Here is a 56709-nt window from a genome sequence, read left to right as displayed (position 1 = left end):
CTCCGGCGTCCCCCACCACAGCGGCCGCACATAGGGCGCGCCGGTCATCCGCGCGAGCCGCGACAGGGTGACGAAGTACGGCCGCATCCGCTCGCGCTCGGCCAGCGCCACGCGCGCGTGCGCGAGGACGTCCGGGCCGAACTCCCACGGCTCGCGCCGCCCCGCGTCGATCGCCGCGTGGGTACGGAAGAGCGGCAGCCAGGCCCCCAGCTGGTACCAGCGCAGGAACAGCTCAGGCGACGGGCTCCCGTCGAAACCGCCCACGTCCGGCCCCGAGTACGGCACCCCGCACAGCCCCAGGCCGAGCACGAGCGCCAGCGAGGCGCGCAGCCCCGGCCACCCGGTCGACACGTCGCCGGACCAGGTCCCGCCGTACCGCTGCATGCCCGCCCAGCCCGACCGCGAGAAGAGGAAGGGCCGCTCCTCGGGCCGCAGCCGGCGCAGCCCCTCGTATCCCGCGCGGGCCATCGTCAGGCCGTAGACGTTGTGCGCCTCGCGGTGGTCGCCGCCGCGGCCCTCCAGGCGGTGCCGGGCCGAGCGCGGCAGCGTCCGGTCGCCGAACGCGGCGAAGGACACCGGCTCGTTCATGTCGTGCCACACCCCGGAGAAGCCCTGCTTCAGGCGCTCCTCGTACAGCGCGCCCCACCACTCCCGCACCGCCGGATCGGTGAAGTCCGGATAGACGCACTCCCCGGGCCACACCACCCCGTGGACCTCCTCGCCCCGGTCGTCCCGGACGAACGCCCCGGCGGCCCGCCCCGCCTCGTACACCGGCTCGCCCGGCTCCGCCTTCACCGCGGGGTCGACGATCGACACCAGCCGCACGCCCCGCTCGCGCAGCTCGTCGGCGAGCCCCGGCAGGTCGGGGAAGCGCTCCCGGTCCACCGTGAACACCCGGTGTCCGTCGTAGTGGTCGATGTCGAGGTGCAGCACGGACAGCGGAAGGCCGTGGTCCCGGTAGCCGTCGACCACCCGCCGCACCTCGCGCTCGCTGCCGAAGCCCCAGCGGGCGTGCTGCGGGCCGAGCGCCCAGGACGGCGGCAGCGCGGGCGCGCCGGTGAGCGCCGCCCAGCCGTGCAGCACGCGCGCGGGGGTGCCGACCACCACCCAGCAGCGCAGCGGGCCGCCGTCCATCCGCACCTCGCTGGTGCCGGGCCGGTCATGGCCGGAACCGGCGCCCTCCTCGCCCTCGGCGAGCACCACACGCCCGTCCCAGGAGTTGTCGTAGAACGTCAGATGGGTGCCCGCGTCCGCCACCACCAGCTGCACCGGCATGGTGATGTACAGCGGGTCCTCCGCCGGGCCGAAGGGCGCCTTGGGGTCGGTGTTCCACAGCCGGTACGAGCCGTCCCGCAGCCGCGGCCCCGCCGCCCGCCCGCCCAGCCCGAAGAACCGCGCGTCGGCCGGCACCTCACTGCGCTGCACCCAGCGCGCGGCACCCGCCTCCGCCGTCCCGTCGCGCACCGGCTCCCACCAGCGCGGCGGCAGGTCACGGCGCAGCACCACCCCACCCGGTGTGCGCACCTCCACCGCCCCGTGCCGGGACACCGCGACCGTCACCCGCTCCGACACCACCCGCCAGCCGCCGTCCGTGTCCGGCTCCAGAACGGCCCGCGGGTCCGGCTCCGGCGGCTCCCCGGCCAGACCGTACGAGGGCAGCGGACCGGCCCCGTCCCAGCCCCAGAACACCGTGCCGCCCGCCGACACCGAGATCCGCAGCTCCGAGCGGGCGAACCGGACGGTCCCGCCGCCCGGCGCCGGCTCCACCCCGTCCACCGGCCCCGGCACCCGCGCCCGCTCCGCCCCCCGGCGCGGCAGCGCCCGCGCGTCCGTCCGCCGCTGCCGCCACGCCGCACGCACCCCCCGCAACCCCTGCACCGAACCCATCACCCGCACCGAGCGCACCAGCCCACGACCGTCCATGCAGCTCAGCCTGCCATCCGCGCCGGGCCGTGCGAGCCCCGTTCAACTGCCGTTCACCCGTGGTGGGAGCACATATTCAGCTACCGGACCATGGGCAGGGGACCCTGGTGCGAAAGAGGATCACATGGCATCGTCCCTGTCAGCCGCGTCACGCGCACACCCCGCACGTGCGCGCGACACACGCAGACCCGCGTACAGCCAGGGAGCCGACCCACATGACATCGCAGACCGAGCCGCTGTGGCAGCCCGACGAGGACCGCGTCGCCGCGGCCGCCGTCACCCGCTTCCAGGCCTGGGCGGCCGAGCGCCACGGAGCGCCCGCCGAGGGCGGCTACCCGGCCCTGCACCGCTGGTCCGTCGAGGACCTGGAGGGCTTCTGGGCGGCCGTCGCCGAGTGGTTCGACCTCCGCTTCGCCACCCCGTACGAGCACGTCCTCGGTGATCGCTCGATGCCCGGCGCCGCCTGGTTCCCGGGCGCCACCCTCAACTACGCCGAGCACGCGCTGCGCGCCGCCGACGAGCGTCCCGACGACACCGCGCTGCTGCACGTCGACGAGACCCACGAGCCGCGCCCGATCACCTGGGCCGAGCTGCGCCGCCAGGTCGGCTCGCTCGCCGCCGAGCTGCGCCGCCTCGGCGTCGAGCCCGGCGACCGGATCAGCGGCTACCTGCCCAACATCCCCGAGGCCGTCGTCGCCCTCCTCGCCACCGCCGCCGTCGGCGCCGTGTGGACCTCCTGCGCCCCCGACTTCGGCGCCCGCAGCGTCCTCGACCGCTTCCAGCAGGTCGAGCCCGTCGTCCTCTTCACCGTCGACGGCTACCGCTACGGCGGCAAGGAGCACGACCGCCGCGACACCGTCGCCGAGCTGCGCGCCGAACTGCCCACGCTGCGCGCCGTCGTGCACATCCCGCTGCTCGGCACCGCGGCCCCCGAGGGCGCCCTGGAGTGGTCCGCGCTCACCGCCGCCGACACCGCGCCGGTCTTCGCGCACGTGCCCTTCGACCACCCGCTGTGGGTCCTGTACTCCTCCGGCACCACCGGCCTGCCCAAGGCGATCGTCCAGTCCCAGGGCGGCATCCTGATCGAGCACGTCAAGCAGCTGGGCCTGCACTGCGACCTCGGCCCCGAGGACGTGTTCTTCTGGTACACCTCCACCGGCTGGATGATGTGGAACTTCCTCGTCTCCGGCCTGCTCACCGGCACCACCGTGGTGCTGTACGACGGCAGCCCGGGCTACCCGGACACCGGCGCCCAGTGGCGGGTCGCCGAGCGCACCGGCGCCACCCTGTACGGCACCTCCGCCGCGTACGTCATGGCCTGCGCCAAGGCCGGTGTGCACCCCGGCCGGGACTTCGACCTGTCGAAGGTGAAGTGCGTGGCCACCACCGGCTCCCCGCTGCCGCCCGACGGCTTCCGCTGGCTGCACGACGAGGTCCGTGAGGACCTGTGGATCGCGTCCGTCAGCGGCGGCACCGACGTCTGCTCCTGCTTCGCCGGCGCCGTCCCCACCCTCCCGGTGCACATCGGCGAGCTCCAGGCCGCCTGCCTCGGCACCGACCTGCAGTCCTGGGACCCCTCGGGCAAGCCGCTGATCGGCGAGGTCGGCGAGCTCGTCGTCACCAATCCGATGCCGTCCATGCCGATCCGCTTCTGGAACGACCCCGACGGCAGCCGCTACCGCGACAGCTACTTCGAGATGTTCCCCGGCGTCTGGCGGCACGGCGACTGGATCACGATCACCGACCACGGCTCGGTGATCATCCACGGCCGCTCCGACTCCACCCTGAACCGCCAGGGCGTCCGTATGGGTAGCGCCGATATCTACGAGGCGGTGGAACGGCTCCCGGAGATCCGCGAGTCCCTCGTCATCGGCCTGGAGGAGCCGGACGGCGGCTACTGGATGCCGCTGTTCGTGCACCTCGCCGACGGCGCCACCCTGGACGAGGAGCTGATCGGGCGCATCAAGAGCACGATCCGCGCCGAACTCTCCCCGCGCCACGTGCCCGACGTCATCATCGAGGTCCCCGGCGTCCCGCACACCCTGACCGGCAAGCGCATCGAGGTCCCGGTCAAGCGCCTCCTCCAGGGCACCCCGATGGCCAAGGCGGTCAACCCGGGCTCGGTCGACAACCTCGACCTGCTGCGCTTCTACGAGGAGCTGGCCCGCACCCGCAAGTAGCCCCCGGACCCATGAGGGGAGGGCCCCGCGCACCATGCCGGTGCACGGGGCCCTCCCGCGTTTTCCGCCCACCGTTCGCCGACCGTCCGCTAACCGCCGTACGTCGCCTGCGCGTCGCCGAGCACGCCGGCGAAGTCCGCCGCGAGCCGCTCCGCGTCCGCCGGGTCGAGCGCGGCAGTCGTGATCCGTACGCCGGTGGGCGCCGCGATCCGGAACCGGGCACCGGCCGCCACCCACCAGCCCTGCGTCCGCAGCCCGTTCACCACCGCCGACTCGTCGCGCACCGGCACCCACAGGTTCATCCCGGTGCCCTCGGCGCTCCGGATGCCGTACGTGCGGAGCGCGCCGGCCAGCGCCCCGCGCCGTTCCGCGTACGCCACCTCGCCGGCCGCCACCAGCCGGACCGTCGCCTGATCGGTGAGCAGCCCGGCGACCGTCTCCTGCAGGACATGGCTGACCCAGCCGGAGGTCATCAGCATCCGCCCGTCGTGCCGGGCGATGGTCACCGGATCGCCCGCGACTCCGGCCCAGCGCAGGTCGACGCCGAGGCGCTTGGAGACCGTGCGGACCTGAGCCCAGCGGTCGAGCCCGGCGGCGGCCAGGGTGGGCGCGGCCGGGCCCGAGAGCTCGGCCGTGTAGTCGTCCTCGACGACCAGGACCTCGGGGAACTCCCGCAGCAGCTCGACCAGCGCATCGCGCCGGGCGGGGGAGAGGGACGCCCCGGTCGGGTTCTGGGCGCGCGGGGTGCACACCACCGCCCGCACCCCGGCCCTGAGCGCCGTGCGCAACGCGTCCGGGGTGATCCCCTCGCGGTCCACGGCCACCGGCACCATGCGCAGCCCCAGGGCCGGGACCAGATCGAGGAGATGGTGGAAGCCGGGGTCCTCGACCGCGACCGCGTCGCCGGGGCGGAGTTCCACCGAGAGCAGCCGGGCGATGCAGTCGAGCGCCCCGTGCGCGAAGCTCACCCGCTCCGCCGGGACGCCGTCCCGCGCGTACCAGGCGCGGGTCAGCTCCTCCAGGCCGGCGAGCCGGGGCGCGGCCCGGTGCGAGCCGAACACCGGGCGCACCTCGGCCGGCGGATGCAGCACCGGCAGGAACGCGGGGTCCGGGTGCCCGCCGGCCAGGTCCACCAGGCCTTCGGGCACGCGCGGCGGCCGGCGCGAGGCCACCGAGGGGGCTTCCGCGACGACCGTGCCGCCGCGCCCGCGCGTCACCACAAGGCCGCGCCGCCGGAGTTCCTTGTACGCGGTCGCCACCGTGCCCGGGCTGACGCCGAGCTCGTCCGCGAGCCGGCGTACGGGCGGCAGCGCGTCGCCCGGCGCGAGCTCGCCCTCGGAGACCCCGCGCTCGACGGACGCGGCAATCCCCTTGGCCGTCGTCCCACTGATCGAATATTGTGTTGCCACGTACTGAACTATGTATCAATACATAACTCGCGTCAAGGGGGAACCGAGTGAGCCGCCCGACTCCATGGCACCGCACCGTGCTCGACCGCATACCCGGCGGCCGCGACGGCCGCCGCATGCTGATCGTCAGCATCATCGACAAGACCGGCACCGGCCTCTGGGCCGGCTGCACCGCGCTCTACTTCACCTACGTCTCCGGACTCGGCCTCGGCCAGGTCGGCCTCCTCATGACCGTCTCCGGCGGCGTCGGCATCGCCGGCGCACCCCTCGCCGGCCGGCTCGCCGACCGCTTCCCCCTCGTCCGCGTCATCGCCGCCGCCCAGCTGATGCGCGCCGTCGCCCTCCTCGCCCTCCTCACCACCGACGACTTCCTCCTGCTCACCCTCTACTCCGCCCTCGGCGCCCTCCCCGACCGGGCCGGCAGCGTCCTCATCAAGCTCTACGCCGCCCGCCTCGCCGGACCCGAACGCGTCCGCTACCAGGCCATCCAGCGCACCACCGTCAACATCGGCTGGTCCATCGGCGGCCTCGGCGCCGCCGCAGCCCTCGCCACCGGCAGCGTCCACGCCTACCCGCTGCTCCTCGTCGGCAACGTCCTCTCCTACGCCGTCATCGCCGCCCTCACCCTGCGCTGCGCCGAACCCCCGGCCCCCGCCCACGTCGCCGCCGTCTCCGCCGCCCAGGACGGCAAGACCGCCGGCGCCCCCGCACCCCGCCGCGCCAACCCCTGGCGCGACCGCACCTTCCTCGGCTACACCGCCACCGACGCCGCCCTCTTCCTCGACGACACGATCCTCCAGGTCGCCGTCCCCCTCTGGATCGTCCACGCCACCGCCGCCCCCGTCGGCCTCGCCCCGCTGCTCCTCGTCCTCAACACCGTCCTCGTCGTCCTCTTCCAGGTCCCCCTCGCCCGCTTCGGCGCCAACACCCCGGCCGCCCGCCGGCTGATCGTCCCGCTCTGCGGCCTCTTCGTCGTCGGCACCCTCGCCCTCGCCGCCTCCGCCGCCGGCGGCCGGGCCCTCGCGATCGGCGCCCTCGCCGTCGCCGTCATCGCCCTCACCTTCGCCGAGATCATCCACGCCACCGCCTCCTGGGAACTCTCCGTCGCCCTCGCTCCCGCCGACGCCCAGGGCGCCTACCTCGGCGTCCACGGACTCGCCCAGTCCACCCAGCGCTTCGCCGGTCCCCTCCTCGTCACCGCCGTCATGACCGCGGGGCCCCTGGCCTGGCCCGTCCTCGGTCTGGCCCTCGTCGGCGCCGGAGCCGCCCAGCACCGCCTGATCCGCGACCGCGTCACCAAGCCCGCCCAGGCGTCACTGTCAGTGCCCACGGTTACGGTGAGTGAGTAGTCAGTCGCAACGGCGACAGCACCGCACCCAGGGGGACCCATGACCGACCGCCGCACCACCGACCGCACGAACAACCGCACCACCGACAGCACCACCAGCCGCACCACCAGCGCGGCCCTCCGCCGCGCCCTGCGCCGCGAAACCGCCGGCACCGTCGCCCTCCTCGCCGACCAGGAGGACTTCACCGCCATGCGGCAGTACCCGAGCTTCGCCTTCGACGACCACCGCCGCTACCTCGCCCACGCCGAAGCCCTGCTCAAAACCCTCCACGCCCGCGGCGGCCACACCTCCGTCGCCCTCTTCGACCCCGAGGACTACGCCGAACACTGCGCCGCCACCGGCCGCGACCCCGACCACCCCGCCAGCCGCGCCGCCTACACCGCCGAACGCGCCGCCACCGGCCCCCGCGTCACCTACACCGGCCAACCCCTCACGACCCTCGTACCCACCCTCGTCGACACCGCCGTCCGCCACGCCACCTGGGAGTACGCCACGATGCTCCTCACCGACGCCGGACCCTGCGCCGACTGCGGCCAGGACATCGGACGGGCCTCCTTCGACCGCGCCTCCCACCTCCTGCTCCGTCTCCTCGACGGTGCCGGACCCGGCACCCACCACCTCGTGTGCAGCGTCCCCGCCGAGGACGACCAGCTCATCGCCGCCCTCCACACCACCCGTGACGCCACCGGACCCGCCCGCCTCGACACCGCCGAAGGCGCCGAGTTCTTGAGCGTCCTCGCCGCCGGCATCGCCCTCGGCAGCCCGGGCGGCCTCGTCCTGCGCACCACCACCCCCGGCGCCCCCGACCGACTCCACGGCTGGCGCCTCCAGGACGGCCGCCTCAACCCGCTCACCGAGGCCGAGGTCTTCGACGCCTACTGCACCGACGCCCGCACCGGCGACCCCATCGCCCCCGAACCCCACGTCGACTACCGCGCCGGCTTCCCCCTCGGACCCACCGACGACCCCCACCCCCACCCCCACTGACGCCGAAGGGGCCTCCCCGCCACGAACGGCGGGAAGACCCCTTCGACTTGACTGCTGTCCGGTTACTCCCCGGACAGCACGGCCTGCGCGGCGATCCGCGCGTCGTGCGCCGTGTCCGCGGCACGCGCCGCGGACGCCGCACGCTCGCACTGCGCCAGCGTGTACTTCGCCAGCGTCGCCCGCACATACGGGATCGACGCCGCACCCATCGACAGGGAGGTAACCCCCAGACCCGTCAGCACACACGCGAGCAGCGGGTCCGCCGCGGCCTCACCGCAGACACCACAGCTCTTGCCCTCGGCCTTGGCCGACTCGGCCGACAGCGCCACCAGGTCGAGCAGCGCCGGCTGCCACGGATCCTGCAGCCGCGACACCGCACCCACCTGACGGTCGGCGGCGAACGTGTACTGCGCCAGGTCGTTCGTGCCCAGCGACAGGAACTCGACCTCCTGCAGGATCGAACGCGCCCGGAGCGCGGCGGACGGAATCTCCACCATCGCACCGAACTTGGCCCGCAGCCCCGCCTCACGGCACGCGTCGGCGAACGCCTTCGCATCCGTGCGGTCGGCCACCATCGGCGCCATGACCTCCAGATACACCGGCAGACCCTCGGCGGCCTTCGCCAGCGCCGTCAGCTGCGTCCGCAGCACCTCCGGGTGGTCGAGCAGCGTCCGCAGACCCCGCACGCCGAGCGCCGGGTTCGGCTCGTCGGCCGGCGTCAGGAAGTCCAGCGGCTTGTCCGCACCCGCGTCGAGCACCCGCACGACCACCCGGCCCTCGGGGAAGGCCTCGAGCACCTTGCGGTACGCCTCGACCTGCTTCTCCTCCGACGGCGCCTTGGCACTGTCGTCCAGGAACAGGAACTCGGTACGGAACAGACCCACGCCCTCGGCACCGGCCTCGACCGCCGCCGGCACGTCCGCCGGACCACCGACGTTCGCGAGCAGCGGCACCTTGTGCCCGTCCGAGGTCGCCCCCGGACCACTGGAAGCCGACAGCGCCGCCTTCCGCTCCTCGGCGGCCTTGGTCAGCGCCGCCTTCTTCTCCTCGCTCGGGTCCACGAAGATCTCGCCCGTGGAACCGTCCACCGCGATGACCGTGCCCTCGGCCAGCTCACCCGCACCGGGCAGCGCGACCACGGCCGGCACGCCGAGCGCACGCGCCAGGATCGCGCTGTGGCTGGTCGGCCCGCCCTCCTCGGTCACGAAGCCGAGCACCAGGGCCGGGTCGAGGAGCGCCGTGTCCGCCGGCGCCAGGTCCCGGGCGATCAGCACATACGGCTCGTCGCTGTCCGGCACACCCGGCATCGGCACACCCAGCAGCCGCGCCACGATCCGGTTCCGCACGTCGTCCAGGTCGGCCACCCGGCCGGCCATGTACTCACCGGCACCCGCGAGCAGCTCCCGGTAGTGCGAGAACGCGTCGAAGATGGCCCGCTCGGCCGTGCTGCCCACCGCGACCCGGCGGTCCACATCGGCCATCAGCTCCGGGTCCTGCGCGATCATCGCCTGCGCCTCGAGGACCGCCTGGGCCTCGCCACCGGCCAGATTGCCGCGCGCATTAAGGTCCGCGGCCACGGCCTCGACGGCCTGACGGGCGCGCCCCTGTTCGCGCTCCGCCTCGTCGGCGCCGATCTGCTTGGCCGGCGGCTCCAGGACCGCCGTGCCCATGTGCCGGACCTCGCCGATCGCCACCCCGTGGCTGACGCCGACGCCTCGCAGCGTTGTCTCCATCTCACCCGTCTCCGATAGAGCGGCGGCCGGGCCGCCGCTTCGTCCAATGTCCCGTGCGGGCTCGCCATGAAGACGAGCCGGCGCTCACTGCCAGCCGAAGAGCTCGTCGCCGGCCTTCACGTCGCCGTCCTCACGGACGTCGCCGAGGGAGTCGGCCGTGGCCTCGAGCGCCACGATGGGACAGATGGGGGACTTGCCGGCCTCTTCGACCGCGGCCGGGTTCCACCGCACGACCGCCTGTCCGCGGGTCACGGTGTCGCCCTTGTTCACGAGGAGTTCGAAGCCCTCGCCGTTGAGCTGAACGGTGTCGATGCCGAGATGCGTCAGCACCCCGTGACCCTCGCCGTCCACGACGACGAACGCGTGCGGGTGCAGAGAGACGACGACCCCGTCGACGGGCGAGACGGCCTCGCCGGGCTCGCGGACGGGGTCGATGGCGGTACCGGGACCGACCATCGCGCCGGAGAAGACCGGGTCGGGAACAGCGGCGAGACCGATGGCGCGTCCAGCGAGTGGCGACGTCACGGTTGTCATGGGAAGCCTCCCAGGGGCGGAGATATTCGGCGCCGTCACTACCTGTCCTGGACGGCGGACTGTTCAGAAGCGTATGTCATGGGAAGTCCGGGTTCCGCCCGGGACGTACCGGTTGGCGGACCTAGGGACTACCCCGAAACGATTTGCTTCCAGTGGTGGTGGGATGTACTGTCGTACTCCTGCCTGACCCCAACGCGGCTTTGAGTCGTGGGTCGGCAGCACCTATCAAGCCAGATCCTAACCCCAGTGGTCTACACCTCTGCGTGCTCTGCTCGTGGAGGGGTGGTCAGGGGGAGCGAAAAAGCCTGGTAGTGTTTGACCCCGCCGAAGGAACCCCAGGTGAATTCCTGGAAAAGGGACCGGAAAGCACCGAGGAAATCGGATCGGAAAGATCTGATAGAGTCGGAAACGAAGGAAGCGCCCGGAGGAAAGCCCGCGAGGGTGAGTACAAAGGAAGCGTCCGCACCTTGAGAACTCAACAGCGTGCCAAAAATCAACGCCAGATTAGTTGATACCCCGTCCATCTTCGGATGGTCGAGGTTCCTTTGAAAAAGTCCTTCCGCGAGGAAGGCGCACAGCGAGGACGCTGTGAACAGTCGGCCACATTCCGGCATGACTGTTCCGCTCTCGTGTGTGTTGCACCGGATTACCGGTAAACATTCACGGAGAGTTTGATCCTGGCTCAGGACGAACGCTGGCGGCGTGCTTAACACATGCAAGTCGAACGATGAAGCCCTTCGGGGTGGATTAGTGGCGAACGGGTGAGTAACACGTGGGCAATCTGCCCTTCACTCTGGGACAAGCCCTGGAAACGGGGTCTAATACCGGATACGAGTCTCGAGGGCATCTTCGAGACTGGAAAGCTCCGGCGGTGAAGGATGAGCCCGCGGCCTATCAGCTTGTTGGTGAGGTAACGGCTCACCAAGGCGACGACGGGTAGCCGGCCTGAGAGGGCGACCGGCCACACTGGGACTGAGACACGGCCCAGACTCCTACGGGAGGCAGCAGTGGGGAATATTGCACAATGGGCGAAAGCCTGATGCAGCGACGCCGCGTGAGGGATGACGGCCTTCGGGTTGTAAACCTCTTTCAGCAGGGAAGAAGCGAAAGTGACGGTACCTGCAGAAGAAGCGCCGGCTAACTACGTGCCAGCAGCCGCGGTAATACGTAGGGCGCAAGCGTTGTCCGGAATTATTGGGCGTAAAGAGCTCGTAGGCGGCTTGTCACGTCGGGTGTGAAAGCCCGGGGCTTAACCCCGGGTCTGCATCCGATACGGGCAGGCTAGAGTGTGGTAGGGGAGATCGGAATTCCTGGTGTAGCGGTGAAATGCGCAGATATCAGGAGGAACACCGGTGGCGAAGGCGGATCTCTGGGCCATTACTGACGCTGAGGAGCGAAAGCGTGGGGAGCGAACAGGATTAGATACCCTGGTAGTCCACGCCGTAAACGTTGGGAACTAGGTGTTGGCGACATTCCACGTCGTCGGTGCCGCAGCTAACGCATTAAGTTCCCCGCCTGGGGAGTACGGCCGCAAGGCTAAAACTCAAAGGAATTGACGGGGGCCCGCACAAGCAGCGGAGCATGTGGCTTAATTCGACGCAACGCGAAGAACCTTACCAAGGCTTGACATATACCGGAAACATCCAGAGATGGGTGCCCCCTTGTGGTCGGTATACAGGTGGTGCATGGCTGTCGTCAGCTCGTGTCGTGAGATGTTGGGTTAAGTCCCGCAACGAGCGCAACCCTTGTCCTGTGTTGCCAGCATGCCCTTCGGGGTGATGGGGACTCACAGGAGACCGCCGGGGTCAACTCGGAGGAAGGTGGGGACGACGTCAAGTCATCATGCCCCTTATGTCTTGGGCTGCACACGTGCTACAATGGCCGGTACAAAGAGCTGCGATGCCGTGAGGCGGAGCGAATCTCAAAAAGCCGGTCTCAGTTCGGATTGGGGTCTGCAACTCGACCCCATGAAGTCGGAGTTGCTAGTAATCGCAGATCAGCATTGCTGCGGTGAATACGTTCCCGGGCCTTGTACACACCGCCCGTCACGTCACGAAAGTCGGTAACACCCGAAGCCGGTGGCCCAACCCCTTGTGGGAGGGAGCTGTCGAAGGTGGGACTGGCGATTGGGACGAAGTCGTAACAAGGTAGCCGTACCGGAAGGTGCGGCTGGATCACCTCCTTTCTAAGGAGCACAGTACCGATTGCGAGCAAACGTCTCGCACGGTCAGCTCATGGGTGGAACGTTGATTAGTTGGCGTGAGTGGCCTGATGGTCTTCCTAGTACTGCTTCGGCGTGGAACGGAACGGCACGGACGGTGCTCACGCTTGGCACGTTGTTGGGTATCTGAGGGTACGGCCGAAAGGTCTTGCCTTCGCGATGCCGGCCCCAGTGAACTCGCCACGTAGTGGTGGGGTGATGGGTGGCTGGTCGTTGCTTGAGAACTACACAGTGGACGCGAGCATCTGTGGCCAAGTTTTTAAGGGCGCACGGTGGATGCCTTGGCACCAGGAACCGATGAAGGACGTGGGAGGCCACGATAGTCCCCGGGGAGCCGTCAACCAGGCTTTGATCCGGGGGTTTCCGAATGGGGAAACCCGGCAGTCGTCATGGGCTGTCACCCATGCCTGAACACATAGGGCATGTGGAGGGAACGAGGGGAAGTGAAACATCTCAGTACCCTCAGGAAGAGAAAACAACCGTGATTCCGGGAGTAGTGGCGAGCGAAACCGGATGAGGCCAAACCGTATGCGTGTGAGACCCGGCAGGGGTTGCGCATGCGGGGTTGTGGGATCTCTCTTCTGTCGTCTGCCGGCGACAGGACGAGTCAGAAACCGTTGATGTAGTCGAAGGACATGCGAAAGGTCCGGCGTAGAGGGTAAGACCCCCGTAGACGAAACATTAGCGGCTCGTTTGAGAGACACCCAAGTAGCACGGGGCCCGAGAAATCCCGTGTGAATCTGGCGGGACCACCCGCTAAGCCTAAATATTCCCTGGTGACCGATAGCGGATAGTACCGTGAGGGAATGGTGAAAAGTACCGCGGGAGCGGAGTGAAATAGTACCTGAAACCGTGTGCCTACAAGCCGTGGGAGCGTCGGATACAAGCTTGCTTGTATCTCGTGACTGCGTGCCTTTTGAAGAATGAGCCTGCGAGTTTGCGGTGTGTTGCGAGGTTAACCCGTGTGGGGAAGCCGTAGCGAAAGCGAGTCCGAACAGGGCGATTCAGTAGCACGCTCAAGACCCGAAGCGGAGTGATCTAGCCATGGGCAGGTTGAAGCGGAGGTAAGACTTCGTGGAGGACCGAACCCACCAGGGTTGAAAACCTGGGGGATGACCTGTGGTTAGGGGTGAAAGGCCAATCAAACTCCGTGATAGCTGGTTCTCCCCGAAATGCATTTAGGTGCAGCGTCGTGTGTTTCTTGCCGGAGGTAGAGCACTGGATAGGCGATGGGCCCTACCGGGTTACTGACCTTAGCCAAACTCCGAATGCCGGTAAGTGAGAGCACGGCAGTGAGACTGTGGGGGATAAGCTCCATGGTCGAGAGGGAAACAGCCCAGAGCATCGACTAAGGCCCCTAAGCGTACGCTAAGTGGGAAAGGATGTGGAGTCGCAGAGACAACCAGGAGGTTGGCTTAGAAGCAGCCACCCTTGAAAGAGTGCGTAATAGCTCACTGGTCAAGTGATTCCGCGCCGACAATGTAGCGGGGCTCAAGCGTACCGCCGAAGTCGTGTCATTGCAGCATGAGGGCCAACGCCCGCTGTGATGGGTAGGGGAGCGTCGTGTGCCGGGTGAAGCAGCCGCGGAAGCGAGTTGTGGACGGTTCACGAGTGAGAATGCAGGCATGAGTAGCGATACACACGTGAGAAACGTGTGCGCCGATTGACTAAGGGTTCCTGGGTCAAGCTGATCTGCCCAGGGTAAGTCGGGACCTAAGGCGAGGCCGACAGGCGTAGTCGATGGACAACCGGTTGATATTCCGGTACCCGCTTTGAAACGCCCAATATCGAGCCCATTAATGCTAAGCCCGTGAAGCCGTTCCGGACCCTTCGGGGAATGGAAAGTGGTGGAGCCGGCGAACCAAGGTGGTAGTAGGTAAGCGATGGGGTGACGCAGGAAGGTAGTCCAGCCCGGGCGGTGGTTGTCCCGGGGTAAGGGTGTAGGCCGTGTGGTAGGCAAATCCGTCACACGTTAAGGCTGAGACCTGATGCCGAGCCGATTGTGGTGAAGTGGATGATCCTATGCTGTCGAGAAAAGCCTCTAGCGAGTTTCATGGCGGCCCGTACCCTAAACCGACTCAGGTGGTCAGGTAGAGAATACCGAGGCGTTCGGGTGAACTATGGTTAAGGAACTCGGCAAAATGCCCCCGTAACTTCGGGAGAAGGGGGGCCACACCTGGTGATCGGATTTACTCCGTGAGCTGGGGGTGGCCGCAGAGACCAGCGAGAAGCGACTGTTTACTAAAAACACAGGTCCGTGCGAAGCCGTAAGGCGATGTATACGGACTGACGCCTGCCCGGTGCTGGAACGTTAAGGGGACCGGTTAGTGACCTTTCGGGGTTGCGAAGCTGAGAACTTAAGCGCCAGTAAACGGCGGTGGTAACTATAACCATCCTAAGGTAGCGAAATTCCTTGTCGGGTAAGTTCCGACCTGCACGAATGGCGTAACGACTTCTCGACTGTCTCAACCATAGGCCCGGTGAAATTGCACTACGAGTAAAGATGCTCGTTTCGCGCAGAAGGACGGAAAGACCCCGGGACCTTTACTACAGTTTGATATTGGTGTTCGGTTCGGCTTGTGTAGGATAGGTGGGAGACTGTGAAGCGGCCACGCCAGTGGTTGTGGAGTCGTCGTTGAAATACCACTCTGGTCGTGCTGGATGTCTAACCTCGGTCCGTGATCCGGATCAGGGACAGTGTCTGATGGGTAGTTTAACTGGGGCGGTTGCCTCCCAAAGGGTAACGGAGGCGCCCAAAGGTTCCCTCAGCCTGGTTGGCAATCAGGTGTTGAGTGTAAGTGCACAAGGGAGCTTGACTGTGAGACCGACGGGTCGAGCAGGGACGAAAGTCGGGACTAGTGATCCGGCGGTGGCTTGTGGAAGCGCCGTCGCTCAACGGATAAAAGGTACCCCGGGGATAACAGGCTGATCTTCCCCAAGAGTCCATATCGACGGGATGGTTTGGCACCTCGATGTCGGCTCGTCGCATCCTGGGGCTGGAGTCGGTCCCAAGGGTTGGGCTGTTCGCCCATTAAAGCGGTACGCGAGCTGGGTTTAGAACGTCGTGAGACAGTTCGGTCCCTATCCTCTGTGCGCGCAGGAATATTGAGAAGGGCTGTCCCTAGTACGAGAGGACCGGGACGGACGAACCTCTGGTGTGCCAGTTGTTCTGCCAAGGGCATGGCTGGTTGGCTACGTTCGGGAGGGATAACCGCTGAAAGCATCTAAGCGGGAAGCCTGCTTCGAGATGAGTATTCCCACCTCCTTGAGAGGGTAAGGCTCCCAGTAGACGACTGGGTTGATAGGCCGGATGTGGAAGCCCAGTAATGGGTGGAGCTGACCGGTACTAATAGGCCGAGGGCTTGTCCTCAGTTGCTCGCGTCCACTGTGTTAGTTCTGAAGTAACGAACACGCCCCCCTACGGGAGGTGCGGCGGTTCAACTTCATAGTGTTTCGGTGGTCATAGCGTTAGGGAAACGCCCGGTTACATTCCGAACCCGGAAGCTAAGCCTTTCAGCGCCGATGGTACTGCAGGGGGGACCCTGTGGGAGAGTAGGACGCCGCCGAACAATTTTTAGCCTCAACCCCCGGACCGCGTCCGGGGGTTGAGGCATTTTTGCGTTGTGCGCACCCCTGTGCCGCCGGCCCGCGGGGCTGAGGGTAAGGTCAGGGGGCTATCGTCAGCTCGTTCCCACAGGAGGCCCCCGGGTGGAGGTCCAGGAGACCCGCGTTCAGACGGACCGGGTACTCACCATCCCCAACATCCTGAGCATGGCTCGCCTCGCCGGCGTACCCCTGTTCCTGTGGTTGATCCTCCGGCCCGAGTTCGGTGGGCCCAACAGTGACGGCTGGGCGTTGCTCGTCCTGGCGCTCAGCGGTGTCAGTGACTATCTCGACGGGAAGCTGGCCCGGCGCTGGAATCAGATCAGCAGCCTCGGCCGGCTGCTCGATCCGGCCGCCGACCGGCTGTACATCCTTTCCACGCTGGTGGGTCTCACCTGGCGGGAGATCCTGCCGCTCTGGCTCACGATCGCGCTTTTGGCCCGTGAGGCGATGCTGCTGGTCATGGTGGGCATCCTCCGCCGGCACGGCTATCCGCCGCCGCAGGTGAACTTCCTCGGGAAAGCTGCCACTTTCAACTTGATGTACGCGTTCCCGTTGCTGCTCCTCAGTGACGGAGACACCTGGGTGGCGTCACTCGCTGAAGTTTTCGGGTGGGCCTTCGCCGGATGGGGTACAACTCTGTATTGGTGGGCAGGGATCCTCTACGTGGTCCAGGTCCGTCGACTCGTGAAGGCGGATACCGCGGCCGATTGAGCCCGTCCGTCCTGTGCCGAGCAACGACGCCGGCCGGAACGAGGACGCCGAAGGGCCATCGAGTGGACAGGTGAAGTCGGCAGGACCGTCGTCTCTTCAAGGAGGACGCTTCCGACATGAAGGCCGTCGTGATGGCCGGTGGCGAAGGCACACGCCTTCGCCCCATGACCTCGAGCATGCCCAAGCCTCTTCTGCCGGTCGTGAACCGGCCGATCATGGAGCATGTCCTGCGACTGCTCAAGAGGCACGGTCTCAACGAGACCGTCGTCACCGTGCAGTTTCTCGCCTCTCTCGTCCGCAATTACTTCGGGGACGGCGAAGAGCTCGGAATGGAGCTCACGTACGCGAACGAGGAGAAGCCGCTCGGCACCGCGGGGAGTGTGAAGAACGCCGAGGAGGCGCTGAAGGACGACGCCTTTCTCGTCATCTCGGGGGACGCGCTCACCGACTTCGACCTCACCGATCTGATCCGCTTCCACAAGGAGAAGGGCGCTCTCGTCACGGTCTGTCTGACCCGGGTGCCCAATCCGCTGGAATTCGGCATCACGATCGTCGACGAGGAAGGACAGGTCGAACGATTCCTGGAGAAGCCGACCTGGGGCCAGGTCTTCTCGGACACGGTGAACACGGGCATCTACGTCATGGAGCCCGAGGTCTTCGACTACGTCGAGGCGGATGTTCCGGTCGACTGGTCGGGTGATGTCTTCCCGCAGCTCATGAAGGAGGGCAAGCCGATCTACGGCTATGTCGCCGAGGGCTACTGGGAGGACGTGGGCACCCACGAGAGCTATGTGAAGGCCCAGGCGGACGTCCTGGAGGGCAAGGTCCAGGTCGACATCGACGGCTTCGAGATCTCGCCGGGCGTCTGGGTCGCCGAGGGCGCGGAGGTCCATCCCGACGCCGTGCTGCGCGGGCCGCTCTACATCGGCGACTACGCCAAGGTGGAGGCCGACGCCGAGGTCCGCGAGCACACCGTCATCGGCTCCAACGTCGTCGTGAAGACCGGAGCCTTTCTTCACAAGGCCGTCATCCACGACAACGTCTACATCGGGCAGCAGAGCAATCTGCGCGGCTGCGTCGTCGGCAAGAACACCGATGTGATGCGGGCCGCCCGGATCGAGGACGGCGCCGTCATCGGCGACGAGTGCCTGATCGGTGAGGAATCGATCGTCCAGGGGAATGTGCGGGTCTACCCCTTCAAGACGATCGAGGCCGGCGCCTTCGTCAACACCTCCGTGATCTGGGAGTCCCGCGGCCAGGCGCATCTCTTCGGCGCCCGTGGTGTCTCCGGCATCATCAACGTGGAGATCACGCCGGAGCTGGCCGTGCGGCTGGCCGGTGCGTACGCCACCACCCTGAAGAAGGGCGCGACCGTGACCACGGCACGCGACCACTCCCGGGGTGCGCGGGCGCTGAAGCGGGCGGTGATCTCGGCGCTGCAGGCCGCCGCCATCGACGTACGGGACCTGGAGAACGTACCGCTGCCGGTGGCTCGGCAGCAGACGGCGCGGGGGTCGGCCGGCGGGATCATGGTGCGGACCTCGCCCGGGGTGCCGGACTCGGTCGACATCATGTTCTTCGACGAGCGGGGCGCCGATCTCTCGCAGGCGCGGCAGCGCAAGCTGGACCGGGTCTTCGCACGTCAGGAGTACCGGCGGGCGTTCCCGGGAGAGATCGGTGACCTGTCCTTCCCGGCCAGCGTCTTCGACTCGTACACGGGCTCGCTGCTGCGGAACGTGGACACCTCGGGCATCGCCGAGGCGGGTCTGAAGGTGGTCGTGGACGCGTCCAACGGCAGTGCCGGGCTTGTTCTGCCCAGTCTGCTCGGGCGGCTCCAGGTGGATTCGCTGACGATCAATCCGGGTCTCGACGAGTCGCGGCCGACGGAGTCGGTGGAGAGCCGGCGGGCCGGGCTCGTACGGCTCGGGGAGATCGTGGCGTCGGCGCGGGCCGCGTTCGGGGTCCGCTTCGACCCGGTCGGCGAGCGTCTTTCGCTGGTGGACGAGCGGGGCCGGATCATCGAGGACGACCGGGCGCTGCTTGTGATGCTCGATCTGGTGGCCGCCGAGCGCAGGTCGGGCCGGGTGGCGCTGCCGGTGACGACCACGCGGATCGCCGAGCAGGTCGCCGCGTACCACGGCACGCAGGTGGAGTGGACGACGACCTCGCCGGACGATCTGACCCGGGTCGGCCGGGAGGAGTCGACGATCTTCGGTGGTGACGGGCGCGGCGGCTTCATCGTGCCGGAGTTCAGTTCCGTCTTCGACGGGGCGGCGGCGTTCGTGCGGCTGATCGGTCTGGTGGCGCGGACACAGCTCACGCTGAGCCAGATCGACGCGCGGATCCCGCGGGCGCATGTGCTCCGCCGGGACATCGCCACGCCGTGGGCGGTCAAGGGTCTGGTGATGCGCCGGGTGGTGGAGGCGGCCGGTGACCGGTCGGTGGACACCACGGACGGCGTGCGGGTGGTGGAGGCCGACGGACGCTGGGTGATGGTGCTGCCGGACCCGGCGGAGGCCGTCACCCATCTGTGGGCGGAGGGTCCCGACGACACCTCCGCGCAGGCGCTGCTCGACGAGTGGGCGGCCGTCGTCGACAGCGCAGGTCACTAGGGGAACGCCGGGCCGGTGAGGCCTGTGGGCCGGGAGGTACCTGTCGGTACCTCCCGGTTCTCCGGTGGGGCCATTCGGCGGTACGGCGTGCGACGTGCGACGATGTGCGGCATGCCGCAGCAGCCCCCCGTTCGGAGCACAGGATCGCCCCCTCCGCGCCCGGACGCGTCCATGTCGCTGCTGAACAACGTGATCGACCACGCGCTGGACGACGGATACGCGGAGGCGACGGCCCGGCGGGCCGCGGCGGGCGGTGCCCTGCCCCGTACGGTACGGGCGAAGCTCGGGCTCGCGTTCGGTCTGGTGCTCGCGGCTGCCGTGGTGACGCTCGGGGCGGCGGAGGCGCGGGTCTCCGCGCCGGTGGTCGCCAAGGAGCGGCAGGACCTGATCGACCGGATCGAGGCGGAGACGTCGACGGCGGACGATCTTGAGCAGGACGTCGAGCGCATCCGGGCCGCGGTCGGGGAGCGGCAGCGCAAGGCGCTGCAGCAGCACGGCGGTGACCAGGCGGAACTGGTGGCGCTGCTTTCCGGGGCGACCCCGGTGCACGGGCCGGGTGTGAAGCTGGTCGTGGACGACGCCAAGGGCACCGACACCGGTGGCGGCGGTCCGCGCGAGAGCAGTGGGTTCTCGGACACCGGGCGGGTGCGCGACCGCGACATGCAGCGGATCGTGAACGGGCTGTGGGAGTCGGGCGCCGAGGCGGTCGCGATCAACGGGCAGCGTCTGACGGCGCTGTCGGCGATCCGGGCGGCGGGCGACGCCATACTGGTCGACAACAAGCCGCTGGTGCCGCCGTACACCGTCCTCGCGATCGGTGACGGGAAGCGGCTGAGCACCGCGTTCCAGGACAGCGCCGACGGCCAGTACCTGCATGCGCTGCAGGAGAACTTCGGGATCCGTACGAGCATCTCGGCCGAGGGCGACGTACGTCTGCCGGCCGCGCCGAGCCTGATCGTACGTACAGCAGAGCCGAGGGGAGCCGGGGCCGCGAAGGCGACCGGGCGGGCCACGGCCGACACAGGGAAGGGCACATCTTGATCGCCGTACTGGGCCTGATCGTGGGAGTCGTGGTCGGACTGTTGGTCCGGCCCGAGGTTCCGGCGGTGGTCGAGCCCTATCTTCCGATCGCCGTGGTCGCCGCCCTGGACGCGGTCTTCGGCGGCCTGCGGGCCATGCTCGACGGGATCTTCGTCGACAAGGTCTTCGTGGTGTCGTTCCTGTCGAACGTGGTCGTGGCCGCGCTGATCGTCTTCCTCGGCGACAAGCTGGGCGTGGGTGCGCAGTTGTCGACCGGTGTGGTCGTCGTGCTCGGCATCCGGATCTTCTCCAACGCCGCTGCCATCCGGCGGCATGTGTTCCGGGCGTGAGGCCGATGAGCGAGAACGAGAACACGCCGTCCGAGGGCCGGGAGCAGGGCGAGGGCGCGGCCGCCCGCGAGCCGAAGCCTGGTCCGGAGGGGGCACCCAAGCCCGTACCGGAGGCGCAGCAGCCCGGACAGCCCCAGCCTCAGCAGCCCCCGGCACCGCAGCCGCAACCGCAGCCTCAGCCGCGGCCCGTGTACCGGCCGCAGGCCGGGCCCCAGCCGCCGGCCGCCGCGCCGGTGCCTCCCGCGCCCGCGCCCGCTCCCGAGCCGAAGGACGAGCCGTCGGAGACCGGGCGGCAGCGGCTGGCGGCGAGCCTGTGGCCGCCGCGGGTCTCGCGGGCCCAACTCGTCGTCGCCCTGCTGCTGTTCGTGCTCGGTCTCGGCCTCGCCATCCAGGTCCGGTCGACCAGTGACAACAGCGCGCTGCGCGGCGCCCGCCAGGAGGACCTGGTGCGGATCCTCGACGAGCTCGACGACCGCACCCAGCGCCTGGAGGACGAGAAGACCCGGCTGGAGAAGCAGCAGTCGGAGCTGGAGTCCAGCTCGGACCAGGCCGAGGAGGCCCGCAAGCAGACCCAGGAGAAGGAGCGGCAGCTCGGCATCCTGGCCGGCACGGTGGCCGCCGAGGGCCCCGGGATCACGCTGACCATCACGGACCCCACCGGCGCCGTCGAGTCGGACATGCTGCTCGACGCGATCCAGGAGCTGCGGGCCGCGGGCGCGGAGGCGATCCAGGTCAACGACGTGCGGGTGGTGGCGGACAGCTATTTCTCGGGTGGCGGACGCGACATGAAGATCGATGGAACGCAGGTGACCGCTCCGTACGTCTTCAAGGTCATCGGCAAGCCGGAGGATCTGGAGCCCGCGCTCAACATCCCCGGCGGAATCGTTCAGACACTGGAGAAGGAGCAGGCCACGGCCACGGTGGAGCGTTCCGGGAAGATCGTCGTCGACGCCTTGCGACCTGCGAAGCGGCCTGACTACGCTCAGTCGTCCTCGCAGTGAGGCGGGGCTCGATGACGGTCGCGCGGCAAGGGCATGACCTTGCGGGGGGTCGCCGCACCACATGGGTGGTGCGTGGTGGAAACTGTCGAGTGGCCACGGACGTTGTGAAGGTGTCCGGGTCGGCAGGTGTGTTCAGTCAGGGTTCGTCCTGCCCCACGGGCGGGTCTGTTTCGGTCAAGGGGAATCGCCCGTGAAGTTGTTTGCGAAGTTGTTCGGCAAGAGCGGACGCGAGGACGGCGGCAACGCCAGGCATCGCGCGCCGCGTCACGCCCAGGATGAGGAACAGGGCGCCGAGCGCCCGCTCTTCCGTGACGAGGTCGGTGGCCAGGGTGGCGACATTCCGGGCACACAGGGCGCGTCTTCTGTTGACCCTGCGGGTGCCGCGCGCATAGGTTTCGGAGAACCATCAACCTCAAGTACGGGTGGAGGGTTTGTCCCCGACCCGTACGCGACCCAGACCTCCGCGGGGCAGCCGCGGCAGGAGGACGCGTCCATGCCGGTGTGTACGAGGTGCGGTCACCGCAACACTGCGGACAGCCGTTTCTGCTCCCACTGCGGCGCGCCGCTGCGCGGCGGGGTGGTGCCGGAGCGCGCTTCCGAGACGACCTCGACGATCTCCATCTCGGGGCTCGAGGCCTACGACGCGGAGGTCACCGGCCAGATTCCGGCGCTCTCTCAGGAGGCCCTGGCGGCGGTCGAGGCACTGCCGTCGGGTTCGGCGCTGCTGATCGTGCGCCGCGGACCCAACTCGGGCAGCCGCTTCCTGCTGGACGGCGAGCTGACCACGGCCGGCCGTCACCCGCAGAGCGACATCTTCCTGGACGACGTGACCGTGTCGCGCCGTCACGTGGAGTTCCGGCGCCAGCCCGACGGCACCTTCACGGTGTCGGACGTCGGCAGCCTCAACGGCACCTACGTCAACCGCGAGCCGATCGACTCGGTCGTGCTCTCCAACGGTGACGAGGTGCAGATCGGCAAGTACCGGCTCGTGTTCTTCGCGAGCCAGCGGGGCGTGTGACGCTCCGGAGCACCTTCAGGGAAGGTCCATGCTGCGTACACCGACGGGCGGTGCCGGGCTCGGCACCGCCTCCGCGGGGGAGCGGCTGGTCAGCATCGGCACGGTGCTGAGCCAGCTGCGCGACGAGTTTCCCGAAGTGACCATCTCCAAGATCCGGTTCCTGGAGGCCGAGGGGCTCGTCGAGCCCCGCCGCACGGCCTCCGGCTACCGGAAGTTCAGTGCCGAGGACGTGGAGCGGCTCGCCCAGATCCTGCGCATGCAGCGGGACCACTACCTCCCGCTCAAGGTCATCCGCGAGCACCTGGACGCCCTCGCCCGGGGCGAGGAGGTGCGGCTGCCGGCCCCGGCCGGCGGTCGGCGTGACCTGCTCGACGGGACCTTGGACGGCGAGGGCGACCGGCCCACCGCCGCCCGGGTCGGCCGGGCCGAGCTGCTGGCCGCCGCCGAGGTGACCGAGGCCGAGCTGGCCGAGTGGGAGTCGTACGGGCTGATCGTCCAGGTGGCGGGCGGCGGCTACGAGGCCGAGACCGTCACGGTCGCCAAGCTCGTGGCGGACCTGGGGAGATTCGGTCTCGAACCGCGCCATCTGCGGGCCGTGAAGGCCGCTGCTGACCGGGAGGCCGGTCTGGTCGAGCAGGTGGTGGCGCCGCTGCGCCGGCACCGCAATCCGCAGACCAGGGCCCATGCCGAGGCCACCGCGAAGGAGCTCGCGGGACTCGCCGTACGCCTCCACGCGGCACTGGTCCAGACCGCGCTCGGGGTGCGTCTGCAGTGATCCGAGAGGGATCTGCCGGTGATCTTCCGCCGGCCTGCGGACGGCCTTCGGACGGCCCGACTACCCAAACCGGTCGGGCACGTCCTAGGGTTGCTGTGTGAACGAGCTCGACGTTGTGGGTGTCCGGGTGGAAATGCCCTCCAACCAGCCGATCGTTCTCCTGCGCGAAGTGGGGGGCGACCGGTACCTCCCGATCTGGATCGGTCCGGGCGAGGCGACCGCGATCGCCTTCGCCCAGCAGGGCATGGCTCCGGCCAGGCCGCTGACGCACGACCTGTTCAAGGACGTCCTGGAGGCCGTGGGCCAGGAGCTCACCGAGGTCCGCATCACGGACCTGCGCGACGGCGTGTTCTACGCCGAGCTGGTCTTCGCCAGCGGTGTCGAGGTGAGCGCCCGCCCGTCCGACGCGATAGCCCTCGCCCTGCGCACCGGGACGCCGATCTACGGCAGCGACGGGGTGCTCGACGACGCGGGGATCGCGATTCCGGACGAGCAGGAGGACGAGGTGGAGAAGTTCCGCGAGTTCCTCGACCAGATCTCCCCGGAGGACTTCGGGACCGGCAACCAGTAGCCGGCGGGCCGGGAGGCAGACCGGGAGGTGGCCGGGAGGTCGTCCGTTCGGGCGACACCTCGACGGGCCGCCGGGACGGAGAGCCCCCGGAGCATTCGAGTAGCCTTTCCCGAAAGAGGGGCACGGGAAACCACTCTTCGGGTGATTATCACTCGGCGTGCCGAGTGTGGCGATCGTTGACGCACCCCGAGTGACTGCCTACCTTCGTGTGGGCAGGTCAAGGACGGAGGGTCGGCGTGATGAGCAGCGGCGACGGTACGGCAGGGGGCTTCCTGGGGCGTGCTCCCGGGGAGAAGGGCCCGTATCCGCTTCACGGCAGTGTGGGCGACTTCGGTACGGACGCGAGCGCGGGCCCGGCGGCGGAGACCGTCGGCTATCGCGGCCCCACGGCCTGCGCGGCGGCCGGCATCACCTACCGGCAGCTGGACTACTGGGCGCGCACCGGCCTCGTCGAGCCGAGCGTGCGGCCCGCGTACGGCTCGGGCACGCAGCGCCTCTACAGCTTCCGGGACGTCGTCGTCCTCAAGATCGTCAAGCGCTTCCTGGACACCGGGGTCGCGCTCCAGAACATCCGCGCCGCCGTGCAGCACCTGCGGGCCCGCGGCTTCCGCGACCTCGAGCGCATGACGCTGATGAGCGACGGCGCGACCGTCTACGAATGCTCCTCGCCGGACGAGGTGGTCTCGCTGCTCCAGGGCGGGCAGGGCGTCTTCGGCATCGCGGTGGGTGTGGTCTGGCGCGACGTGGAGGCGGCGCTCTCGCAGCTGCACGGCGAGCGGGTCGACACCGGCGAGACCCTGATCGGGCACAACCCGGCGGACGAGCTGGCGCGCCGGCGCCGCGACCGGGCCGTCTGACCGCCCCCGTACCACCGTCCCGGACGACGTCCGGCGACACGGCCCGCACGCGCGTGCGGGCCGATTGTCAGTGGTGTGCGGCAGCATCGGAACCGTGAGAGCCGCGCCCACGATCCTGCATCTCGACATGGATGCCTTCTTCGCCGCCGCCGAGCAGGCGTCGAAGCCCAGCCTGCGCGGAAAACCCGTGGTCGTGGGCGGGCTCGGGCCGCGCGGAGTGGTCGCCACCGCCTCGTACGAGGCCCGGCGCTTCGGCGTGCACTCCGCGATGCCCATGGGGCAGGCGCGGCGGCTCGCGCCGAACGCGGCGTATCTGGTGCCGCGGTTCGCCTTCTACCGGGCGATCAGCGGACAGGTCATGGAGCTGCTCGGGCGCCTGTCGCCGCTGGTGGAGCCGCTGAGCCTGGACGAGGCCTTCGTGGACCTGGAGGCCGGCGGCCTGGCCGAGGACGGCGCGGGCGCGCGGGCGGTGGGGGAGCGGCTGCGGCGGGACATCCTCGCCGCCACGGGGCTCACCGGGTCGGTGGGCCTGGCCGGCTCGAAGATGCTCGCGAAGATCGCCTCCGAGGAGGCCAAGCCGGACGGGCTGGTGCTGATAGAGCCCGGGACGGAGCGGGAGCTGCTTGGACCACGTTCGGTGCGGATCATCCCCGGGGTCGGCCCGGCCACCGGGGAGCACCTGCGGCGGGCCGGGATCACGACGGTGGCCGAGGTGGTGGAGGCCGGCGAGGACGAGCTCGTACGGCTCCTGGGGCGCTCGCACGGGGCCGGGCTCTATCAGATGGCGCTCGGGCACGACGACCGGCCGGTGGTGGCGGAGCGGGACGCGAAGTCGGTCTCCGTGGAGGACACCTTCGACGTGGACCTGCACGACCGGCTGCGGATCCGCCTGGAGGTGGAGCGGCTCGCGGAGCGCTGTGTGGCGCGGCTGCGGGGCTCCGGGCACTCGGGGCGGACGATCGTCCTGAAGGTGCGGCGCTACGACTTCTCGACGCTGACCCGCTCCGAGACGCTGCGCGGGCCGACGGACGACCCGGTGGTGGTGCGCGAGGCCGCCGGGCGGCTGCTCGACCTGGTGGACACCACGGGCGGGGTGCGGCTGCTCGGCGTGGGCGTGAGCGGGCTCGCCGACTACACGCAGGAGGACCTGTTCGCGCAGGCTGAAGCGCAGGCCGAGGCGGAGCAGGCGGAGCCCGTACGGGACGAGTCGGCCGAGTCCGCTCCCGCGGAGGCCACGCAGCCCGCGGCCGCCGTGCCGGAGGCCGCGCCGCCGACCGCCACGGAGACCGCCGAGCGGCGCTGGTCGCCCGGCCACGACGTGCGGCACGCCGTGCACGGCGCCGGGTGGGTGCAGGGCAGCGGCCTCGGCCGGGTCACGGTCCGCTTCGAGGAGCCCGGCTCAGAGCCGGGCCGGGTCCGCACCTTCTCCGTCGACGACCCCGACCTGGTCCCGTCCGACCCGCTGCCCCTGGTCCCGGGCGGCGCGACCGGTGCCGCCGCCTAGGCACCCGTAGGACCGCCCGTCAGCGCCCCGTCAGGCCTCCTCCTGGCCCGCCAGGCGGCCGAAGTCGCGGGGGCCGGGGTCCTGGGGCGGCGGGGGGAGGGCGAGGCTGTAGTGGCGGTAGAGCTGGAGTTCCTGGTCCGGGGAGAGATGGCGGCCGACCCCGAAGTCCGGGGCGTCCTTGATGAGCGCGCGTTCGTAGGGGATGTGGAGGCCGTCGCCCGCGAGCTCGCTGGGCTCCAGGGGGACGAACGCGTCCCGGCTGAAGAGGCCGGTGCGGACGGCCGCCCATTCGGGCACCCCCGTCGCGTCGTCCAGGTACACCTCGTCCACGGTGCCGATCTTGTGTCCGTTCCGGTCGAACGCCTTGCGGCCGATCAGGCTGCGCGGATCGATGTCGGTCTGCACGGTCCCTCCAACTGGTCGCAACTGCTCTACAAGCACTACGAAAGTGCACATCTGGGATGTCGGCCACTTGAGCGATGGGAGCGGGAACCGCGCTGGTAGGCTGGCTGTGGCTGCGAACCCCGCGCGGGAGAGTCCTCCGGAGAAAGCTTTCGGAGGCGCCGAAGGAGCAAATCCTCCCCGGAATCTCTCAGGCACCCGTACCGCGCGGACGAGGTCACTCTGGAAAGCAGGGCGGGCGTTCCATGTCTCCCGCCCTCACCGACGGTGAAAGCCGGCCCGCCGCGAGGCACGGCCGGTGAAGCTCTCAGGTTGAGATGACAGAGGGGGAGGCCGTCCGGGCACCCGCGCCGTGGTGCCCCTCGCAGGTCGTGACGACCAGGAGGCCCCCGCAGCATGACCGCCAACCGCATCCCGCTCTCCGAGCTCGAGCAGGGCATTCCCTTCGAGCAGCGGCACATCGGACCCGACGCCGAGGCGCGGGCCAAGATGCTCGCCCAGGTCGGTTACGGCTCCCTCGACGAGCTCACGGCCGCCGCCGTTCCGGACGTCATCAAGAACGCCGAGGCCCTCGCGCTGCCGGCCGCCCGCACCGAGGCCGAGGTCCTCGCCGAACTGCGCGAGCTCGCCGACCGCAACCAGGTCCTCGCCCCGATGATCGGCCTGGGCTACTACGGCACCTTCACCCCGCCGGTGATCCTGCGCAACGTCATGGAGAACCCGGCCTGGTACACGGCCTACACGCCGTACCAGCCGGAGATCTCGCAGGGCCGCCTGGAGGCGCTGCTCAACTTCCAGACCATGGTCGCCGACCTCACCGGTCTGCCCACCGCCGGCTCCTCGCTGCTCGACGAGGGCACCGCCGCCGCCGAGGCCATGGCGCTGTCCCGCCGTATCGGCAAGGTCAAGAACGGGGTCTTCCTCGTCGACGCCGACGCCCTGCCGCAGACCGTCGCCGTCATCGAGACCCGCGCCGAGCCGACCGGCGTCGAGGTCGTCGTCGCCGACCTGTCCGCCGGCATCCCGGCCGAGATCGCCGAGCGCGGTGTCTTCGGCGTGCTGCTGCAGTACCCGGGCGCCTCCGGTGCCATCCGTGACATCAAGCCGGTCATCGACCAGGCCCACGAGCTCGGCGCGATCGTCACCGTCGCCGCCGACCTGCTCGCGCTCACCCTGCTCGCCTCGCCGGGCTCCCTCGGCGCCGACATCGCCGTCGGCACCACCCAGCGCTTCGGCGTCCCGCTCGGCTTCGGCGGCCCGCACGCCGGCTACATGGCCGTCCAGGACAAGCACGTCCGCTCGATGCCGGGCCGCCTGGTGGGCGTCTCCGTCGACGCCGACGGCAACAAGGCGTACCGCCTGACCCTGCAGACCCGCGAGCAGCACATCCGCCGCGAGAAGGCCACCAGCAACATCTGTACGGCGCAGGTCCTGCTCGCCGTGATGGCCGGCATGTACGCCGTCTACCACGGCCCCGAGGGCCTCAAGGGCATCGCGCGGCGCACCCACCGCTACGCCGCGATCCTCGCCGCCGGTCTGCGCGCCGGGGGCGTCGAGCTCACCCAGGGCGCCTTCTTCGACACCCTGACCGCCCGCGTCCCGGGCAAGGCCGACGCGATCGTCGCCGCCGCCCGCGAGGCCGGCGTGAACCTCTACCGGGCCGACGCCGACACCGTCTCCGTCTCCTGCGACGAGACCACCACCCGCGCCAACCTGGCCGCCGTGTGGGCCGCGTTCGGCGTCGAGGCCGACGTCGAGGCCCTGGACGCGAGCACCGAGGACGCGCTGCCGGCCGACGCGCTGCGCACCGACGCGTACCTGACCCACCCGGTCTTCCACGCGCACCGCTCCGAGACCGCGATGCTGCGCTACCTGCGCAAGCTCGCCGACCGCGACTACGCGCTCGACCGCGGCATGATCCCGCTCGGCTCCTGCACCATGAAGCTGAACGCGACCACCGAGATGGAGCCGGTGACCTGGCCCGAGTTCGGCCAGATCCACCCCTTCGCCCCGATCGAGCAGGCCCAGGGCTACGCCACGCTCATCACCGAGCTGGAGGAGCGCCTCGCCGAGGTCACCGGCTACGACAAGGTGTCGATCCAGCCGAACGCCGGCTCCCAGGGCGAGCTGGCCGGTCTGCTCGCGGTCCGCGCCTACCACCGCGCCAACGGCGACGCCCAGCGCACCATCTGCCTCATCCCGTCCTCGGCGCACGGCACCAACGCCGCCTCCGCGGTCATGGCCGGCATGAAGGTCGTCGTCGTGAAGACCGCCGACGACGGCGAGGTCGACGTCGCCGACCTGCGCGCCAAGATCGCCCAGCACCGCGACGAGCTCGCCGTGCTGATGATCACCTACCCGTCCACGCACGGTGTGTTCGAGGAGCACGTCGCCGACATCTGCGCCGAGGTCCACGAGGCCGGCGGCCAGGTGTACGTCGACGGCGCCAACCTCAACGCGCTGGTCGGCCTCGCCAAGCCGGGCCACTTCGGCGGCGACGTCTCGCACCTCAACCTGCACAAGACCTTCTGCATCCCGCACGGCGGCGGCGGCCCCGGCGTCGGCCCGGTCGGCGTGCGCGCCCACCTCGCCCCGTACCTGCCGAACCACCCGCTGCAGCCCACCGCGGGCCCGGAGACCGGTGTCGGTCCGATCTCGGCCGCCCCGTGGGGCTCCGCCGGCATCCTGCCGATCTCGTGGTCGTACGTGCGCCTGATGGGCGGCGAGGGCCTGAAGCGCGCCACCCAGGTCGCGGTGCTCGCGGCGAACTACATCGCCAAGCGCCTGGAGCCGCACTACCCGGTGCTCTACACCGGCCCGGCCGGTCTGGTCGCCCACGAGTGCATCGTCGACCTGCGCCCGCTGTCCAAGGCGACCGGCGTCACCGTCGACGACATCGCCAAGCGCCTGATCGACTACGGCTTCCACGCGCCGACGATGTCCTTCCCGGTGGCCGGCACGCTGATGATCGAGCCCACCGAGTCCGAGGACCTGGCCGAGCTCGACCGCTTCTGCGACACGATGATCGCGATCCGCGCGGAGATCGAGAAGGTCGGCTCCGGCGCGTGGCCGGCCGAGGACAACCCGCTGCACAACGCCCCGCACACCGCGGCGGCGCTGGGCGGCGAGTGGGACCACCCGTACACCCGCGAGGAAGCGGTCTTCCCGGCCGGCGTCTCGGCCACGGACAAGTACTGGCCGCCGGTCCGGCGCATCGACGGGGCGTTCGGCGACCGCAACCTGGTGTGCTCCTGCCCGCCGCTGGAGGAGTACGACAACTGAGCATGACGCGAGGGCCGGTTCGGAGACTTTCCGTCTCCGGGCCGGCCCTCGGCATGTGCTCCGTGTTTCCTCGTACCGTTCCTCGTACTGCCCCTGGTGCTGCTTCCGCTGCGGCGCTCCGTCAGGCCGCCGTCGTCACGCCGGCCGCCGTCAGCGGGCGGTGCGGGGCGATGATCTGCCCGTCCGGCAGCAGCTCACCGGTGTCCTCGAACAGCAGGACGCCGTTGCACAGCAGACTCCAGCCCTGCTCGGGGTGGTGCGCCACGAGTCGGGCGGCCTCCCGGTCCGCGGAGTCGGCGTTGGGACAGGCAGGCTGGTGCTGGCACATGGATGGATTCTTTCGCTGCGTCGTGGTGGATGTCCTGCGGCTCTTCGTGGTCATCGCCGCCCCCGTCGGTCGGTTCGGTTCCGGTCCCCAGTCTTGCCCTACGGACGGCGTTCCGCAGGTATTTCGCGGCAGCTCGTCCTCTCCCGGGAAGACGCATCACCCGCAGGGGCGGTTCGGGTCAACTGCACCATCTCTTCGGGGGGTTCGGGGTGGTCCCAGTGGGCTAGTCCGAACGTGCCCCCACTCGGACAGCAGTGCGCCCCGGGGGTCCGTACGGTCCCGGGGCGCGGGTACGGGGCGGGGCTCAGGCGCCCGCCGCGGAGCCGAGCAGCGGCGGCGGCCCGAGCCGCAGACCGATCACCGGGAGCAGGTCCGCCACCCGGTAGGGGCGGTGGGGGGCGATCCCGGGCGGCGCCGGGGCGAGCGGGACCAGTAGGTCCTCCGGTCCGGGCGCGGTGCTCGCGCCGTCCGCGTCGGTGTCGGTGTGCAGCCACAGCGTCAGCATGTACAGCTCCGGCACCGAGAGCAGCCGCGGCTGGTACGGGGTGACCAGCGCCTCGGCCTGGATCAGGGCCCGCTCGGTGGCCGCCACGTACGGACCCTCGAAGAAGTGCGAGAAGGCCCAGCCGTCCGGGGTGAGCATCGTGTCGGCGGCGGCGATCGCCCGGTCCCCGTGCCGGACCAGGAAGCGCCAGCCGGCCAGGTGCGTGCGCGGGGGCCGCGGTCCGGTCGCGCCGACGACGCCGGGGGCGGCGGCCGCGCCGAGCACATGGACGGGCAGCGGCAGTTCGGGGCTCAGCGGTCCCTGTGCGGCCCGCAGAGCCGGTGTGCGCGCCTCGCTGACCGCCGAGGGCGAGCCGAGGGCGGCGAGGACACTGCGGAGGGCCGGCGCGGGGGCCGGGGAGGGTCGGAGCATGATGGGTCGCCTCTCACTCAGGAGACACGGTGAAGCGTGGGCAGGTAACGACGGCGCTGTCAGCGACGGGGCCAGAGAGGGGGGCCATGGGTGCATGGCCGTGCGCCAACACTCTGCCTCGTTCGCGAAGTTTATACGACACGTGTTCACACAGTGTTTCCGCTAGGCGCCGCCGATATTCCTGACAAGGCGTCATCCGGACTTATTCCCAGCGCGATCGCTCGGAATGCCGGGCTCCGACAGAACGCCTGCCTGCACTTTCTCCGTCCGGTGGGGTCGGCCGATTCCCGACCCCCGCTGCACCGGTGCGGCGCGGACAATATGACATTGGTATATGTCCATTGCACTCCGCCCCCGGGATCCACCGCCGGACAAAGCCGTTCCAGCCTATCCGCCGCGACCTCGCTCCCGCAGGCGTTGTCGATCAGCCGACGGGGCATCATCGTCCGTGACGCTCGCGGCCGTCGCGGCGGCCGCCCACTCGGGAGGGACGCTTCGATGGGGGAGAAGGTCGTGGCCGACGGGTTCGGCCCGTCCGACCGGCAGCGCTACCGCAGAAAGCTCCAGCAATGCCTCGCGGCACTCGCGCGGCTGCTCGCGGAGAAGCGGTTCGACCGGCCCCGCAATCTCATGGGCCTGGAGATCGAACTCAATCTCGCGGGCCCGGACGGGCTGCCACGGATGCTCAACGCACCGGTGCTCGACCGCATCGCGAGCCCCGATTTCCAGACCGAACTCGGAATGTTCAACCTGGAAGTCAACATCGCCCCGCACCGGCTCGACGGGCACGTATTCGACCGGCTCGCCGAGGAACTCCGCACCGGCCTCGGATATGCCGACCGCAAGGCCGCCGAGCTCGGCGCCGGAGTCGTGATGATCGGAATACTGCCGACCCTCACCCAGGACGACGCGGTCTTCGACAACCTCTCCGCCGCCGACCGCTACACGCTGCTCAACGACCAGATCCTGGCCGCCCGCGGCGAGGACTTCACCCTCGACATCCACGGCGTGGAGCGGCTGCTCTGCACCTCGGCCTCGATCGTGCCCGAGGCCGCCTGCACCTCGGTGCAGCTGCACCTCCAGGTCACCCCGCCGCGCTTCGCCGCCGTGTGGAACGCGGCGCAGGCCGTCTCCGCCGTCCAGATAGCCGTCGGCGCCAACGCGCCCTTCCTCTTCGGCCACGAGCTGTGGCGGGAGTCCCGGCCGCCGCTCTTCACCCAGGCCACCGACACCCGGCCGCCGGAACTCCAGGCGCAGGGGGTGCGCCCGCGCACCTGGTTCGGCGAGCGCTGGGTCGACTCGGTGTACGACCTCTTCGAGGAGAACCTGCGCTACTTCCCGGCGCTGCTGCCGATCTGCGAGGAGGAGGACCCGCTGCGCGTCCTGGACGCGGGCGGGGTGCCGAAGCTGCAGGAGCTGGTGCTGCACAACGGCACCGTCTACCGCTGGAACCGGCCGGTGTACGGCTGGGTCGACGGCGTCCCGCACCTGCGGGTGGAGAACCGGGTGCTGCCGGCCGGACCGACCGTCACCGACGTCGTCGCCAACGCCGCCTTCTACTACGGGCTCGTGCGCACGCTCGCCGAGGAGTCCCGGCCGATCTGGCGGCGGCTCGACTTCGCGGACGCCGCCCACAACTTCGACACCGCCTGCCGGTACGGCATCGAGGCCGAGCTGCGCTGGCCACGGCCGGGCCGCTCTGGCGCGGTGGCGACCGTGCCCGCCACCCGGCTCGTGCTCGACGAGCTGCTGCCGCTGGCCGCGGCCGGGCTCGACGCCTGGCACATCGAGCCGCGCGACCGGGACTTCTACCTCGGGGTGATCGAGCAGCGCTGCCGGCGGAAGGTGAACGGCGCCTCCTGGCAGGCCGACACCTTCCACCGGGCCCTGGAGTCGGGCCTGGACCGGGCGGCGGCGCTCGCGGCCACCACCCGCCGCTATCGCGAGCTGATGCTCACCGGGGAGCCGGTGCACAGCTGGCCAGTCGGCGTGCCGGTCGGCAGGGAGGCGGACCGGGCCGTGGATCCGGCCGCGTAGGTACCCCGGACGCGTAGGCCGGGCCGGGCAGGTCCGGACGCGTAGGTCCGCGCCGGGCAGGTCCGGCCGGGCGGCTCCGGAGCGTAGGTAGGGTTTCCCGTACCCGTACGGCCATGGGGAATGGGAGACAGGTGTGGTGTCGGAGCAACATGTGGTGGACGCTTCCCTGCCTCCCGGCGGCCCCTCGCGCCGGATCCTGCGCTCCGAGACGCTGCTCGTGCTCGCGCTCTCGCTGGGCGCGAGCGGCGTCTCCGCGCTGATCAGTTTCATCGGCTCGCTGACCAAGCCGGGCGCCCTCAAGGAGCAGGCCGCCACGCTCAACGGCTCGTACGCGCCGGGGCGGCCCTGGCTCGATCTGGCCTGGCAGCTCTTCGGCATCGCCTCCGCGCTCGTACCGGTCGCCCTGGTCGCGCATCTGCTGCTGCGCGAGGGCGCCGGGGTGCGCGGGCTGCGGGCGATCGGCTTCGACCGCACCCGGCCCTGGCCGGACCTGGGGCGCGGCGCGCTCGTCGCGGCCGGCATCGGCAGCGCGGGACTGGCCTTCTACCTGGCGGCCCGGGCCTCCGGCTTCAACCTCACCGTGGTGCCCGAGTCGCTGCCCGACGTGTGGTGGAAGTACCCGGTGCTCATCCTCTCGGCGATCCAGAACGCCGTCGTGGAGGAGGTGATCGTCGTCGGCTATCTGCTGCGCCGGCTCGACCAGTTGGGCTGGTCCCCGAAGGCCTCGATGGCGGCCAGCTCGGTGCTGCGCGGCTCGTACCACCTCTACCAGGGCATCGGCGGCTTCCTCGGCAACATGGTGATGGGCGTGGTCTTCGTCTGGCTGTACCGGCGCTGGGGGCGGGTCGGGCCGCTGGTGGTGGCGCACTCGCTGCTCGACATCGTGGCCTTCGTCGGCTACGGGCTGCTCGCCGGGAAGGTGGGCTGGCTGCCCACGGTGTGAGCGCGTTCGGCGGAAGAAGGGGCGTACGGCATCGGCCGTACGCCCCTTCCGCGTCTCGGGGTCCCTGGGGTCCCTGGGGTCCCCGGGGTCCCCGGGGTTCTCAGGCGTGCAGCTCGCCGTCGATCACGGTCACCGCGTGGCCGGTCAGCAGGGTGCGCTCGCCGCGCAGCCGGGTGCGGACGAGGCCGGTGCGCGCGCCGCCCTGGAAGCCGGTCAGCTCGGCGCGGCCGAAGCGGGCCGACCAGTAGGGGGCGAGCGCGGTGTGGGCGCTGCCGGTGACCGGGTCCTCGTCGATGCCGACGGCCGGGAAGAAGCCGCGCGAGACGAACTGGTACGGACCCTCCGGGTCCTCCGCGGCGGCCGTCGCGATGATCCCGCGGTCGGACAGGGTGCTGAGCAGCGCGAAGTCCGGGGTCAGCCGGCACACGGTCGCCTCGTCGGCCAGTTCCACGACCAGGTCGCCGATGTGCGCGGCGGTGTCGTGCACGGCGACCGGCTCCGCGCCCAGCGCCTTCGCCAGGCCCTCGGGCGCGGCGACCGGGGTGAGGGACGAGGTCGGGAAGTCCATGGTGATCGTGCCGTCGGCCTCGGCGGTCGTGATCAGCAGGCCGCAGCGGGCGGCGAAGCGGACGGTGCCGGTGGCGGTGCCGGTGCTGTGCAGGACGTGGGCGGTGGCGAGGGTGGCGTGGCCGCACATGTCGACCTCGGTGGTGGGGGTGAACCAGCGCAGCGCCCAGTCCGCGTCGCCGCCCGGCGGCAGCGGGTGGGCGAAGGCGGTCTCCGACAGGTTGACCTCGGCGGCCACCTTCTGGAGCCAGGCGTCCTCCGGGAAGGCGTCCAGGAGCAGGACGCCGGCCGGGTTGCCGGAGAAGGGCCGGTCGGTGAAGGCGTCGACGATTCGAATCCGCATGACCCGGAACGTACCGGACGCGCAAAACCCCGGGCCAAGGCCAATCGCGGACCGCTGGACCGATCGGTGAGCTGTTCGGTGCTTGCTCGGAGAACAGTTCCGATATATCGTTGAGGCATCGCGACAGTTCAGCGATGAATCTCGATGAATCTCGATGAATCTCGATGAATCTCGACGGAAGGAGCGTTGCGATGCGTACCTACGGACATGAATTCGGACACGGAAGCGGGAACGGCCCCGGTGCCGGACGCGGGCACTGCGGCCCCGGACCTCGTGGTGACTTCGAGGGGCGGCGGGCGGCCTTCGGGCAGTTCGGGCCCGGCTGGGGCGGCGGGCCGTGGGGCGGTGGCCCCTGGGGCGGGCGCGGTCGCGGTCCCGGCGGGGGGCGGGGGCGGGCGCGGCGCGGCGATGTGCGCGCCTCGATCCTGGCCCTCCTCACGGACCGCCCGATGCACGGCTACGAGATGATCCAGGAGATCGTCGAGCGCAGCGGCGGGACCTGGAAGCCCAGCCCGGGCTCGGTCTACCCGACCCTTCAGATGCTGGAGGACGAGGGGCTGATCACCAGCGAGAGCGAGGGCGGCAAGAAGCTGTTCACGCTCACCGACGCCGGGCGCACGGAGGCCGAGGCGGGGCCGGACGCCCCGTGGGAGGAGGCCGGGCGCGGTGTCGACTGGGAGGCCCTGAACGAGATCCGGCAGGCCGGCTTCGGGCTGATGGAGGCCTTCGGGCAGGTCTGGAAGACCGGTGACGCCGAGCAGCGGCAGAAGGCCGTGGAGGTCATCAACGAGGCCCGCAAGAAGCTGTACCTGATCCTGGCCGACGAGCACTGACCCGACGAGTACTGACCCGACGGGCACTGAGCGGCTGACGGTCACGAAGGGGCCCCGCGGCATGCGCATGCCGCGGGGCCCCTTCGCGTACGGAACGCGCCGGCCGGTCAGCCGACCAGGCCGGCCAGCTTGCGCAGCGACTCGGTCAGCGCGGCCGTCGCCGAGTCCTTGAGCTTGCCGGCCATCAGGGAGACGGCCGCACCCGTGAACTCCCCGTCGATCCGTACCGTGGTGGCGTCGCCGTCGGCGGTGAGGGAGTAGCGCGTGCCGACGACGACGCCCATCGGGCCCTTGCCGCGGATCGCGAACACCCGGGCGGTCTCCAGCTCCTCCACCGTCCAGGTCACCTCGGCGGGGAAGCCCATCAGCTTCATGTTCTCCGCGAAGGTCGCGCCCGCCTCCAGGGCGGCCGGGCCGCCGTTCGGGAAGTTGGTGTGGGTGGCGTTCCACTCCCCGTACGAACCGAAGTCGGTGAGCCGCGCCCACACCTTCTCGGCCGGTGCCTCGATGCGTGCCTCCGCGCTGACTTCGGCCATGGGACCACCCCTTCACGCGTACCAGTCGGGCTATCGGTGTCGCGGAACGTAGCCGCAGGGGCGCGAACATTCAATACTGATGAACCGTCAGTTCTGCGGGCTCGCCGTCGACGCCGTCGAACCACCAGATCTGCGCGGAGTCGAACCAGTCCGAGGCGCGCGGACCGCCGCCCTCGTCGTGACAGTGGAACGCGGCCCAGAAGAGGTCGGCCGGCAGCGCCGCCCGCGGCGCGTACACGCGGTAGACGTACTGCCGCCCGTCTTGCGCGAGCAGGGCCACCATCCAGAACATGTCTGAAAGGACGGTGAAGGGCGGCCGTGTGGTTGCGTGGAGGGCGCGGGGCAAGGCGGCGCGCGCCCCGAGAGGCGAACTCGCGCGATCTCATCCGCAAGGAGGAGGAATCGACCGCCCGTACCCAACCCCGGTGGGATGCGCACATGCTCCTCGCCGAGGATGACCGCGCGCTCCGGGGCTGATGAGGTGGAAGGGTGCACGCTCCCGTCCCTCCGGTCCCGTCGCCCGACCGCCGCCCCGACTGCCTTTCCGGCCGTACGCCCGCGCCCCGGGTGCCCCGGCTGCTGCCCGCCGAGCGCCGGGCCGACCTCGCCGACCGGCTGACCGCGGAGCTCATGCGCGCCCTCGACGGCGCCCGGCGGCGGGCCCTGCGGGACGGTGACCGGCAGATCGACACCGCCCACCTGCTGCACTCGCTCGTCGAGGCCGACCCCGGGGCGGCCGCCGCGCTCGGTGACGCCGACCGGCGCGCCCGTGTCCTCGGCTATCTCGTTCAGCGCTCCATCGGCTACGGCCTGCGCTGGCAGCGCTCCGTCGAGGACACCGGCGCCACGCTTCCCGTCTTGCGTGGGGCCGACACCGCCGCCGCCGGCTGGTCGCCCGCGGCCGCCGCCGCCCTCGCCGGCGCCTTCGACCGTGCCGCCCACCGTGGTGCCCTGCGCGGCGACAGCCGGGTGCGCGGCCTCGATCTGCTCGCCGCGCTCGCCGTCGACCGGGACAGCCGGGCCGCCGAGGTGCTGCGCCGGGCCGGGGTCGATCCGGGTGCGCTGACCGCCCGGATCGAGCACCCGTCTCAACAGGTGTAACGGGGGTTACGCACCTGACCGGGTCCTGTCATGATGGCCCGATGCACGCGTCTCAGGGGAGAAGCGCCGGCCTGGGACTCGCCCTGGCCTCGGCCTTCGCATTCGGTGGTTCGGGAGTGGCGGCCAAGCCGCTCATCGAGGCGGGACTCGACCCGCTCCATGTGGTGTGGCTCCGGGTGGCCGGCGCCGCCCTCGTCATGCTGCCCGTGGCCTGGCGCCACCGGGACCTGGTGCGCCGCAAGCCCGCGCTGCTCGCCGGCTTCGGACTGCTCGCCGTCGCCGGCGTCCAGGCCTGCTACTTCGCCGCGATCTCCCGGATCCCGGTCGGCGTGGCCCTGCTCATCGAGTACCTCGCCCCCGCGCTCGTCCTCGGCTGGGTCCGCTTCGTCCAGCGCCGGCCGGTCACCCGGCGCGCCGCGCTCGGCGTCGTCCTCGCCGTCGGCGGTCTCGCCTGTGTCGTCCAGGTCTGGTCGGGGCTGAGCTTCGACCTGCTCGGACTGCTCCTCGCGCTCGCCGCCGCCTGCTGCCAGGTCGGCTACTTCGTCCTCTCCGACCAGGGCAGCGACGAGGCCGAGCCTGCCGACCCGCTGGGCGTCATCGCGTACGGACTCCTCGGCGGCGCGCTCGTGCTCACCGCCGTCGCCCGCCCGTGGGGCATGGACTGGTCGGTGCTCGCCGGCACCGCCGACATGAACGGCACCGAGGTCCCGGCCGGGCTGCTGATCGGCTACGTCGTGCTGATCGCCACCGTCCTCGCGTACGTCACCGGCGTCATCTCCGTGCGCAAGCTCTCTCCGCAGGTCGCGGGCGTGGTGGCCTGCCTGGAGGCGGTCATCGCGACCGTCCTCGCCTGGGTGCTGCTCGGTGAGCACCTGGCGGCGCCGCAGATCCTCGGCGGCGCCGTGGTCCTCGTCGGCGCGTTCATCGCGCAGTCGTCGACGCCCAAGGCCGCGGCCGCCGAGCCGGTGGCCGGGTCGGCCGCCGCATCCGTCACGGCGGACGAGGACGCCGAGGTGACGGCCGGGCGGAACTCCGCGTAGGGTGCCGCTCATGCATTCGACCGTTCTTCCGCCTCCCGCCGCCTAGCGCGGGCGGCACCTTCCGCTGACGAAGACCGGGCCCGGGCGTGCCGACACATGGCCCCCGGGCGGTTCGTCGCTGCCCGCCCGCGGAGCCCAGCGACCACCAACCTTCCTGTCTTCACACGGAGAAGAACGCACGTGTCGAATTCCTTCGGCCCCGCCCTGTCCACCGGGCGGAGCCTCACCTATCTGATCGTCGCCGGAATCGCCTGGGGCACCGCGGGGGCCGCCGCCTCGCTGGTCTTCCGGGCCAGCGACATGGGTCCCCTCGCCCTCTCCTTCTGGCGCTGCGCCGGCGGGCTCGTCCTGCTGCTCGGCGCGCTCGCGCTGCGGCGGGGACCGAGGACTCCGGCCGCTCCCGAGCCGCGACGCCGTCGGCTCGTCCGGATCCTCGGCACCGGCATCGGCCTGACCGTCTTCCAGAGCGCCTACTTCGCCGCCGTGCAGGCCACGGGGCTCGCGGTCGGCACGGTCGTCACCCTCGGCGCCGGGCCCGTGCTCATCGCCGTCGGCGCGCGCCTTCTGATGGGCGAGCGGATCGGCGTGGGCGGCGCCGCCGCGGTCGGCGGCGCGCTCGCCGGGCTCGGCGTCCTCGTCCTCGGCAGCGGCGGGGCGGAGGTCCGCCCGCTCGGCGTCGTCCTCGCCGTCCTGTCCGCCGCCGGATACGCGGCGATCACCCTGCTCACCCGCTGGCTCGGCCGCACCGGCGGCAGTGGCGACGCGCTGTCGACGACCACCTGGGCCTTCGCCGTCGGCATGGTCGGGCTGCTGCCCATGGCCTGGGCGGAGGGCCTGCTGCCGCACACCGACGCGCCGCTGCGGCTGCCCGCCCTGCTCCTTTACGTCGCGGCCGTGCCGACCGCCCTCGCCTACGCGCTCTACTTCGCCGGGGCGGCCGTCGTCCGCGCCGCCACCGTCTCCGTGATCATGCTCCTGGAGCCGGTCAGCGCGGCGGTCATCGCGGTCACCCTGCTCGGCGAACAGCTCACCGCCGCCACGGTCGCCGGAACGCTGCTCCTGCTGCTCGCGGTGACCGGTCTGGCCTTCGCCGAGACCAGGGGGACGGTGGCGACCCCCGGCTAGAGCGCGACCTGGCCTTCGGCGCCGGGCGTGCGGCGGGCCTTGTGGGCGAGGGCCGCCGCGTCGCCCGGGCCGCGGCGGTCGGACAGGCGGTCGGTGACACGGTCGCGGATGTCGGCCGGCTTGTTGCCGCCGTACTTGAACTTGGCGCGTACGTCGGTCACTTCGAGCCGCAGCATCCGGATGCCCGGGAGCATCCGGCCGAACGGCGCCTCGCCCGGGGCCACCGGGGCAGTGCCGCCCTCCGGCTGGAAGTGGGCGACCTGGCGGTTGAGCAGCTCCGCCTTCTCCTCCGGGTCGTCCACGATGTGCGCGGTGCAGCGCAGCTGGACGGCCGCGTAGAAGGAGGTCGGGGTGCCGTGCGCGGACGGCGCGCCGTCCGGGGCGGTCCAGTGGCCGGGCACGTAGACGTAGTCGTCGACCACGCTGAGCAGCACGGCGGACGAGCGCTCCAGGTCGCGCCAGAGCGGGTTGGGCCGGGCGAGGTGGGTGAGCGCCTGGCCGTACGGGCCGGGCTCCGGCTCGTAACGGAAGTGCAGCGGCTGCACCCACGGAGGCTCGCCGGGCGCGCCGTTCACCGCGAGCTGGCCGAAGTCGTGGCGGGCCAGCCAGTCCCGCCACTCGCCCTCGTCGAGCGCGGCGTCCCAGGGGTGGATGAGCATGGCGGTCCTCCTACAGGGCGGCGAGGCCGGCGAGGTAGCCGGGCAGCGGCAGCGCGTCGGACTGGCCGGCGGCCGGGACCGGGGTGCCGTAGCCGCGCTGTACGGGGACCACGCCGGCCCAGTGGGGGAGCGCGGCGTCCTCGGGGTCGTCGTTGGGGCCGCCGGTGCGGACCTTCGCGGAGACCTCGGCGAGGTCGATGCGGAGCACGGCGGTGGCGGCGAGCTCCTTGGCGTTGCCGGGCCGGGAGTCGGCGGCGCGGCCCGGCACCACGTGGTCGACGAGCGCGTCGAGCGCGGTGCGCAGCTCCTCGGGGTCGGTGACCTGGTGGGCGACGCCGTGCACCACGACCGAGCGGTAGTTGATCGAGTGGTGGAAGGCGGACTTGGCGAGCACCAGGCCGTCCACATGGGTCACGGTCAGACAGACCGGCAGGCCCGGCGCGTCCTCGCCCCGGCCGGCGGACCGCAGCGGCCGGGAGCCGGTGGACCCGTGCACGTAGAGCCGCTCGCCTATCCGCCCGTAGAGGGTCGGGAGCACGACGGGCGCGCCGTCGCGGACGAAGCCGAGGTGGCAGAGGTAGGTCTCGTCGAGGATCGAGTGCACCAGCGCGCGGTCGTACGAGGCGCGCTCCCGGGATCGGGTGGGGACGGTGCGCTCGGTGGGGGCGTACTCCCCGTCCCCGGCCCCGGTCGTCCCGGTCCCGGCGGCGGTGGCCGTGGTCGCCTGTGTCTCCGGCATTGCGAACTCCATTGCACTAGTGCATAATCTGGTTTGTGCTAGGAGAGTATCGGATCGAAGGTCGCCGTGCATCGGAGATCGCCGCCAGCGTCGAGCGCGGGGTCGGTGCCGGGCAGCTCAAGCCGGGACAACTGCTGCCGCCCATGCGGGAGTTGGCCGCCGGGCTCGGGGTGAACCCGAACACCGTGGCCGCCGCCTACCGCACCCTGCGCGAGCGCGGGGTGATCGAGACCGACGGGCGGCGCGGCAGCCGGGTGCGCGCCGCGCCCGCCACCACCGCGCGCGGCTCGATCCGGGTCGACGCCCCCGAGGGCGTGCGGGACGTGAGCAACGGCAGCCCGGACCCCGCGCTGCTCCCGCCGCTCGGCGAGGTGCTGGCCGCGGTCGCGCGCGAGTACGCCGAGCGGGCCCCGCTGTACGGAGAGGCGCCGGTCGACGAGGAGTTCGCGCGGCTCGCCCGCGCGGCCTTCGATGCGGGCGGTGTGCCGGCCGGGCCGGTCGGGGTCGCCTCCGGCTCGCTCGACGCCGTCGAGCGGGTGCTCGCCGCGCATCTGCGCCCGGGCGACGCGGTGGCGGTGGAGGACCCCGGCTGGGGCAGCCTGCTCGACCTCGTGCCCGCGCTCGGGCTTCGGCCGGTGCCGGTCGCCGTCGACGACGAGGGGCCGCTGCCCGAGGCGGTGGCCCGCGCCCTGCGCGCGGGCGCGCGCGCCGTGATCGTCACCGACCGCGCCCAGAACCCGACCGGCGCCTGCGTCACCGCCGAGCGGGCCGCCGCGCTGCGCGCGGTCCTCGCGGCGCACCCGGACGTGCTGCTCGTCGAGGACGACCACGGGCACGGCATCGTCGCCCAGCCGCTGCACCCGCTGGCCACGGGGCAGGGCAAGTGGGTCTTCGTGCGCTCGGTCGCCAAGGCCTGGGGCCCCGACCTGCGGATCGCCGCCTTCACCGGCGACGCGGAGACCGTCGACCGGGTGCTCGGCCGGCAACGGCTCGGCCCCGGCTGGGTCAGCCGGCTGCTCCAGCGGGCCGTGGTGCACCTGTGGACCACGGGCGCGATCGACCCGGCGGCGGTGGCCGCCTCGTACGGGGCGCGGCGGGACGGCCTGGTGCGCGCCCTCGCCCGGCGCGGCGTCGAGGCGCACGGGCGGAGCGGGATGAACGTCTGGGTCCCGGTCGCCGACGAGACCGGCGCCGTCGCCCGCCTCCTCGCCGCCGGCTGGGCCGTCGCCCCCGGCGCCCGCTTCCGCATGGACGCGGGCCCTGCGGTCCGGCTCACCGTCTCCGGCCTCGCCCGGACCGACCTCGAACCGCTCGCCGACGCGGTGGCGTACGCGGCGGGGCCGGCGCCGGCGCGGAGTTACGGCTGAGGGCGTGGCCCCGCGCTACGAGCGGGTGCCGGCGGTCTCCGGGCGCGGGGCTTCGGTCGGGGCGGCGGCCACGGGCGACGTGGGCTTGGTGCGGCGCGGGCCGCGGCTCTGGGTGAGGGCGGCGCCGGCGAGGACGATGATCGCGCCGACCGGGGTGTTCCAGGACAGCTGTTCGCCGAGGAGGGCGACGCCGGCGGCGGTCGCGATGACCGGGATGAAGTAGGTGACCATGGAGGCCGTCGTCGGGCCGACCTCGGCCACCACGCCGTACTGGAGCAGCATCGCGCAGCCCGTGCCGAGCGCGCCCAGGGCGATCACCGAGAGCAGCGGAAGGACCGCGAAGGACTCCGGCCAGCTGGTGAACAGCGGGGTGACCAGGGCCAGTTGGAGCGTGGCGAGGCCGACCTGGGAGCCCGCGAGGGAGAGGTTCGAGGCGCCGGTGCCGGCCAGGGTGCGGCGCACGTAGATCCAGCCGACCGCGTAGCTGAAGGAGGCGAGCAGTGCGAGCGCCGTGCCCGTGACGTCCAGGCCCGAGAAGCCCTGCCAGGCGCCGAGCACCGTGAGCACCCCGACGAAGCCGATGCCGAGGCCCGCCGCGCGCACCCGGGTGGGCCGGTCCTCGGAGAGCGCCACCAGGGACAGGAGCATGCCCCACAGCGGGGTCGTCGCGTTGCAGATGCCCGCCAGCGTCGACGGGATGGTCAGCTCCGCGTACGAGAACAGTGAGAACGGCAGCGCGTTGAGCAGGAACGCCGCCACCGTCAGATGGCCCCAGGTGCGCGCGCCGCGCGGCAGCCGGTCGCGCTTCACGACCATGGCGACGGCCAGCACCGCCGTACCGAAGAGAAGCCGGCCGAAGGTCACCTGGAACGGCGCGAAGCCGTCCGTGCCGACCTTGATGAAGAGGAAGCTGAAGCCCCAGATCAGGGCGAGGGCGCCGAAGCGGACGCGCCAGTCGACCTGCGGCCGGCGGGGTGCGGAAGGGGTGGCGGGGCTGCTCATGGAACTCAGGGTGGCCGAGCCGACCTCGTAGTACAAGCGAGAATTATTGGAGGCGACCTCTTAGAATCGCTTACATGTTGAATCTGGAGCGCCTGCGGACCCTGGACGCCGTCGCGCGGCACGGTTCCGTGAGCGGCGCCGCCGAAGGCCTGCACGTCACGACCTCCGCCGTCTCGCAGCAGCTGGCCAAACTGGAGCGCGAGATCGGACAGCAGCTGCTCGCCCGCAGTGGCCGGGGGATCCGGCTCACCGACGCCGGCCTGCTGCTCGCCGAGCACGCCTCCCGGATCCTCTCGCAGGTGCAGCTCGCCCAGGCGGACATCGAGGCGCAGCGCGGCCAGGTGGTCGGCGAGGTGCGGATCGCCGCCTTCCCCACCGCGATGCGCGGCCTGTTCCCCGCCGCCATCCGCGCGCTGCGCTCGGCCCACCCCGAACTGCGCGTGCACACCGCCGAGTTGGAACCGGACTTCGGGACCCGTGACGTGCTGCGCGGGGACAGCGACCTCGCCGTCGTCCTCGACTGGAACAACAAGCGGGCCCCTGTCCCCGCCGGCCTCGAACGGGCCCATCTGCTCGACGACTCCGCCGATGTCGCGCTGCCCGCCGACCACCCGCTGGCCGGGCGCGCCTCCGTCGAGCTCGACGACTTCGCCGACGAGGAATGGGTCTCCTGGCCGGCCGGCGAGTTCTGCCACGACTGGCTGATGTTCACGCTGCGCGGCAAGGGCATCGAGCCGCGCATCGCCCATGTCGCCGGCGACCACCACACCCAGCTCGCCCTGGTCGCGGCCGGGCTCGGTGTGTGCGTCGCGCCCCGGCTCGGCCGCCCGGCGACCATGGACGGGGTGTCCTTCGTGCCGGTACGCCAGCCGGTGCGCCGCCACATCTACGCGACCTGGCGTACGGATGCGGGGCGCCGCCCCTCGATCCGGGCGGTCGTCGAGGCGCTGCGGGAGGCGGGCGCGACGCACGAGAGCTGAGCCGCGCACCCCTCCGGCGCGGGGCTCAGATCTTGCGGAAGTCCCAGGACGCGACGGCGTCCGGGGTGAGCCGCAGCCAGGCGTGGCGGCCGTCGTGCGGCATCGCGTCGAGGCCGAAGTTCTTCGCGGCGAAGAGGCGCTCGACGGCGTCGAGTTCGGGGCACGGCTCACCCGTGCGCGGCGCCTCGCCGACGAACTCCACGGTGCCCGAGAGCTCCACGCCGCGCAGCTCCCCGTACTCCACCCCGTCGTCGGCCACCACCGCGACCTGCGGCCGGGACCGCAGCTCGGCCCAACGGCGGCTGCGGGTCAGCGAGTAGAGCCAGAGCGAGGTGCCGTCCCAGGCGAACCAGAGCGCGCTGACGTGCGGGCGGCCGTCGGCCGACACGGTCGCGACCCGGCAGGTGCGCTGTTCGGAGAGGAAGGTGTCGAGCTCGGCCGGAGTCATCATGATCCGGCGTCCGCGGCGCTGTGCGACGCTCATCGTGCGCACCCTTCTGGATTTCGGGGATTTCTGATGGAGTGTCAGAAATCATGGGGCCTACGGGCAGCCGGGAGCAAGGAGGAGGACGTCATGGGCGAGGGGAATCGGCGCAGGGAACCGCTGAGGGAACAGCTCAGGGAACAGCTCAGGGAACAGCTCGCACCGGACGGGGCCGTGCTGCTCACCGTCGAGTGCCAGCAGGGCGTCGTGGGCGGGGACAGTGCCCTGCCCGAACTCGCCGCCGCGGCCCGCTCGTCGGGCGCCCTGCACAACGTCGCCCGGCTGGTCGCGGCCGCCCACGAGGCCGATGTGCAGGTCCTGCACGCCGTCGCCGAACGGCGCCCCGACGGGCGCGGCGCCAACCACAACGCGCGCCTGTTCCGCGCCGCCGCCCGGCTGCCCGTACAGCAGCACACCGGCAGCGCCGCCGTACGGATCGCCGCACCGATCGAGGTGGCCGAGCAGGACCTGGTGGTGCGGCGGCTGCACGGCCTCTCGCCGATCGCCGGCACCGACGTCGACCCGCTCCTTCGCAACCTCGGCTGCCGCACCCTGGTCGTCACCGGCGTCTCCGCCAACGTCGCCATTCCCAACGCCGTGTTCGACGCCGTGAACCTCGGCTACACCGTGGTGGTACCGGCCGACGCCATCGCGGGCGTGCCGGCCGACTACACCCCCGCGATGATCCGCAACACCCTCGCCCTGGTCGCCACCATCGCCACCACCGACGACGTGCTCGGCTGCTGGAAGGCGCCCAGGCGGGCGTCCCGGGCCCACGGGGACGGCGGGGTCAGGCGAGCCTGATCACCTCCCCGGCCACCTCGATCGGCATCGGCTCCAGGGGCTTCGTCGCCGGTCCCTGCTTCACACTGCCGTCGTTGACGTCGAAACGGCTCTGGTGGCAGGGGCAGACGATCACGCCGTCCGCCACGCTGCCCACGGCGCAGCCCTGGTGGGTGCAACGGGACGAATAGGCCTTGAACTCGCCCTGCTTGGGCTGGGTGACGACCACGCCCTTGTCGGCGAACACCTTCCCGCCGCCCACCGGGATGTCGCCGGTCGTCGCGAGCGGCGCGTTCTCCTCGTGCACGTCCGAGCCGCCGGAGCCGCCCGAGCCGTTCTTGTCGCCGCTGTCGCCGCCGCCGCAGGCGGCGAGGGCCGCCGTCAGACCCGCTCCGCCCGCCGCCGCGACGACCGTCCTGCGCGCCACACCGCTCATCTCGTACCTCTCCCATCGACTCGTATGCGCCTTGATCCGCATGCGCCGCCCATGCTGTCGGACGCGGGCGCTCCGCGTCAGCCGTACACGGGGACGCGATCCGTCCGGCCGTCTCCGTCGGGGCGCGCAAGGGCTGCCGCGCAGGCCTCCCGGGCTGCCCGGTGCACCGCGCGGGCGAGCCGCGCGCCCCACAGGGAGCGCGGCCCGGCGAAGGCCTCCGGTTCCCGCCCGTCGTCCGCGCGAGGGGAGGGGCAGGCCACGCACACGGCGTCGGTGGGCGTGCCGGAGGCGTCCGCGCCCAGTTCCACCAGGGCCTGCGTCTTGGCCTCGGTGGCGGTGGCCACGGCGTTGACGAGGGCGGCGTCGGTGAGCGGCACCGGCAGCGAGACGAGGATGTTGATGGTGCCGGGGCGGCGCGGCGCGGCGAGGGCGCCGTCGTCGGGGACGGCCGCCCAGCCCCGTACGCCGATGCCGGCCGTGACCACGGCCTCGGCGCCGTCGTCCGCCGCGTGGCAGCGCTCGGCCACCGGAGCCGCCGTCATCAGGCCCACGCCCGGCCCGTCGAGCCCGGCGTCCGCGGCCAGCGCCCGCAGATGGGCGACCGGGTCGAGCCGCCCGTACCCCGGCGGCACCTGTGCGTTCAGCACCCAGCCCCGCTCCCCGATGCCCCCGCCCAGCACGGCGCTCGACACCATCCGGGTCCCCGGCCCGGGCGCCCACACGAGCATCGGCCACCGCTGCCCGTCCTCCTCGTGCGCGAGCAGGACGGCGTCGCGGAGCGGGCCGCGGGCGACAAGGGGCGCCGGAGGTACGGGAGATGTGGCGGGGGCGGTTCGCGGAGGCACGCCGCACCCTAACGTGGGCCGGAGCCCCAGTCCCGGGCGGGCCTCAGTGCGCCGTCCGTTCCCGCAGGGTCGTCCGCCAGGCCGGCTGGGTCCCGGGGGCTTCCGACTCCGGGGTTTCCGGTTCGGCGCGGCGGCCGCCGTGGGCGAAGAAGTCGGCGAGGGGGAGGATCGCGGCGCCGATCGTGACGGCCTCCGGGCCCAGGGTGCCGAGGCCGATGGTGACGCGGGCGGCGGGGTGGTGGAGCGCGTAGGCGCGGGCGTGGGCGCGGACCTGGTCGAGGAAGGCGTCGCCGAGCTGGAGGCCGGCCCAGCCGCCGACCAGGATGCGTTCCGGCTGGAAGAGGTTGATCAGGTCGGAGACGCCCGCGCCGAGGTACTCGGCGGTCTCCTCCAGGACGGCGACCGCCGTGGTGTCGAGGGCGTCGGCGGCGGTGCGGAGGGCGGCCAGGGCCGTCTCCTCGTCGGCGCCGGCCGGCGGGTTGCCGCCCGCCTCGCGCCAGCGGGCGACGAGGGCCTCTGCGCCCGCGTACGCCTCCAGGCAGCCGAGCGCGCCGCAGCGGCAGCGGCGCCCCCGGACCCGTACCGTCAGATGGCCCCACTCCAGGGCGCGGCCGGGCCCCATCGGGTCGGTGGCCACGCAGGCGCCGACGCCCGAGCCGACGAGCACGAAGACCGCGCTGCGGGCGCCGCGCCCGGCGCCGAACCAGAGCTCGGCCTGACCCATGGTGCGGGCGCCGTTGTCGATCCGGTACGGGACGGTGGCGGGCAGGGCACCGGTCTCGCGCAGCAGGCGCTCCAGCGGGACGGCGTCCCAGCCGATGGTCTGGCCGTGCACGACGGCGCCCTCGGGACCGCCGTGCGCGACGATCCCCGGGACGCCGACCCCGACGCCGAGCAGCCGCTCCGGGGCGACGCCGGCGGTGTCAAGGACCTCGGCGATGCCGTCGCGGATGTGGCCGACGACCACCCCGACCTCGTACCGCGCGGGCGGCTCGGCGGCGTCGACGGCCAACGGGCGTTCGGTGCGGGCGAGTTCGGTGAGGGTGAGGTCGAACAGCTCGATCCTGACCCGGGTTTCGCCGACGTCCACGCCGATCATGCAGCCGCTGCCGGGACTGATCCGGAGCAGCGTACGGGGCCGCCCGCCCGCCGAGTCGACGCTGCCGGCCTCCTCGACCAGGCCCTCGGCGGCCAGTTCGGCGACCACGTTGCTCACCGAGCCGGAGCTCAGACCGGTGGCCGGTCCGAGCGCGAAGCGGCTCATGGGACCGTCGAAGTAGAGTCGCCGCAGCACCGTGGTGCGGTTCTCGCGTCGCAGGTCGCGAACTGTGCGGCCACTTGTCGCTCGCACCGTAACCCCCGTTCTCTCGCGCCTGTTCCGCAAGATACACCGGGTGCGAGGCCTTGACACGCTCTTCCCTTGTTGTTTGACTCACGCCATAAATTAAGCCTGGGTCGAAAGCCTCGATCTCCGGGCTCCGAACGCCCGCCACGGGGTGAGGGACGTCCCGCCCGCCCCCGTACTGTCCCGGCGGGTGCCTTGCCGGGCCCAGCCGGCCCGCCGACTCCGAGGCGAGCCCGGCCGGGTCCGGCTCCATCATGGTGCCTGCCGAGGCTCGTGACGAGGGTTGCCGCGTGCGTCGGGCCCCGACGTGCCTCAGGCCGCCGCGTCCACCCGGACGTCGCCGCCCTCCGAGTACACCTTCACCTTCCGCGGCGAGGACGCGGCGCCCTCCACGCCGACCGTACGGGCCGGCCGGGAGGCGCTCGGCGCCGGCGGCTCCTCTCGCGACCGCACCATCGACGTCACCCAGTGCATCGCCGCCGAGACCACCCTGCGGCCGGTCGCGCACCTCACCGCCGTCGACCGCTCGGTCGCCGAACTCCGGCACATCGTCGGCCAGTACGCCGACGCCGGCATCCGGGACGTCCTCGCCCTGCGCGGCGACCCGCCCGGCGACCCGCGCGGGGAGTGGACGCCGTACCCGGACGGTTTCACCCACGCGTACGAACTGTTGCAACTGATCTGCAGTCTGGGCGAGTTCGGTGTCGGAGTCGCCGCCTTCCCGGAGCGGCATCCCCGTTCGCCCGACTGGGAGAGCGACATCCGGCACTTCGTCGCCAAGTGCAAGGCGGGCGCCGACTACGCCATCACCCAGATGTTTTTCGCCCCGGAGGACTACCTCCGGCTCCGGGACGGGGTCGCGGCGGCCGGCTGCGAGACCCCGATCATCCCGGAGATCATGCCCGCCACCGACGTACGGCAGATCCGCCGCTTCCCCGAATCCCTTGCCCACAGACTGGATGCCGCCCGCGACAACCGCGATGTTGCGTATGGGATCGGCGTCGAGTACGCGACGGAGATGAGCCTTCGCCTCCTGGCCGAGGGCGCACCGGGGCTGCACTACATGACCCTCAATCGTTCCACCGCGGCCCTGGACATCCACGCCAACGTCCTCGGCCTGAACCCCAGAACTCACGGAGAAGCACATGAGCTCGCAGCCGCCCGCTGACTTCAAGGTCGCCGACCTGTCTCTGGCCGTGTTCGGCCGCAAGGAGATCACCCTCGCCGAGCGCGAGATGCCGGGTCTGATGGCGATCCGCCGCGAGTATGCGGCCGCCGGCATTCCGGTCTTCGCCTGGAAGGGCGAGACCCTGGAGGAGTACTGGTGGTGCACGGAGCAGGCGCTGACCTGGCCCGGCGGCGAGGGCCCCAACATGATCCTGGACGACGGGGGCGACGCGACGCTGCTCGTTCACCTGGGCGTCGAGTACCGGAAGTCGGGCGAGCTCCCCGAGGCGTCGAATAAAGAACTGACCGTCGTTCGCTCGCTGTTGGAGAGCAGTCCGCTCGACTGGGTCGCCCTCGCCGCCGGCATCAAGGGCGTGATACGAGGACCGGCTCATCGACCGCGTCCACGCCCTCGCCGCCGCCCGTCGCTACGACGTCGCTGCCCCCACCGCCCCGTACACCCCCACGTCACCCGCCCCCAAGCCCCCGGCCCCGCCCCCCCTCACCGCCCGCCAGACCGAGTGCCTCGCCAAGCTCCGTGCCTGGCGCTGCCGCGACCGCGTCGACGCGGCGCTGATCCTGCTCGGCTGGGCCGCCACCCGCCCCGGCGCTGACGTGCTCCCGCCGATGTACGAGGCGCTGGCCGCCGGCGCGACCATCGGCGAGGTCTCCGCGGTCCTCCGCGACCACTGGAACGCCGACGACCAGTCCCCTGGATGACCGACCGCCCACTCGACTCCCAGTGCACGTCTCCGCAGCCAAGTGGCAAGCCTGACCCTGGCGATGCTCACGCGACAACTGCCGGAGCGGCGCTAGGAAAGCTTCGCCTCGAGTGGCGCTCCCACGTCGAACACGTTGTCACAGGCGTCACGGACGGTGTCGTCATGGGTGGCGATGACCACTGTGCAGCCGGCTCGGGTCATGTCCCGTAGCGATTCGAGAACCATGACGGTGTTGTCCCGGTCCAGAGCGGCGGTCGGCTCGTCCGCGAGTACGAGCTTCGGTTGCTGAACGATGAGACGGGCGAGAGCCACCCGCTGCTGCTCGCCTCCACTGAGGCGGTGCACCGTGTCCCTGTGCCGCCCGGCCAGCCCGACGCGCTGCAGCGCTTCCGTGAAGGACGCGTCAACCTTGCCCCGGAGCGCACGGCGCGGCTTGACGGCTACTTCCAGGTTCTCTTCGATGGTGGCGTTTTCGATGAGGGCGTATCCCTGGAAGAGGTAGCCGAGCGTGTCCCTGCGGAACAAGCGGGCCTCGCGTTTGCCGAAACGCGTGATGTCTTTCCCTTCATGGCGAATGACACCGGAACTCGGCCTGTCAAGCAGTCCCAGGCAGTTCAGGAGGGTCGACTTGCCGGAGCCGCTCGGTCCGGTAAGCGCAAGCATTTCGCCACGACCGACCGTCAGCGTGATGTCACGCCACAGCATTCGCTCGCCGAAACTCTTCGAGAGCCTCTCGACCTCAATCATGTTCTACACTCCGGCTGGATGGGGGTTGCTTCAGTTCTCGACGCGTCACGCCTCGGATGCTCCTTCTTTCACGATCCGGCGGTGAAACGCCGACAGGGCGAGAAGGATCACGGCGAGTTCGACCACGGCAAGTCCGGCGATGAGAGCCAGCTCTGCGAACTCGACACGCAGGGGCGGGAACGGGGCCGGCAGGCCGGCCGCGGTGAATTCGGAGATCTCCCGGTTCTTCTGCCACACCTCGATGGGGATCCGTGTCGCGAAGATGATCGCGATGGCCGCCTCCACCGCGAGAATGAAGCGGTGGGATGCGGCAAACGTCCAGCCGCTGATGTGACGCACGAAGATGGCCTGGGCGTTCTTCCTCGTGTAGACGATGCAGATTCCGACTCCCGCGACCAGGAGGACCGCCACCGCAAGGGCCAGGTTGAACATCTGAAGCCGGAAGTCACCGACTGCGTCGCTCACCTCTGCCGCGATGCGCTGCCCGACTGGGGAAACGGAAGACACATAGTCCTGCAGACCTTCCGATGCGATGGCGTTCAGGACGTCGTCGGGGTCCGGGAAGATGACACCTTCCTGAGTCGCGAAGGTGACGTAGGCGTCATTGGTGAGGAAGTCCGACCCGTTTGGGACGACGACCACGATCGGATCGCGCATCAGTGACCTGTCCTCGCTCGCGGGGTGTGCCGAGCTGTAGACCAAGGCGCCGGTGTTGTACCCGAAGAGTTGCTGCCCGTTCTTCGCGCCGAGAGTCTCGACGGGGATTTTCCGGCTGAGCCCTGGGTCGAGCTTCCTGGAGACCGCCGTGACGATCGCTTCCGTGTGAGAGGCGTACGACGGGGGGATGATGACGCGCACAGGACGAGGCTGCGAGGCTTTCGCGCCGCTCGCAGCGGGGACGTAACGGCGGCCGTCCCCATCGAGTACCGGCTGCTTACGGACGTAAGTCTCGTTGACGATGAGGATCTCGCCTGCCGGAAGGTTTGCCTCCGGTGCCGTCATCTGGAGGTCTCCCCGGCCGGCTACGACGATCTCGCCTCGTGCGTCTGCGGCACGGAGCCACGGCCCGACCATGCGGTCCAGATCGTCGGGGCGGGTGGCGAACGCACCGCTGAGACGAACGGAGACGGCATCTTCCACACTTCGGTAGACGTCGCGGTTCTCTTGCCGTTTGAGGACGTTCTGGCCGGCTGTCGCGACACTCAGCGCGATGCTCAGTGCGAGGAGGAGTGCCGGTACACGGACCACGTAGAGGCTGACGGTCGCCGCTCGTGAGGGTAGTTCGCCCTTGAGGGAGGAAAGGATTCCGACCCTGATGACGAGCGCGAGCACCGCGGCATGGGAGCCGAGTACGAGGAGGGTCAGCAGGGTCGCGATTCCCAGCGCGACCGAGGCGAACAGCCCTAGCCGGGCCGGACCGTTGTAGAGGCCGAGAGCAGCGAGCGTCACCATCGCTACGCCACCGAAGGAGACGAGCCAGAAGCCCGCTGTCTGCTTCAGGTCGCGTACCAGGATGTCTGCGTAGGACATGCCGTGCAGGCGGAGAACTGCGTAAGTCTTCGCTCGCAGCAGCACGCTCGCCCCGGTCAGAGTCACAGCGGCCAGGGCCATGACGCCGAGGGACCAGGGCAGGGGATCGCCGGAGTAGTCGGTGGCCAGCGTCGTGGAGGACAGCGGGTATGCCACGTTCACGCGGAGCTTTAGCTCGGCGAACTTGGCGACCAGGGCGTCGACGGCTTCCGGGGGCCCGAAGACGTGATACGCGCCGCGTGGGTCGAGGTGTGCGATCTCGGATATGGGGTGGACCCGGGTCTCGACGTTCCTGCTGAAGGACGGGTAACCCTTGTCCAGCCACGCCCCCGTCGCCGATCCGCTGTCTCCTGTTGCGAGGTACAGATGCCGGATCCCCTCGGGGTTCTTCAGATCCGGCACCTCGCGGGCCACGCCGATTTCTCTCTCGGTCGCGACTGACTTGACGGCATCCACGACGCGAGCCGAGCTCACCGAGCCATCGGAGTCGATCACGTCGACCAGCGCGACGCTTCCCAGAACTCGGCTCTCATCAAGGCCTCGCAAGAAGAGGAAGGCAAGGAGTGCCGAGAAAGCCAGCGTGACGACGTGAACGAACCTTATACCTCGCTGCAGCATTGCCCATCTTATTTCGGAGTTGCGGGGAATCACGCCTGTCGGGAGACAGGGCGAGCAGCGGTGGTGCGGCTGCGAGCAGCGCAATCGCATACCCGAAGCCGCACCGGACCGGAGCCTCGGCTCACTCAGCAGAATCTACCGGCTGCATGCTCTCGAAATCTGAACGTGGCTGGAATCAGCAGCTGGGGTCGTAGTACCAGCTGACCGTGCCACCGTTCTTGCCGCCGGACGCCAGCGACCAGCTGCCGGCCGAAGTGCAGCCGCTTCGGAATATGTTGGCGCCGATCTTCACCGACGACGCGTGCTTGTTACTCGAGTGGTAGTAGTTCGACCAGGCAGTGTTCGCCCCCTGGTCGTAGCTCCACTTGCCGCCGCCGACGTCGACCGTGACGGCCATCGCCGGAGCGGCCGCCCCGAGAATCAGCGCCGCAGACGCGAGGGTGGCCTTCAGAGCACTTCTCTTCTTCATGAGAACTTCCCCTTGGGTAGTGATCAATTTCCGAGAGGAGATCTTTGCCAGTCATTCAACAACGCGTCAACCCCGGCATGGTCAAGTGGCCTGAAACGGCATTCCATTCTGAAATCAAGCGTCATGCCGTCAGCCAATCTCGTTCGACCTGACACACTCTGCGGCAAAATCTCGCGATCTCCTTGCGGCCGTGGCCACAGTTCCTTTTCTGCCATGGTGGAGCCCTTGTGGCTTGAAATGCCCCTTCCTTCGTCGGCCTCTCGAGCAGGGCTCTGCCGGCGTTGTCGTAAAGTGGCGTCCGAGCTTTCGGCTTGCCCGTCACTTCGGATCCACGCCGAGCACTGCACGTTGCGAACAGCATCGTGGATTTGACTGGCCGGGGGGTGACCGAATTCAATGAGATTGACTGCTCTGGGCTCTCGGCTGCGCACTACTGCCTGGCCGATACCCTTCGTCTGGACCGTCGCACTCGGTCTGTGGGGACTGTCGCGGGAGGGCAGTGTCTGGCGGGACGAGGCCGCGACCTGGCAGGTTGCCCTCCGGTCCACCGGCGAGATATCCCGCATGGTGGAGAATGTCGATGTCGTTCACACGCTCTACTATCTGTTGATGCACTCGCTTTTCGAGTGTTTCGGCCCCTCGACCACGGTGTTACGACTGCCCTCTGTGCTGGCGGCTGCGGCTGCCGCGGCGTGTGTGGCGGAGCTCGGGCGCCGGCTCTCCGGGAACCTGGTGGGCCTGGGCGCGGGGATGGCGTTCGGGCTGATTCCGTCCGTGCAGTTCTATCTGCAGGAGGGCCGCCCGTACGCCCTGGTGGCGGCAGCCGCCGCGGTCTCGACGCTACTGCTCGTAGCCTTGCTGCAGGGGCGACGGAACGAGCGGGGACGCTGGATCGCCTACGCCTGCATGATCCTGGTGTGCGGCCTTCTGAACTGGCTCGCCCTGCTGATTCTTCCCGCGCACATGGTGACCCTGGCCTGGGCGCGACCGACTGTCAGGACGTGGATTCGCTGGGCCTCGGCATCCGTGGCGGCGACGGCCGGGGTCATGCCGCTGATTCTCTTCAGCCGAACCCAGTCCGGGCAGGTGTCCTGGATCCCACCACTGACCTGGCACATGCTGATCGGTCCGGCGATCCTGCTTGCCCTCGCCGGCGTCGGGGCTCTGCTGGACAGGCCCGGGGCAAGAGGACTCTCGGCAACGGCCGTCGGGTTACCGCTCCTTGCCGTTCCGCAGATCGGGCTCGTGGGAATTTCCCTGTTCAAGCCGCTCTTCGTGGATCGCTACGTGCTGTTCAGCCTGCTCGGCCTGGCCCTGATGGTCGGTGTGGTTCTCGGCGCGCTCGTGGAAGCGGTGGGAAGAAGGTCGCGGAGCAGTGCGCGCTGGGTCCTTCCTGTCGTGGTCGCCGCGGCCACGGTCGCCCTCCTCCCGCAAGCCCTCGCGAAGCGTTCACCGCAGAGCCGCGTGGACGACGTTCTGGCAGCCGCGGAGCAGGTGGAACGGTTGAAGAAGGACGGTGACGCCGTGCTGTTCGTCCCGTCGGCGCGGCGGGACACCAAGTCCGTCTCTCCACACGCGTTCACAGGTATCCAGGACATCGCCCTGGAGGAGACACCGGAACGCTCCGGAACGCTGAAGGGAGTGGAATGGGATGCCGCACGCCTCCGAACCGAGATGCTCGCCAGACAGCGCATCATTCTTGTCACGGACGCCGGAGACGTGTCGAAACCGGCGGACTCGCCGCGAGACAGGACCAAGCTCGCCACCCTCGGAGAGTGCTTCCGGCCGGTGGTGGACGAGCAGGTCCGCGGCCGACGAATAACGGTGTATGTGAGGAGTGCATCTGACTCACCGTCGCGACTTCGATGTTCCGAGAGCAGCCGCTGACGGCGGAAATGGAATCGCCGTCGATCACCCTCGGTTACTATGCTCCCTTCATTCGTCCATGGTTCGTAAGGCTGAAGAGATGGGTGGCCTGGGAAAGTGTTGGAAGAGGTCGTAGCGACCCGCTACGTCACGCCTTTGCGTGAGGGCGGCTCGCTCCCCGGGATCGTCGAGGCCGACGATCTCGGCACGTACGTCATGAAGTTCACCGGCGCCGGGCAGGGGCGCAAGACCCTGGTCGCCGAGGTGATCTGCGGGCAGTTGGCCCGGCGGCTGGGGCTGCGGGTGCCGGAGCTGGTGACCATTCAGCTCGACCCGGTGATCGGTCTCTCCGAGCCCGATCAGGAGGTGCAGGAGCTGCTCAAGGCGAGCGGCGGGCTGAACCTCGGGATGGACTTCCTGCCCGGCTCTCTCGGCTTCGACCCGCTCGCGTACGAGGTCGACCCGAAGGAGGCCGGGAAGGTCGTCTGGTTCGACGCCGTGATCAACAACGTCGACCGGTCGTGGCGCAACCCGAACATGCTGGTCTGGCACGGCGACCTGTGGCTGATCGACCACGGCGCCACCATGATCTGGCACCACAACTGGCCCGGCGCCCAGGCCTCCGCCGCGAAGCCGTACGACGCCTCCGACCACGCCCTCGCGCCCTTCGCGCCCGACGTCGCCGCCGCGGCCGCCGAGCTGGCCCCGCTGGTCACCCGCGAGCTGCTGACCGAGGTCGCGGCGGACGTGCCCGACGAGTGGCTGGTCGACGAGCCCGGCTTCGACAGCACCGACGCGCTGCGCGCCGCGTACGTGGAGGCGCTGCTGCCGCGCGCCGCGACCATCCACGAGCGGATCACCCTCGGGCCGCGCACCGAGCGCCGCCCGCAGCAGCCCCCGGGCTGGCTCGCCGACCGCCTCGCCCCGCGCCCCACCGAGAAGGACAGCACCACGTGACCGACCGCGACGTCTTCGAGTACGCGCTGCTGCGCGTGGTGCCGCGCGTGGAGCGCGGCGAGTGCTTCAACGCGGGCGTGGTCGTCTACTGCCGCGCCCGGTCGTACGTGGCCGCCCGCACCCATCTGGACGAGGCCAAGCTGGCCGCGCTCGACCCGGGCGCCGACGTGACGGGCGTA

At 70.6% G+C, this 56709-nt stretch carries 48 protein-coding genes, 3 rRNA genes, 1 pseudogene and 1 riboswitch (2 of these 53 cut by a window edge); of the genes and pseudogenes, 32 read left to right on the top strand and 20 right to left on the bottom strand.

Going from position 1 to position 56709, the window contains the following annotated elements; all coding sequences use genetic code 11:
• Positions 1-1923, bottom strand: the 5' portion of a protein-coding gene (locus JAO84_RS04835) for a glycoside hydrolase family 31 protein (protein WP_370410706.1). The gene continues 450 nt to the left of window position 1, outside the view; 1923 of the gene's 2373 nt are visible here — the first part of the coding sequence; it begins with the start codon at positions 1921-1923; the stop codon falls past the left edge of the window.
• A gap of 215 nt (positions 1924-2138) precedes the next feature.
• Between JAO84_RS04835 and JAO84_RS04830 the strand changes: the two genes are divergently transcribed.
• Positions 2139-4103 (top strand): acetoacetate--CoA ligase, encoded by a 1965-nt coding sequence (locus JAO84_RS04830; protein WP_370410704.1) that lies wholly within the window; start codon positions 2139-2141, stop codon positions 4101-4103.
• A gap of 89 nt (positions 4104-4192) precedes the next feature.
• Here JAO84_RS04830 and JAO84_RS04825 read toward each other — a convergent pair whose 3' ends face one another.
• Entirely contained in the window at positions 4193-5512 is a 1320-nt protein-coding gene (locus JAO84_RS04825; protein ID WP_370410702.1) for an aminotransferase class I/II-fold pyridoxal phosphate-dependent enzyme, read from the bottom strand.
• A gap of 47 nt (positions 5513-5559) precedes the next feature.
• On the opposite strand from JAO84_RS04825, the gene JAO84_RS04820 reads away from it, so the two are divergent.
• Positions 5560-6861, top strand: coding sequence for an MFS transporter (locus tag JAO84_RS04820; protein ID WP_370410700.1), 1302 nt, complete (start codon positions 5560-5562; stop codon positions 6859-6861).
• Between the two features lie 39 nt (positions 6862-6900).
• Entirely contained in the window at positions 6901-7848 is a 948-nt protein-coding gene (locus tag JAO84_RS04815; RefSeq protein ID WP_370410698.1) for a hypothetical protein, read from the top strand.
• Between the two features lie 62 nt (positions 7849-7910).
• On the opposite strand, the gene ptsP is transcribed toward JAO84_RS04815, so the two are convergent.
• Positions 7911-9581 (bottom strand): phosphoenolpyruvate--protein phosphotransferase, encoded by a 1671-nt coding sequence (gene ptsP / locus JAO84_RS04810; RefSeq protein WP_265867053.1) that lies wholly within the window; start codon positions 9579-9581, stop codon positions 7911-7913.
• A gap of 84 nt (positions 9582-9665) precedes the next feature.
• Positions 9666-10115, bottom strand: coding sequence for a PTS glucose transporter subunit IIA (locus JAO84_RS04805; RefSeq protein ID WP_370410696.1), 450 nt, complete (start codon positions 10113-10115; stop codon positions 9666-9668).
• A gap of 659 nt (positions 10116-10774) precedes the next feature.
• Between JAO84_RS04805 and JAO84_RS04800 the strand changes: the two genes are divergently transcribed.
• The 13 genes from JAO84_RS04800 to JAO84_RS04740 all read left to right on the top strand — a co-directional run bounded on the left by JAO84_RS04800 (position 10775) and on the right by JAO84_RS04740 (position 26361).
• Positions 10775-12300, top strand: a 16S ribosomal RNA gene (locus tag JAO84_RS04800).
• A gap of 285 nt (positions 12301-12585) precedes the next feature.
• A 23S ribosomal RNA gene (locus JAO84_RS04795) occupies positions 12586-15706 on the top strand.
• A gap of 82 nt (positions 15707-15788) precedes the next feature.
• Positions 15789-15905: ribosomal RNA gene (rrf, locus tag JAO84_RS04790) — 5S ribosomal RNA — on the top strand.
• Together the 16S, 23S and 5S rRNA genes form the textbook arrangement of a ribosomal RNA operon.
• 139 nt (positions 15906-16044) lie before the next feature.
• Positions 16045-16653 carry a CDP-alcohol phosphatidyltransferase family protein gene (locus JAO84_RS04785; RefSeq protein WP_265866883.1) on the top strand — a complete coding sequence of 203 codons (609 nt, stop codon included), beginning with the start codon at positions 16045-16047 and terminating at the stop codon, positions 16651-16653.
• A 116-nt stretch (positions 16654-16769) separates the two neighbouring features.
• Positions 16770-19265: a mannose-1-phosphate guanyltransferase gene (locus JAO84_RS04780; RefSeq protein ID WP_265866882.1), complete on the top strand. Its 2496-nt coding sequence runs from the start codon at positions 16770-16772 to the stop codon at positions 19263-19265.
• A gap of 111 nt (positions 19266-19376) precedes the next feature.
• Entirely contained in the window at positions 19377-20306 is a 930-nt protein-coding gene (locus JAO84_RS04775) for a DUF881 domain-containing protein (protein WP_265866881.1), read from the top strand.
• Positions 20303-20635 carry a small basic family protein gene (locus JAO84_RS04770; RefSeq protein WP_015032176.1) on the top strand — a complete coding sequence of 111 codons (333 nt, stop codon included), beginning with the start codon at positions 20303-20305 and terminating at the stop codon, positions 20633-20635. The genes JAO84_RS04775 and JAO84_RS04770 overlap by 4 nt, the downstream gene beginning before the upstream one ends.
• A gap of 5 nt (positions 20636-20640) precedes the next feature.
• The gene (locus JAO84_RS04765; protein WP_265866877.1) at positions 20641-21636 is read left to right on the top strand and encodes a DUF881 domain-containing protein; all 996 of its coding nucleotides are present in this window, start codon (positions 20641-20643) and stop codon (positions 21634-21636) included.
• 61 nt (positions 21637-21697) lie between these two features.
• On the top strand, positions 21698-22654 hold the full coding sequence (locus JAO84_RS04760; protein ID WP_370410691.1) for an FHA domain-containing protein: 957 nt from the start codon (positions 21698-21700) through the stop codon (positions 22652-22654).
• Positions 22655-22682: 28 nt separating this feature from the next.
• Positions 22683-23429 (top strand): MerR family transcriptional regulator, encoded by a 747-nt coding sequence (locus JAO84_RS04755; protein ID WP_370410689.1) that lies wholly within the window; start codon positions 22683-22685, stop codon positions 23427-23429.
• A 97-nt stretch (positions 23430-23526) separates the two neighbouring features.
• The gene (locus JAO84_RS04750) at positions 23527-24000 is read left to right on the top strand and encodes a bifunctional nuclease family protein (protein WP_265866874.1); all 474 of its coding nucleotides are present in this window, start codon (positions 23527-23529) and stop codon (positions 23998-24000) included.
• Between the two features lie 239 nt (positions 24001-24239).
• On the top strand, positions 24240-24857 hold the full coding sequence (locus JAO84_RS04745) for a MerR family transcriptional regulator (protein WP_370410687.1): 618 nt from the start codon (positions 24240-24242) through the stop codon (positions 24855-24857).
• 94 nt (positions 24858-24951) lie between these two features.
• Positions 24952-26361, top strand: a complete 1410-nt coding sequence (locus JAO84_RS04740) for a DNA polymerase IV (protein ID WP_370410685.1) — start codon at positions 24952-24954, stop codon at positions 26359-26361.
• A 30-nt stretch (positions 26362-26391) separates the two neighbouring features.
• On the opposite strand, the gene JAO84_RS04735 is transcribed toward JAO84_RS04740, so the two are convergent.
• A complete protein-coding gene (locus JAO84_RS04735) occupies positions 26392-26817 on the bottom strand; it encodes a PRC-barrel domain-containing protein (RefSeq protein ID WP_370410684.1) in 426 nt (141 codons plus the stop codon).
• A 63-nt stretch (positions 26818-26880) separates the two neighbouring features.
• Positions 26881-26979: riboswitch (glycine riboswitch) on the top strand.
• Positions 26980-27159: 180 nt separating this feature from the next.
• Between JAO84_RS04735 and gcvP the strand changes: the two genes are divergently transcribed.
• Complete coding sequence (gcvP, locus tag JAO84_RS04730) at positions 27160-30045, top strand: aminomethyl-transferring glycine dehydrogenase (RefSeq protein WP_370410683.1); 2886 nt, start codon at positions 27160-27162, stop codon at positions 30043-30045.
• 121 nt (positions 30046-30166) lie between these two features.
• Here the strand turns inward: gcvP and JAO84_RS04725 are convergent, their stop codons facing one another.
• Positions 30167-30373: a DUF5999 family protein gene (locus JAO84_RS04725; protein ID WP_306806344.1), complete on the bottom strand. Its 207-nt coding sequence runs from the start codon at positions 30371-30373 to the stop codon at positions 30167-30169.
• A 304-nt stretch (positions 30374-30677) separates the two neighbouring features.
• Positions 30678-31289: a hypothetical protein gene (locus tag JAO84_RS04720; protein WP_370410682.1), complete on the bottom strand. Its 612-nt coding sequence runs from the start codon at positions 31287-31289 to the stop codon at positions 30678-30680.
• A gap of 498 nt (positions 31290-31787) precedes the next feature.
• Here JAO84_RS04720 and JAO84_RS04715 point away from each other — a divergent pair, with 498 nt between their 5' ends.
• Both JAO84_RS04715 and JAO84_RS04710 read left to right on the top strand, forming a co-directional pair.
• Positions 31788-33326, top strand: a complete 1539-nt coding sequence (locus JAO84_RS04715) for a glutamate--cysteine ligase (RefSeq protein WP_370410681.1) — start codon at positions 31788-31790, stop codon at positions 33324-33326.
• Between the two features lie 151 nt (positions 33327-33477).
• Positions 33478-34269, top strand: coding sequence for a CPBP family intramembrane glutamic endopeptidase (locus JAO84_RS04710; RefSeq protein ID WP_370410679.1), 792 nt, complete (start codon positions 33478-33480; stop codon positions 34267-34269).
• A 100-nt stretch (positions 34270-34369) separates the two neighbouring features.
• Here the strand turns inward: JAO84_RS04710 and JAO84_RS04705 are convergent, their stop codons facing one another.
• Complete coding sequence (locus JAO84_RS04705; protein WP_370410677.1) at positions 34370-35179, bottom strand: PhzF family phenazine biosynthesis protein; 810 nt, start codon at positions 35177-35179, stop codon at positions 34370-34372.
• 191 nt (positions 35180-35370) lie between these two features.
• Here JAO84_RS04705 and JAO84_RS04700 point away from each other — a divergent pair, with 191 nt between their 5' ends.
• Positions 35371-36012, top strand: coding sequence for a PadR family transcriptional regulator (locus JAO84_RS04700; RefSeq protein WP_265866864.1), 642 nt, complete (start codon positions 35371-35373; stop codon positions 36010-36012).
• A gap of 107 nt (positions 36013-36119) precedes the next feature.
• On the opposite strand, the gene JAO84_RS04695 is transcribed toward JAO84_RS04700, so the two are convergent.
• Both JAO84_RS04695 and JAO84_RS04690 read right to left on the bottom strand, forming a co-directional pair.
• A complete protein-coding gene (locus JAO84_RS04695) occupies positions 36120-36548 on the bottom strand; it encodes an SRPBCC family protein (protein WP_370410674.1) in 429 nt (142 codons plus the stop codon).
• Between the two features lie 70 nt (positions 36549-36618).
• Positions 36619-36840 (bottom strand): hypothetical protein, encoded by a 222-nt coding sequence (locus tag JAO84_RS04690; RefSeq protein WP_370410672.1) that lies wholly within the window; start codon positions 36838-36840, stop codon positions 36619-36621.
• Between the two features lie 275 nt (positions 36841-37115).
• Between JAO84_RS04690 and JAO84_RS04685 the strand changes: the two genes are divergently transcribed.
• From JAO84_RS04685 to JAO84_RS04675, 3 genes are all read left to right on the top strand, one after another.
• The gene (locus tag JAO84_RS04685; protein WP_370416660.1) at positions 37116-37649 is read left to right on the top strand and encodes a Clp protease N-terminal domain-containing protein; all 534 of its coding nucleotides are present in this window, start codon (positions 37116-37118) and stop codon (positions 37647-37649) included.
• 41 nt (positions 37650-37690) lie between these two features.
• A complete protein-coding gene (locus tag JAO84_RS04680; protein ID WP_370410670.1) occupies positions 37691-38689 on the top strand; it encodes a DMT family transporter in 999 nt (332 codons plus the stop codon).
• Between the two features lie 180 nt (positions 38690-38869).
• On the top strand, positions 38870-39814 hold the full coding sequence (locus JAO84_RS04675; RefSeq protein ID WP_370410668.1) for a DMT family transporter: 945 nt from the start codon (positions 38870-38872) through the stop codon (positions 39812-39814).
• Here JAO84_RS04675 and JAO84_RS04670 read toward each other — a convergent pair.
• Positions 39811-40473, bottom strand: a complete 663-nt coding sequence (locus JAO84_RS04670) for an FMN-binding negative transcriptional regulator (RefSeq protein ID WP_370410666.1) — start codon at positions 40471-40473, stop codon at positions 39811-39813. The genes JAO84_RS04675 and JAO84_RS04670 overlap by 4 nt on opposite strands.
• Positions 40474-40483: 10 nt before the next feature.
• Entirely contained in the window at positions 40484-41212 is a 729-nt protein-coding gene (locus JAO84_RS04665) for a pyridoxamine 5'-phosphate oxidase family protein (protein WP_370410664.1), read from the bottom strand.
• A 35-nt stretch (positions 41213-41247) separates the two neighbouring features.
• On the opposite strand from JAO84_RS04665, the gene JAO84_RS04660 reads away from it, so the two are divergent.
• Positions 41248-42579, top strand: coding sequence for an aminotransferase class I/II-fold pyridoxal phosphate-dependent enzyme (locus JAO84_RS04660; protein WP_370410662.1), 1332 nt, complete (start codon positions 41248-41250; stop codon positions 42577-42579).
• Between the two features lie 15 nt (positions 42580-42594).
• Here JAO84_RS04660 and JAO84_RS04655 read toward each other — a convergent pair whose 3' ends face one another.
• Positions 42595-43581 (bottom strand): DMT family transporter, encoded by a 987-nt coding sequence (locus JAO84_RS04655; protein ID WP_370410660.1) that lies wholly within the window; start codon positions 43579-43581, stop codon positions 42595-42597.
• Positions 43582-43655: 74 nt separating this feature from the next.
• On the opposite strand from JAO84_RS04655, the gene JAO84_RS04650 reads away from it, so the two are divergent.
• Positions 43656-44561: a LysR family transcriptional regulator gene (locus JAO84_RS04650; protein ID WP_370410658.1), complete on the top strand. Its 906-nt coding sequence runs from the start codon at positions 43656-43658 to the stop codon at positions 44559-44561.
• Between the two features lie 25 nt (positions 44562-44586).
• Here JAO84_RS04650 and JAO84_RS04645 read toward each other — a convergent pair whose 3' ends face one another.
• Positions 44587-45045, bottom strand: a complete 459-nt coding sequence (locus JAO84_RS04645) for a pyridoxamine 5'-phosphate oxidase family protein (RefSeq protein WP_370410656.1) — start codon at positions 45043-45045, stop codon at positions 44587-44589.
• A gap of 90 nt (positions 45046-45135) precedes the next feature.
• Between JAO84_RS04645 and JAO84_RS04640 the strand changes: the two genes are divergently transcribed.
• On the top strand, positions 45136-45849 hold the full coding sequence (locus JAO84_RS04640; RefSeq protein WP_370410654.1) for a cysteine hydrolase: 714 nt from the start codon (positions 45136-45138) through the stop codon (positions 45847-45849).
• Here JAO84_RS04640 and JAO84_RS04635 read toward each other — a convergent pair.
• From JAO84_RS04635 to JAO84_RS04625, 3 genes are all read right to left on the bottom strand, one after another.
• Positions 45836-46264, bottom strand: a complete 429-nt coding sequence (locus JAO84_RS04635; RefSeq protein WP_370410652.1) for a Rieske (2Fe-2S) protein — start codon at positions 46262-46264, stop codon at positions 45836-45838. The two genes, JAO84_RS04640 and JAO84_RS04635, sit on opposite strands and share 14 nt — an antisense overlap.
• A 77-nt stretch (positions 46265-46341) precedes the next feature.
• Positions 46342-46992 carry an adenosylcobinamide amidohydrolase gene (locus JAO84_RS04630; protein ID WP_370416659.1) on the bottom strand — a complete coding sequence of 217 codons (651 nt, stop codon included), beginning with the start codon at positions 46990-46992 and terminating at the stop codon, positions 46342-46344.
• A 160-nt stretch (positions 46993-47152) separates the two neighbouring features.
• Complete coding sequence (locus JAO84_RS04625; RefSeq protein ID WP_370410650.1) at positions 47153-48460, bottom strand: ROK family protein; 1308 nt, start codon at positions 48458-48460, stop codon at positions 47153-47155.
• A 301-nt stretch (positions 48461-48761) separates the two neighbouring features.
• Between JAO84_RS04625 and JAO84_RS04620 the strand changes: the two genes are divergently transcribed.
• The 3 genes and pseudogenes from JAO84_RS04620 (at position 48762) to JAO84_RS04610 (ending at position 50341) form a co-directional block, all read left to right on the top strand.
• Positions 48762-49622 (top strand): methylenetetrahydrofolate reductase, encoded by an 861-nt coding sequence (locus JAO84_RS04620; RefSeq protein WP_370410648.1) that lies wholly within the window; start codon positions 48762-48764, stop codon positions 49620-49622.
• Positions 49600-49998 (top strand): annotated as a pseudogene (locus JAO84_RS04615) (adenosylhomocysteinase); the annotation flags it as partial. The gene JAO84_RS04620 and the pseudogene JAO84_RS04615, both read left to right, overlap by 23 nt.
• A gap of 16 nt (positions 49999-50014) precedes the next feature.
• A complete protein-coding gene (locus JAO84_RS04610) occupies positions 50015-50341 on the top strand; it encodes a methylmalonyl-CoA mutase family protein (protein ID WP_370416658.1) in 327 nt (108 codons plus the stop codon).
• A 92-nt stretch (positions 50342-50433) separates the two neighbouring features.
• Here JAO84_RS04610 and JAO84_RS04605 read toward each other — a convergent pair whose 3' ends face one another.
• The 3 genes from JAO84_RS04605 to JAO84_RS04595 all read right to left on the bottom strand — a co-directional run bounded on the left by JAO84_RS04605 (position 50434) and on the right by JAO84_RS04595 (position 53707).
• Positions 50434-51090: an ABC transporter ATP-binding protein gene (locus JAO84_RS04605; RefSeq protein ID WP_370410646.1), complete on the bottom strand. Its 657-nt coding sequence runs from the start codon at positions 51088-51090 to the stop codon at positions 50434-50436.
• 45 nt (positions 51091-51135) lie between these two features.
• Entirely contained in the window at positions 51136-53238 is a 2103-nt protein-coding gene (locus JAO84_RS04600; protein WP_370410644.1) for a hypothetical protein, read from the bottom strand.
• Positions 53239-53413: 175 nt separating this feature from the next.
• Positions 53414-53707 (bottom strand): lactococcin 972 family bacteriocin, encoded by a 294-nt coding sequence (locus JAO84_RS04595; protein WP_370410642.1) that lies wholly within the window; start codon positions 53705-53707, stop codon positions 53414-53416.
• 396 nt (positions 53708-54103) lie between these two features.
• Between JAO84_RS04595 and JAO84_RS04590 the strand changes: the two genes are divergently transcribed.
• The 3 genes from JAO84_RS04590 to JAO84_RS04580 all read left to right on the top strand — a co-directional run.
• Entirely contained in the window at positions 54104-55594 is a 1491-nt protein-coding gene (locus JAO84_RS04590; RefSeq protein ID WP_370410640.1) for a glycosyltransferase family 39 protein, read from the top strand.
• Positions 55595-55690: 96 nt separating this feature from the next.
• Positions 55691-56530: a HipA family kinase gene (locus JAO84_RS04585; RefSeq protein WP_370410638.1), complete on the top strand. Its 840-nt coding sequence runs from the start codon at positions 55691-55693 to the stop codon at positions 56528-56530.
• Positions 56527-56709 carry the 5' end (the start) of a DUF3037 domain-containing protein gene (locus JAO84_RS04580; protein ID WP_265866846.1) on the top strand. 201 nt of this gene lie beyond the right edge of the window, so 183 of the gene's 384 nt are visible here — the first part of the coding sequence; its start codon is at positions 56527-56529; its stop codon lies off the right edge, out of view. Before JAO84_RS04585 ends, JAO84_RS04580 begins: the two co-directional genes overlap by 4 nt.

The sequence above is a fragment of the Streptomyces fradiae genome (assembly GCF_041270065.1).
Classification (GTDB): Bacteria; Actinomycetota; Actinomycetes; order Streptomycetales; family Streptomycetaceae; genus Streptomyces.
The sequence above is the reverse complement of the archived record's forward strand: the minus strand, read 5'-3'. Positions and strand labels throughout refer to the sequence as shown.

Excerpts from the sequence above, each read along its gene's own strand:
- JAO84_RS04595 (WP_370410642.1), bottom strand. The coding sequence starts at position 53,707 with ATGAAGAAGAGAAGTGCTCTGAAGGCCACCCTCGCGTCTGCGGCGCTG.
- JAO84_RS04735 (WP_370410684.1), bottom strand. The coding sequence starts at position 26,817 with ATGTGCACTTTCGTAGTGCTTGTAGAGCAGTTGCGACCAGTTGGAGGG.
- JAO84_RS04830 (WP_370410704.1), top strand. The coding sequence starts at position 2,139 with ATGACATCGCAGACCGAGCCGCTGTGGCAGCCCGACGAGGACCGCGTC.
- JAO84_RS04665 (WP_370410664.1), bottom strand. The coding sequence starts at position 41,212 with ATGCCGGAGACACAGGCGACCACGGCCACCGCCGCCGGGACCGGGACG.
- JAO84_RS04590 (WP_370410640.1), top strand. The coding sequence starts at position 54,104 with ATGAGATTGACTGCTCTGGGCTCTCGGCTGCGCACTACTGCCTGGCCG.
- ptsP (WP_265867053.1), bottom strand. The coding sequence starts at position 9,581 with ATGGAGACAACGCTGCGAGGCGTCGGCGTCAGCCACGGGGTGGCGATC.
- JAO84_RS04745 (WP_370410687.1), top strand. The coding sequence starts at position 24,240 with ATGAGCAGCGGCGACGGTACGGCAGGGGGCTTCCTGGGGCGTGCTCCC.
- JAO84_RS04725 (WP_306806344.1), bottom strand. The coding sequence starts at position 30,373 with ATGTGCCAGCACCAGCCTGCCTGTCCCAACGCCGACTCCGCGGACCGG.
- JAO84_RS04755 (WP_370410689.1), top strand. The coding sequence starts at position 22,683 with ATGCTGCGTACACCGACGGGCGGTGCCGGGCTCGGCACCGCCTCCGCG.
- JAO84_RS04640 (WP_370410654.1), top strand. The coding sequence starts at position 45,136 with ATGGGCGAGGGGAATCGGCGCAGGGAACCGCTGAGGGAACAGCTCAGG.
- JAO84_RS04670 (WP_370410666.1), bottom strand. The coding sequence starts at position 40,473 with ATGCTCATCCACCCCTGGGACGCCGCGCTCGACGAGGGCGAGTGGCGG.
- JAO84_RS04765 (WP_265866877.1), top strand. The coding sequence starts at position 20,641 with ATGAGCGAGAACGAGAACACGCCGTCCGAGGGCCGGGAGCAGGGCGAG.
- JAO84_RS04630 (WP_370416659.1), bottom strand. The coding sequence starts at position 46,992 with ATGCTCGTGTGGGCGCCCGGGCCGGGGACCCGGATGGTGTCGAGCGCC.
- JAO84_RS04645 (WP_370410656.1), bottom strand. The coding sequence starts at position 45,045 with ATGAGCGTCGCACAGCGCCGCGGACGCCGGATCATGATGACTCCGGCC.
- JAO84_RS04715 (WP_370410681.1), top strand. The coding sequence starts at position 31,788 with ATGGGGGAGAAGGTCGTGGCCGACGGGTTCGGCCCGTCCGACCGGCAG.
- JAO84_RS04605 (WP_370410646.1), bottom strand. The coding sequence starts at position 51,090 with ATGATTGAGGTCGAGAGGCTCTCGAAGAGTTTCGGCGAGCGAATGCTG.
- JAO84_RS04600 (WP_370410644.1), bottom strand. The coding sequence starts at position 53,238 with ATGCTGCAGCGAGGTATAAGGTTCGTTCACGTCGTCACGCTGGCTTTC.
- JAO84_RS04690 (WP_370410672.1), bottom strand. The coding sequence starts at position 36,840 with ATGTTCTGGATGGTGGCCCTGCTCGCGCAAGACGGGCGGCAGTACGTC.
- JAO84_RS04815 (WP_370410698.1), top strand. The coding sequence starts at position 6,901 with ATGACCGACCGCCGCACCACCGACCGCACGAACAACCGCACCACCGAC.
- JAO84_RS04720 (WP_370410682.1), bottom strand. The coding sequence starts at position 31,289 with ATGCTCCGACCCTCCCCGGCCCCCGCGCCGGCCCTCCGCAGTGTCCTC.
- JAO84_RS04705 (WP_370410677.1), bottom strand. The coding sequence starts at position 35,179 with ATGCGGATTCGAATCGTCGACGCCTTCACCGACCGGCCCTTCTCCGGC.
- JAO84_RS04680 (WP_370410670.1), top strand. The coding sequence starts at position 37,691 with ATGCACGCGTCTCAGGGGAGAAGCGCCGGCCTGGGACTCGCCCTGGCC.
- JAO84_RS04650 (WP_370410658.1), top strand. The coding sequence starts at position 43,656 with ATGTTGAATCTGGAGCGCCTGCGGACCCTGGACGCCGTCGCGCGGCAC.
- JAO84_RS04760 (WP_370410691.1), top strand. The coding sequence starts at position 21,698 with ATGGGTGGTGCGTGGTGGAAACTGTCGAGTGGCCACGGACGTTGTGAA.
- JAO84_RS04780 (WP_265866882.1), top strand. The coding sequence starts at position 16,770 with ATGAAGGCCGTCGTGATGGCCGGTGGCGAAGGCACACGCCTTCGCCCC.
- JAO84_RS04655 (WP_370410660.1), bottom strand. The coding sequence starts at position 43,581 with ATGAGCAGCCCCGCCACCCCTTCCGCACCCCGCCGGCCGCAGGTCGAC.
- gcvP (WP_370410683.1), top strand. The coding sequence starts at position 27,160 with ATGACCGCCAACCGCATCCCGCTCTCCGAGCTCGAGCAGGGCATTCCC.
- JAO84_RS04700 (WP_265866864.1), top strand. The coding sequence starts at position 35,371 with ATGCGTACCTACGGACATGAATTCGGACACGGAAGCGGGAACGGCCCC.
- JAO84_RS04805 (WP_370410696.1), bottom strand. The coding sequence starts at position 10,115 with ATGACAACCGTGACGTCGCCACTCGCTGGACGCGCCATCGGTCTCGCC.
- JAO84_RS04775 (WP_265866881.1), top strand. The coding sequence starts at position 19,377 with ATGCCGCAGCAGCCCCCCGTTCGGAGCACAGGATCGCCCCCTCCGCGC.
- JAO84_RS04635 (WP_370410652.1), bottom strand. The coding sequence starts at position 46,264 with ATGAGCGGTGTGGCGCGCAGGACGGTCGTCGCGGCGGCGGGCGGAGCG.
- JAO84_RS04695 (WP_370410674.1), bottom strand. The coding sequence starts at position 36,548 with ATGGCCGAAGTCAGCGCGGAGGCACGCATCGAGGCACCGGCCGAGAAG.